The sequence below is a fragment of the Nesterenkonia massiliensis genome, from assembly GCF_000455245.1.
Classification (GTDB): Bacteria; Actinomycetota; Actinomycetes; order Actinomycetales; family Micrococcaceae; genus Nesterenkonia; species Nesterenkonia rhizosphaerae.
This window is the reverse complement of the sequence record NZ_HG005167.1, coordinates 1-48,468: the sequence shown is the minus strand read 5'-3', so window position 1 is coordinate 48,468 and position 48,468 is coordinate 1. Positions and strand designations below refer to the sequence as shown.

The following is a 48,468-nucleotide window of genomic DNA, read 5'->3' as shown; positions in this document are numbered from 1 at the left end:
CCCTGTTCATCTTTGACCTCCACATCAACGATGAAGCCACGACGGCGGAGCATCTCGCGTTTGTTGCAGGACACCACTTCGGCCATGAATGTGACCTGCTCGCCCTCGTTGAGATCCACGAACGCCGAGAGCTGACCATAGGCGACATAGCGGCGCGGAAAATGCCGCAGCAGTTCCTCGGCTGTGGTGAGGTTGAGCTCCTTGGCCAGAGTGGATGCCGTGCGGCCGCCGAGCAGTCGCTCGAGGGGCGTCTCCGGGCGCACTGAGTCTGGGGCGAGAGTGCTCATGAATTACCCACTGCGCTCATCTGCATCTGCAAGCGATCACGAACCCAGCGGGGTGACCGCGCTGCTCTCTACCGCTCCGGCGGCGCTGATGGCCTCAAGTACGGCTTGCTCGTCCTGGGCGTGGACGTGGATACGCCAGCGCAGGGAGCCATCGACTTCGGCCTCTGCACCGATGGGCGTAATGATCACAGCCTCACCCAGTTCGTCCAATCGGTGGCGAAGCGAGGCTGCGCCCAGTGGGTCCAGACGCACGGTGGACATGATCTCGACTCCGGAGAGGCTGGCCTCTGCGGTGGAGGACTCAATCGACGACGGCGCCCCGGAAGCCCCTGCACGTGACTCCTCCCCTGCAGCAGCCCATCCGGAAAGGCCGGTGAGCAGGTCGTCCTGGACATACTGCATGGGGCTCTCGCCACGAACCGTGGCAGCAAGTGCGGCCAGCACCAGCAGCAGGCCCAGCCCGCCAGAGTCCACCACCTGCGCCCGAGTGAGTACCGGCAATTGCTGCTCGGTACGAACGAGCGCCTCCCGCGCCGCGGCGACCAACCTCGGCATGGCGGCCTCCAGTGCCGCCCTTGAGTCAGGTTCCTGTGCAGCGGCGGTTTCGTTGTGGGCGGCATCGCGCACCGCATCAAGAACCGAGAGCATCGTGCCGTCCACCGGTGCAGACAACGCTGACCAGGCTCGCAGGCTTGCTCGGTCTAGGGCACGGCTGAGGCCTTCTACCGTCAACCGGGAGGAGCCATGCAGGGGTTCAGCGAAACCAGCGATCAGCACTGCCAGCAAGGTGCCGGAGTTTCCGCAGGCCTCCCCCATGGCCCGGCTTCCCGCCAGGCTGAGCAGCTGACCGAGGTCCTCCTCGGCATCGCTTTGACGGGCACCGGCGGCTTCTTCCACGGCTTCCCGGCAGGCCCGAATGGTGGCCAGCATATTCGAGCCGGTATCTGAATCCGGGACCGGGAATACGTTGAGCCTGTTGATCTGCGGGGCGTGGACTTCAAGCATCTGCTCGGCCTGGGCGAACCACTGCAGCGCAGCCGCTGCGCCCTTGACTTTGCCCTTCACGAAGAAGACTCCCTCACGCCGTCGTCGTATGTCCTGTCCCTATTCTCCCCTACCAGCGCCTGAAGTGCGCAGAGCCGCTATTGCGAGAGGTGGTCCGCCAGGGTCCCGTCTTTCATATGCTGGGACATCGCGGCGATGGCCTCGGTGTCCTGGTAGAAGATCCACTGCCCATCTGCGGAGTATCCGTTTCCGGCGGTGGGCAACGTGGTGAACTGCATATTGTTGACTGCCCCGCGTGCGCTCCACGCCAGGCTCGCGGCGGCACCTGCATCGAGCTCTTCGTCGGTGATCAGGTGCTGGGCGAAAGTACCGACCATTTCGTTGACCCGCACCGGATTAGACAGGGTCGAGGGTGTGGCGGCCTGGTCGATCACTGCCCGGATGAAGGTCTGCTGGTTCTGGATGCGCTGGAGATCTCCTGTAGGGAAGGCTTTCCGCTCGCGGACGAAGGCCAATGCCTGTTCCGAGGTCATATGCTGCGGACCTTCGGCGAAGCTCATGCCGTTCTGCGCGGTGAAGGCCATAGGCGAGTTCACTGTGACTCCCCCCATGGAGTCCACCAGTCCGGCGAAACCGAGCATATCGATGGCGGCCACGTGGTCTACTCGGACGTCGAAGAGCGACTCGATGGTGGCCACAGTGAGGCCAGGGCCCTGTCCCCCGCCAAGTGCCAGGCCTGCGTTGACCTTATGCCAGCCGTACCCGCCGGGAATCTCGACCCAGAGGTCGCGCGGAATGGAGATGACTGAGACGGCATCCCGGCTTTCCGGGATGTGAACCAGCATCATGGTGTCACTGCGCCCGCCGCCGGGGACCCGCGGCAGGTTCTCGTTATCACCGGATCCGCCGCCGGAGTCTGAGCCCAGCAGCAGGATGTTCAGGGCGTCGTCGTCGGCGGGACGTTCCTCTTCAGGCGGGAACACCGCGCTCTGTCCATCCTCAGCGGAGGGGAAGTGAGTGACGTTCTCGTTATATGAACGCTGAAGCACAAAGAGATACGTCAGTGATGCCAGCAGGCCAAGAACTACCAGCACGGCAAATCCACCGAGCACCCATCGTCCGGTCTTACGGCGCTTGGGCGGAGGTTCTTCGTCAAAAAAGACGGGGCCGTTGTACGGGGCGCCGTGCCGAGGCGGGGCAGCAGTCATCACATTCTCCTCAGGGTGCCTGCTCATCAAGTGTTGACCGCCAGCGTTTAGCGTGCGGCCTCAGATTCGATCAGAATAGGCCATATGTCTGATAATTCCGCGCAGCCCACGGTGTTGACGTCCTCCGCACCGCGCCCCCGACCCAGGATCGGCGCAGTCCTTACCGGGTCTGCCGCGTTGGCACGAGGGCGGCGAGCCATGCTGGCAGCCGGAATGCTGCTGCTGACTTCCTGCGCAGCCACAGCCACCGTGGAACCTGCTCCCAACGCTGAAGATCCTGACTGCGCGGAGGTCATGCTGCGGCTTCCTGAAGTCATCGGGGACCAGGAGCGCCGCCCCACCAGTTCGCAAGGCACTGCTGTCTGGGGCGAGCCATCGGAGATTGTGCTGCGCTGCGGCGTGGAGCCCATCGGTCCCACCACGGAACCCTGTGTGAGATACGGCGGTATCGACTGGGTCGCTATGGACCGCGAGGATCACTGGCAGCTCATCAGCTACGGGCGCGTTCCTACCGTGGAGGTCCTGCTGGCGATGGAGCAGATCTCGTCGGTCAATGCGATGCCGCCACTGACCGACGCAGTCAGCCGCATTGAGCAATCACGTGAATGCACCGCGTACGTGGAGAACTCCGAGGACCTCTGAACAGGGCTAACGCTGCACTGGGCTATCTCTGCACTGGACTTCTCCGGGCCGCGTTAGTGGGCTGCGTTAGTGGGCTGCGACTTCCTGGAAGAGCTCGGGAGCGGCGCGCTCGTAGACCCGTGCCCCCAGCACTATGCCAGCCACGACCAGTCCGACGCCCTTGAGCACTGTTGCTGCGACCAAGAGCCCTAACAGCCAGTCGGCACCATTGACGGCCCACAGAATGAGCAGGACGACATCGGGGATCATCACTGCGGCGGTGAGCAGCATGGTCGCCATCTGAATCGCCATCATTCGTCCGCCAGCACCTTCAGGCTGCTTGAAGGGTGAGTCCCCGGGTTTCGGCGTGGGATAGACGAGCCGAGCGGAGATCACCGAGGAGAGCCCGATGGTGCTCAGCAGCATGCCCAGACTCAAGGCGGTCACCACCAGCAGATGCTCCACGTTGCCTACTGCCAGCATCGGCAGCACGCTTACCGCCAAAGTCACCGGCAGGGAGAAGGTCAGCAGTGAGACGGCACGTCCGGTCCGATCCGCGACGCCGGTGACCCCGGTGGTGACGTGGAGGGCGAATGCGGTGTTGTCATAGGAAATATCGGCCGAGATGGCGTAGCCCAGCATCCATGCGATGAAGGGTCCCAGCGCATAGAGGGTCCAGGTCTCCCCTGACTGCCACCATAGGAAGAGGCCCAGCACGGCGAGACCGGGGACCACAATCAAGGACCCACCGTATCGGGGGTCTTTCAGCCAGTACGTGAGACTGCGCGCTGCGACTGCTCCCCACGGAGTAGCCGGGAAGAGCCCGAAAAGTCCGATGTTTCCGCGCTTTGCTGAACGACGCTGGCCGCCTTGGCCACGCGGCTTCTCGGTGATGGTGATCAGGGCGGCGCGGATCATCAGCAGTGCCGCACCTAGGGTGGCCAACTGGATCAGCAGCCGTAAGCCAAACGCTCCCCAGGCCCCGGTGGCGGCATCGTAGGGCAGTGCGGCTCCGGCGGCCAGCGGCGTCCAGGACAGCACTTCGGCGATGACCGGAAGAGCCTCCTGCACATTCTCAAAGACACTGACGGCGCTCGAGACGATCGGGAACGCCATCATGGCCAGACCGAGTCCCAAGATAGCCAGCAGATCGCGCCATTTGCGGGCTGAGAGCCACGCTGAAGCGGCCGTCGTGACCGCCTGTGACACAGCAGTAAAAGTCACCAGCAGAAGTGGGATGCTCAGTATGGCAATCACCGCGGCCAGGAGGTCAGAGCGCCACAGCAGGACCTGCCCCACCAGCCAGAGAACGGTCAGAATCGCACCCACAGAGATCATCCGGGCGGCACTGAGGCCAATGACGAGGCTGCGCCGAGGAATGCCGAAGGTGATCAGCTGCCGGGGATCCATCACGGAATCGCCTCCGGTCATCGCCAGCGGCACGATAATCCAGACCAGGGTGACACCCGTGGAGACCACCACACTGGGGATCAGCAGATCCATAGCGGATTCTGCGCGGGCTCCTTCGACGAATTGAGTCGTGACCACCAGCCCTACCAGGCCGAGGCCGTAGAGCCCGGCGATCACGGTCCCCGCCAGAGCCCATCCCGAGCGTTTGTACGTGTTCCCCAGCAGCCGCAGCTTGAGGCGGATCAGGCTTTCAACCACGAGAGCTCCTGATCTGTGCCTTCCAGCCCGACAAGTTCCACGAAGCGGGTTTCCAGATCTGAGTCACCGCGCACCTCATCCACTGTTCCGGATGCCAGCAGCTGACCGTGGGCGATGATGCCGACATGGGTGCACATGCGTTGAACGAGGTCCATCACATGGGAGGACAGGATGACGGCTCCGCCGCTGGCCACGTAGGCATCCAGTAGCCCGCGGATGGTCCGGGCGGAAACCGGATCGACTGCTTCGAAGGGCTCATCCAGGACAAGCAGCTCAGGGGCATGCACCATGGCAGAAGCAAGCGCGATCTTCTTGGTCATACCAGCTGAATAGTCCTGAACGAGCTTGCCAGCGGCCTCTTCCAGTCCCAGGACGCGCAGCAGGTCCTCGGTGCGGGTGGCGACAGTTTCGCGGTCCATTCCACGCAGCAGTCCCGCGTAGGTCACCAATTGCTCACCGGTGAGTTTGGAGAACAGCAACACCCCATCAGCAAGGACGCCCATACGCCGCTTGGCCTCGCTGGGGTGCTTCCAGACATCGACGCCGGCTATCTCGGCTGAGCCGGCGTCGGGGCGCAACAGACCGGTGGCCATCGACAGGGTGGTGGTCTTACCGGCACCGTTGGGGCCGACGAATCCGTAGAAGGATCCCTTGGGCACATTCAGCGATAAGTCCTGGACCGCGATCTTGTCCCCGTATCGCTTATGCAGCCCACGGATGCTCAGCGCATTAGTCTCCATAGGCTCCACCCTATCGATGCCGCAGTCGGGCAGCCGTCAGCCCTGCGGATGACTTCCGCCAGCGCGCCCGCAACACGGGCGTGCGGGCTACGTCATGGCCGTCGCGGGGTTTCCCCCGCCCGCGGAACCAACTTTAGGCGTGAAGGCCGCGGCCACTGCACGCGGCCGAGTGGAACCGTGACGTTAGGGACCCGTGCAGCCGCTCCGCGGGTGTGCGGGCTACGTCACGGCGCGTGCGCGACATGCGCGCGCCGCCGGAACCCTTCAGGCGTGATGGCGGGCGTGAGCCCGCCGAGAGCGTGGCGGGGTCTCCCCGCCCGCGGAACCAACTCAGAACAGGGCAGAGGCTAGGCGCTTGCGCGAGGCCGCCACTCGAGGATCGCTGTCTCCCACGATGCTGTAGAGCTCCACCAGGTGGCGCCGCGCAGTTTCGCGATCATCACCGGGATGGGTCTGGATAAACCGCACCAGCCGCGCGAGGGCGTCCTCGACGTGACCACCGAGGACGTCGATATCTGCCACCTGGGTCTGGGCTTGCACATCATCAGGATGCTCAGCGGCGCGCTGGCGCACTGCCGCCAGATCCACATCCTGGGTGCGCTTCATCAGCTTGACCTGGGCAATGCCCAGTTTGGCGTCCTCGTCGTCGGGCTTCTCCCGCACGGCCTGTTCGAAAGCAGCGATGGCGCTGTCGTAGTCTCCCTGCTCCAGCGCCTGGTGAGCTTTCTGGTGCAGCGGCGGCAGCTCTGGTTCGCTCGCGTCCTCGGCGGTCCCTGCCTTACGCCCCTGGGGCGGCACGGTTCCGGTAATGCCGTTCTGGGTGGCCAGCTGCATGATCTGGGTGACCAATTGCGGCAGCTGCTCCGCCGGTGCCGTTGCGTCGAATTCACCGATCGGTTGGCCGGCCAGGAACGCGGTCACCACCGGCAGCTGCCCCGCCTGCTGGGCTAGTTCTGGGGAAGCAGCTGCGTCAATCTGGGCAAGAACGAGTCGGCCGCCCTGGGCATCAACCGCGCTTTCCAGTGTCTCGCGGAACTGGGCTGATGTGTCATCTGCCCCATGGATCAGCACCAGAACAGGCACCTGAGCTGAAAGCTGGATCACCTGTTGCAGCTGCTGCGGCTGGATGCTCACGCTCCAGGTGTCAGCACCTGGCTGCTGCGCGGCAGCGCCCGAGGCACCCGCCGGAGCAGCCCCGGCTGGTCGGCTCTGTGGCTGCTGGGACTGGTCGGTCAGAGAGGAGAGGTCTACTGCCCCTCGCGCATTGATTGAAGGCTGTTCACTCATCAGTCGCTATCGTAGCCCTCAAACCACTCTGGGGTGTCGATGGAAGCATCAGAGATGATGTCGTGGATGCCCAGTAGGACAATCTCGCCGTCTTCATCGGCCGGAATCTGGAGCACGACCGACTCGGTGGTGCTGATCTCGGTCGGGAACGTGGTCCAGTCAGTGCCGGCCAGCTCCTCGACGAGGTCATGCTCCAGGAAGATCGTATCGCCGTCGTCTAGTGGGGCCATCTGCATCACCAGCTCGAAGGAGCCAGCCACCAGAGTCGAACCGTCAGGCAGCTCCAGAGCTGTGATCTGTTCACCCATCTCCGGGGTTGGGAAGCTCAGCTCGGTGTCTTCAGCTGCTTCGGCCAATTCCTCGTAGTAGCCGTGCAGGCTCTGCAGGTAGATGCTCTCAGCGACCTGCTCACCAAACTCGTCCTCGGAATCGGCGAAGAAGTCGGCGACGCCGCGAAGTGCCTGAGCTGGTGCTTCAGAGGCGGACTCGTCCTCCGGATCAACCGGAACCACACCGCCCTGCTCGGCGGAGAAGGACGGGAACTCGGTGCCCGGCGCCATCAGGGAGGCATGGATGAGCTTGTAGTTCTCCCGCGCGGAATTCTGTTCCAGAATCAGGATCTGTGGGACTTCACCGTCTGGGTGGTTAGTGATCACCACAGCCTGTCGCGGGAACTCTGTCTCGGAAGTCACTGCCGCAGAGAGCACCTCGGTGCCGATAGGCGCCGGCAGAGAACTCTCAGCGAGGTCATGATTGCGGTAGCTGAGCTCTCGCACTTCGAGTGCATGACCTGCAACCCGCTGCTGGAGGGCCTCAGCATCCTGCTCCTCATCGGCGCTGGCCACCACCTCGGAGATATCACCGAGAATCCGCTCCAACTGGGTTCCCAGCAGCACGGAGTAGCCCTCGGAGGGCACTTCCTCTGCTACGTCGATGTCAGTCTCGGTCTGCTCGGGCTCTTCCGTCGCAGCATATGCCTGCTCGGTGCCGCCCAGAGCTGAGGTCAGCGCAATTGCCACCGCAGGTACGACGGCGTAGGCAGTGCCACGACCGAATCGTCCGCGCAGGCCCTTGGGCTTCTGCGCCGGTGTCTGCGCGTCGTCTGACCGGGACTGCTCGGAGGCGGGTTCGTCGTCGTTGATGACGTGCTCCTGGTCTTCTTGTGGTGCATCTTCGGGGTCAGCTGCTTCATCCGCGGTCACACGGTTGGCCTCTTCTTCGGAGGCGGAAGCTTCACTAGCAGTTTCGCTGGCTTCCTGCTGCGACTCATTCTGCTCATCGTCGATGACTTCGGTCTCGGCCAAGGAATCGTCGGAGTCATCCTGGAAGTCGAAGCTCAGGGCCGTGGTTTCATCCTCGTCGGCTTCAGGGTGTTCTTCGGTGCTATCAGCGTGGTCTGCCGCCAAAGGCTCAGCTGAAGAAGATTCTTCGACGCTGGAGAGATCTGCTGCAGGGTCTGCGTCAGCAGCACCGGGCAGAGCGATCGAAGGGTGCTCGAGCGTCTGGTCATCGGAATCAACTGATGAGGACTCTGGCTCGGTGGCCAGACCAGCGGATGCTGCGGTGGCGCCGTCGGCGTTGTCAGCCGCAGCTTCACGGCGCGTTGCTCCCAGAGCTCGGTAGAACAGCGCCAAGGCAACCAGCACGGCCAGGGCTCCGAGGATCACCAGGGTGATACCCAGACCCTGCGAGCCCGGCGCCGGGCGCTCAGCGGAGATTGTCACGGGAGCAGCGGCTTCACCGTCGCGGAAGACCAGCAAGGACCATTCTTCGTCCGTGTCGGGGGTGCTCCAGCGGTAGAGGAGTTCGCCCTCAGTGGTCTCGGTCGCTACCCAGAGGTCTGAGTTCAGCGGATTCGGGGCCTGCTGCTCACCCTCAATGTGCTCCACCTCGATCTCAGCCTGATCGGCTGAGTCAGTGACTCCGGTGACGCGGTTGTAGGCGGCGTCGCCCAGCCACGCCTCGATGTCATGCGCCCGACCGATCGCCAGGCTGTATTCGCCGTCGCCTTCAATGGTGAACTCATCGTGACCTTCATCGGCGTCGATGAGGTCATCAGTGATGACGGTGAATGGTGCCGCCTCTGCCGGCTGGCTGCGGACGTCCTCGGGTTCGCCAGGGACGAGCTGGCCGATGCCGAAGCCGAGAAGGATCAGCCCAAGAAGAAAGGCAGAGACGGGATAGAGGAATCGCACGGTACGAAGTGTCCTTTGGTGGTGGATACGCGGTAGTTCAGCGGCCTACACTATCGAAGATAACGATAAGGTCACAATCTTGTGACTGCCTGGACGCTGGCCCTGCGTTGGTGGCCGGCATAGCACCTGGTCAGCGCGGGCCCTCCCGAGGAATGGACGGATTCAGGCCGCGATCCTCCAACAGTGGGAATGCCAGTGGCGCCGTTGTTCTGCTGCGTAGTCAACACCGAACAGTGAGCCAGTGGGCCAGGCGACGATATGCGCTGTCTGAGGTGGGATCCGACCGTGACAGCCCGGGCAGATGTAGTCCTTCTGCGCAGCTGCTGCCGAAATGAACCGCACGTGATATTCACCGTCGCGCTTGGTGGCGATACCGGTACTGATACCGCCAGGAGCGAGGAACTGAGTGCTCAACGGGCGCTGTTCCCGCTGCCACTTCGATGCTCTGCGCTTGGCCATAGGGCTATTCTCCCATCCGATGGTGCGCGACAGGCTGAAAATCGCGTCGAAAGCGCAACAAACGGTGGGAAGCCTTATGCCCCTGGCGCAACTGACTCAGAACAGCCGTGAGTCGGCGTCGTCGACGCCCTTCATCTCCTCGTAGTCGAGCACCACGCAGCGGATGCCTCGATCCTCAGCCAGAGTTCTGGCCTGGGGTTTGATCTGCTGGGCAGCGAAGACACCGCTGACGGGGGCGAGCAGTGGATCACGGTTGAGCAGCTCCAGATAGCGGCTCAGCTGCTCCACACCGTCGATATCGCCGCGACGTTTAAGTTCTACTGCCACAGTTCCCTGAGGACCCTTGGCCAGAATGTCTACCGGCCCGATGGGGGTCGGGTGTTCACGGCGGATCAGGGCGTGCCCATCCCCCAGCCGCTCGATCTGTTCCGACAGCAGTCGCTGCAGATCTGCCTCGACGCCGTCCTTGACGAGTCCGGGATCGGTGCCCAGCTCGTGCGATGAATCGTGGTGAATCTCTGAGATGAGGATCTTTAAGGTGTCATCTGATTTGGTAGCGGATACTGTCCACACCTCTTTGATGCCTGCTTCGGCTTGATGCTCATCCGGTGCGCTCACCCGCATCGTCGCTGGTGGCGACATCCAGTTCAGCGGTTTATAGGAGCCGCCGTCTGAGTGAATAAGCACCGCTCCGTCAGCTTTGACCATCAGCAGGCGCTTGGCCAGAGCCATATGGGCATTGAGCCGACCGGAATAGGTCACCGAACATGTTGCTATCACCAATCGCACGGTCATCGATCCTATCGTGTGGTCTCGGCCCGCGCGGAGTCGGGAAGATACACCGATGGCCCCCGGCGGAACCGGGGGCCATCACGTGAGTGTGAAGTGAGAGTCAGGCTGAGGGATCAGCCGTGGGAGAGCTCGGCGTCGTCGGCGACGATGGTGACCCGATCATGGTCGACGGAGAAGAAACCTCCGCTGACCTGGGCCTTCACAGCGGTGCCGCTGACCGGCTCCACCACCAGCTCGCCCTCGCCCAGCAGGGCGAGTACCGGGGTGTGACCGGGCAGGATGCCAATGTCGCCCTCCACGGTGCGCGCGCGCACCGACTTGGCCTGCCCCGACCACACAGCGTGGTCAGAGGCTACGACCTGAACGTCGAGCTGAGCCATGATCAGCCTTTCTTCTGGATCTCGGCGTACTTCTTCTCAACGTCGTCCAGGCCGCCGATGTTGTAGAACGCCTGCTCCGGGATGTGGTCAAGGTCGCCATTGGCGATGGCGTTGAAGCCCTCGATGGTGTCCTTGATCGGCACTGTGGAGCCTTCGACACCGGTGAACTGCTTAGCAGTGTAGGTGTTCTGGGACAGGAACTGCTCGATGCGACGAGCGCGCGAGACGATGATCTTGTCCTCTTCGGAGAGCTCGTCCACGCCGAGGATCGCGATGATGTCCTGCAGTTCCTTGTTCTTCTGCAGGATCTGCTTCACGCGGGTGGCGCAGTCGTAGTGCTCCTGGCCCACGTACTGCGGGTCCAGGATGCGCGAGGTGGAGGTCAGCGGATCCACCGCCGGGTACAGACCACGGGAAGCGATCGCACGGGAAAGCTCGGTGGTGGCGTCCAGGTGTGCGAACACGTTGGCCGGTGCCGGGTCGGTGTAGTCATCAGCAGGCACGTAGACGGCCTGCATGGAGGTGATCGAGTGACCGCGGGTGGAGGTGATGCGCTCCTGCAGAACACCCATCTCATCAGCCAGGTTCGGCTGGTAACCCACTGCCGAGGGCATACGACCCAGCAGGGTGGAGACCTCAGAGCCGGCCTGGGAGAAGCGGAAGATGTTGTCGATGAAGAGCAGCACGTCCTGGTTCTTCACATCACGGAAGTACTCCGCCATAGTCAGACCGGTCAAGGCTACGCGCAGACGCGTTCCCGGGGGCTCATCCATCTGGCCGAACACCAAGGCGGTGTCCTTCAGAACGCCTGCCTCTTCCATCTCGACCCAGAGGTCGTTGCCCTCACGAGTACGCTCGCCGACGCCGGCGAAAACCGAGGTACCGCCGAAGTTACGGGCCACACGGGTGATCATCTCCTGGATGAGGACCGTCTTGCCCACACCTGCGCCGCCGAAGAGGCCGATCTTGCCGCCCTGGATGTAGGGGGTCAGCAGGTCGATCACCTTGATGCCGGTCTCCAGCATCTCGGTGGAGCCCTCCAGGGCTGCGAAGTTCGGTGCCTGGCGGTGGATGGGCCAACGGTCCTCGATCTCGAGGTCCTCGATGGGCATGTCCAGGGTCTCGCCGAGAACGTTGAAGATATGGCCCTTGACAGTGTCTCCGACGGGAACGCTGATCGGAGCGCCGGTGTCGTGCACGGGCACACCGCGGACCAGGCCGTCAGTTGCCTGCAGGGAGATGGCACGCACGATGTTGTCGCCCAGGTGGGCTGCGGTCTCGAAGGTGATCTTGCGGGTCTGTCCGCCGATGGTCAGCTCGGAAGTCAGAGCGTTGTACATCTCTGGAATGGCATCAGCGGGGAACTCAATGTCCACAACCGGGCCGATCACGCGGGCGATCCGTCCGGTCGCTCCGGGCTGAACGGCCCCGGCGGGGCTCTGTTCTGCAGTAGTGGCAGTCATCTCTCTCACTTCACTTGATCTTTGATGATGTCAAAGGGCTTAGGACGAAGCCAGCGCGTCTGCACCGGCGATGAGCTCGGTGAGCTCCTGGGTGATTTCGGCCTGGCGAGCGTTGTTGCGCAGCAGCGTGTACTTGCGGATGAGTTCGTCTGCGTTATCTGCAGCCGACTTCATTGCGCGTTGACGTGCGGCCAGTTCGGAGGCGGAGGCTTCGAGCATTGCCGCGAAGATCTTGGACTCGATGTACTTCGGCAGCAGCTCGTCCAGCACCTCCTCGGGGGAAGGCTCAAAATCATACTGAGGCAGGAACTCCTCGGCAGACTCGGCTTCCTTCGCGACAACAGCCAGTGGTAACAGTCGCTGAACCACCGGCTCCTGGCTGACCATCGACTTGAACTGCGTGTAGACCAGGTAGAGCTCGTCCACGCCGCCCTCCTCAGTGGGCTGGGTGAAGCGCTCGACCAGTGTCTGACCGATCTCGCGGGCGCGCTCAACCGCAGGCGCATCCGTCTGACCGGTCCAGACCTTGTCGTACTCACGGTCGCGGAAGTCATAGAAGGCCTGAGCCTTGCGACCGTAGAGGTACGGACGCACCTCAATGCCGTCTTCCTTCAGCCGCGCAGTCAGCGATTCAGCGCGCTTGAGCACGTTGGTGGAATACGCTCCGGCCAGCCCGCGGTCGCTGGTCATGATCAGCACTGCCGCGCGCTTAGGCGCATCCGCCTTCTGCGTAAGCACATGCTCGATATCGTTCTGCGAGGCCACGGCCGAGACCGCACGGGTGATGGCCTCGGCATAGGGCGAGGCCGCCTGTGCGCGGCTGCGCGCCTTGCCGATGCGCGAGGTCGCGATCAGCTCCATCGCCTTGAAGATCTTCTTCATCGACGAAGTCGATGCGATCTTCTGGCGATAGACCCGGATCTGGGCTCCCATGCTTGTCCTTCCCTAAGTAGTCAGTCGAAGAGTTCGGTGCATCCGCTACTTCTGAGCGGCGATCTCTTCCTGTTCGATGTCCTCAGCCGAGAGTGCCTCAGTGGTCTCGTTGCCCAGGATGGACTGGGAGCCTTCCGACTGGAAAGCGTTCTTGAAGTCCACGATGGCTTCGTTCAGCGTGTTGAGGGTGTCATCCTCGAGCTTGCCGGTGGCAGCAATGTTGGTGAGCACGTCAGTCTTGCGCTTGAGGTGATCGATCCACTCGGCTTCGAAGCGCTTGATATCAGCCAGCTCCACGTCATCGAGGTGGCCCTGAGCGCCGGCCCAGATGGAGACGACCTGCTCTTCCACCGGGTACGGGGTGTACTGGGCCTGCTTGAGCAGCTCGGTCTGACGCTCGCCGCGCACCAGCTGCTGGCGGGTAGCGGGATCAAGGTCCGAGGCGAACATCGCAAAGGCCTGCATATCCCGGTACTGGGCAAGATCCAGCTTCAGTGTGCCGGAGACCTTCTTCATGGCCTTGACCTGAGCAGCACCACCCACGCGGGACACCGAGATGCCCACGTCCACAGCGGGACGCTGGTTAGCGTTGAAGAGGTCCGACTGCAGGAAGATCTGACCATCGGTGATGGAGATGACGTTGGTCGGGATGTAGGCGGAGACGTCATTGGCTTTTGTCTCGATCAGCGGCAGTCCGGTCATGGAGCCGGCGCCCATCTCATCGGAGAGCTTTGCGCAACGCTCCAGCAGGCGTGAGTGCAGGTAGAACACGTCACCCGGGTATGCTTCGCGTCCCGGCGGGCGGCGCAGCAGCAGGGACACAGCCCGGTAGGCCTCAGCCTGCTTGGAGAGATCATCAAAGATGATCAGCACGTGCTTGCCGCCGTACATCCAGTGCTGGCCGATAGCCGAGCCTGCAAAGGGTGCCAGGTACTTGAAGCCTGCCGGGTCGGATGCCGGGGAAGCCACGATAGTGGTGTATTCCAGGGCACCGCGATCGGCCAAGGTCTGGCGCACAGCAGCAATGGTGGATGCCTTCTGTCCCACAGCGACGTACACGCAGCGGACTTGCTTGTTGACGTCGCCGGATTCCCAGTTGGCCTTCTGGTTGAGGATCGCGTCGATGGCGATGGCGGTCTTACCGGTCTGACGGTCGCCAATGATGAGCTGACGCTGACCACGGCCGATCGGAATCATGGCGTCGATAGCCTTGATGCCGGTCTGCAGCGGCTCGTGGACGGACTTACGCTGCACCACCGAAGGTGCCTGCAGCTCCAGCGCCCGGCGGCTCTCGGCTTCGATCTCACCGAGGTCGTCGATCGGGTTGCCCAGCGGGTCCACCACGCGGCCCAGGAACTTATCACCCACCGGAACGGAGAGCACCTCGCCGGTGCGGGTCACTTCCTGGCCTTCTTCGATGCCGGAGAACTCGCCCAGGATCACCACGCCGATTTCGCGTGTGTCCAGGTTCTGGGCCAGTCCCAGGGTTCCGTCTTCGAAGCGAAGCAGCTCGTTCGCCATAGTGGAGGGAAGTCCCTCCACTCGTGCAATTCCGTCGGCTGCCGAGATCACACGTCCGACCTCGACTCGTTCTGCCGCGCCAGGCTCGTAAGACGCAGCGAACTCGGTCAAAGCATTGCGGACGTCGTCGGCGTTGATGGTCAAGTCGGCCATCTGCAGTCCCTGCTCTCCTCTATCAGTGGCCGCACCGTCGGCGGCCGTTCGGTTCAAAGATTCGTATTGTTGCCAGCGTGAGCTAGCGTGCCAGTGTCCGGCTCAGGTCATTGAGTCGGGCAGCGACGGTGCTGTCGACTACCTCATCCCCCACCTGTACCCGGATGCCGCCGACCACTGCGGGGTCGACGACGACGTCGAGCTTCAGCTCCCTGCCGAAGTAGTTGTCCAGGCTAGTAGACAGTTTCTGCAGGTAGGCGCTGTCCAGTGGCTTCGCCACGGTGACCTGCGCAATCCAGCGCTGCTGACGGGCGGCGATCGCCGAAGCGAACTTCTCCACCAGCGTGGTCGGGCGCACTCCGCGGGGCTGAGTCACAGCGCGATCAATGAGCAGGCGCGCCTCAGCGGAAACGTTGGGGGTCAGCCGGGCGGCAAGCCGCTGCTTAGCCTCCGGTGTTGCCTGTGCATCAGTGAAGGCGCGCTGCAGTTCATGGGACTCGGCAACCGTGTGACGGAATCCCAGCAGCGCACTTTCCAGGTCCTCAAGACCGCTGAGCCCGACGCGTTCCGCTTGAGCTGCGGTGACGCTGACGGCAAGGCTCTCCAGGGCGTCCCCAAGGTCACGTTCGGTGCTCCAGCGTCGAGAGACTGCTGCCTCCAGAATGCTGACAGTGGGCTCGGCGACCTTGTTGCCGAAGAGCGAGCGCACCAGGGCTGCCCGCTCTGCCGGCTGCCGTGCAGGATCTGTCAGTGACCGGCGCAGCGATGCCGAACCCTCGAGGACGTCCAGCGCAGCGAACAGCTCATCGGCCACCGAGAGATCGGCGGAGGAGATGGTTGCTGCAAGGTCGCTCTGCAGGCTTGCCAGGGATTCGCTGGTCACCGCTGCCATTACTGGGTCGCTCCTGCCCGGTTCTGCTCAGCATCAAGATCAGCAAGGAAACGGTCGACCACTCGCTGGGAGCGGGCGTCGTCTTCCAGGGCTTCACCGACGATGCGGCCTGCCAGCTGGGTGGCAAGGGTGCCGACGTCGGCCTTGAGCTGTGCAGCTGCGCTGGCGCGCTCTGCTTCAATCTGGGCCTGAGCCTGCTCACGGATCCGGGCGCTCTCAGCGGCGGCCTTCTCCTGAGCCTCAGCCACGATCTGGGCTGCCTCGGCACGAGCTTCCTCGCGGATGTGTGACGCTTCAGCGCGAGAATCTGCGAGGTTCTTCTCGTATTCAGCCTTCAGCGATTCTGCTTCCGCCTTGGCTTCCTCGGCCTCACTGATTCCGCCTTCAATCGCGGCAACCCGCTCCTGGTAGGTGGCTTCAAACTTCGGAGCAACAAACTTGACGACCACGAACAGCAGGACGAAGAAGCCGATGAAGGCAGCAGCCATCTCCCACGGGTGCGGGATCAGCGGGTTGGCGACATAGTCGCCCTCCGCCGCGCGGATCAGTGCAGTGCTGATCATGTATTCACCCATTCCTTTTCATGAGGCACCTGTGTATGCGGTGCCATCAGGTGCTGTGGTCTGACTTAGAGGAAGATCGCGAAGACGAGGCCGAGGATGGCCAGCGCCTCGATCACGGCGAAGCCCAGGATGGCGATGGGCTGCAGCACACGCTGTGCCTCGGGCTGACGTGCCACACCGTTGATGTAGGCCATGAACACCAGGCCCACGCCAAGTGCAGAGCCGATAGCAGCCAGGCCGTAGCCGATCATGTTCACGTTACCGATGATTTCCATGTGATCTCTTTCTTGTGAAGGTGCCGGGGTCCCGGCGCTTTCGGGCGGGTCTATTCAGTTAGAAGTCTGTGAAAACGCTGACTCAGTGCGAGTCGGCCTCGATAGCGCCCTGGAGGTAAATGGCAGTCAGCAGGGCGAACACGAATGCCTGCAGAACCATCAGCAGCAGCTCGAGGAAATACAGCGGAACGAAGCCGATGAGGACAATGATGCCGGTGGCGTTGAGGAAGATGTTGTCCTGTTGAGTCACCAGGAACTCGGAGCCGGCTGCGGCGATCATGACGATCATGTGTCCTGCCAGCATCACCGCCATCACACGCAGTGAGTGGGTCAGCGGGCGAACGATGAAGTTGGAGATGATCTCCAGCGGGATCATGACAGGCATGACGTACCACGGCACCCCAGAGGGGATCGTCACCAGCTTGAAATACCGCAGGCCGTGCTTCTGGATGCCGACGCCGATCCAGGTGCAGTAGACGATGGCCGCCATGACGTAGGCGGGGCCAGCGTGCGAGAAGCTCGGCATCTGGATGACCGGGATCGCGCCCATGAGGTTGTTCACCAGAATGAACGTGAAGACGGCGAACAGGAAGGGGATCCAGGGCTTGAAGTGCTTCTCGCCGAGAATGTCACGTCCCAGGGAGTTCCGCACGAATGCATAGATAGATTCGCCAATGAACTGGGTCCGGGTGGGAACCAGGGACTGCTTGCGAATGGCGAAAGAAAAGAATGCCCAGATAATGACTACCGAAACAAGAAGGACGAGTCCGTTCTTGCCGAGGAAGCCCTCTCCCCACTCGACGCCCCAAGGAAGAATCTCAGGAAGGTGGGTGTCATTGATGCTGGGGGGTTGAAACTCGCCTCCATCGGCGGCTCTCAGGGCAAGCGTAAGCAACGCTGGTCCTCTCATCGGTCGTCGACGAATCCTCAAAAACTAGAGGCTCGTTCTGTGCGAGAAGTTAGCAAGTCTGCGCAGGAATCCCACCGTGCGCGTGCCGATCACTTTATCAAATCGAAAGGTGAACTCGCGCACGCTGAGGCTGCGGACTCAACAGTACTACATTCTGTAGAAAAGCGGTTATTTCGGCCTTACTACGCAGTGGGGGGCGGTGGAGGGGCAGCGTTTTCCTGCGGCACGATGCTCATACGCATGCTGCTGAACACGTGGACGCACGCTGCCTGCCACACCACTACGGTAGTCACACCAGCTGCTCCGCCCCACGCCAAACTCAGCCACACCGGCAGCGGTATGGTGGCGATGGCTATTCCAACTCCGAGGAATTTCAGGACGAAGAGCAGCATATACAGCGGGATCGCCAGCTGCGGCACTCGTCGCTCGGCCTGATCCACCACCCAGATCGAGGGCGCATAGAGCACAATAACGAGCCCACCGCCGATGATGACCGATCGGGCCGCTTCCTGCCCTGCTGCCAGAAATGCGACCAGCGCGAAGGGGATCAGGACCAGGAGGCTGCATGCTACAGCTAGCCGCAGCATCCTCCCCCAAGCCCCTCTTTCGGGTGCCAGGCCTCGCTTCCTCATGTCTCAACGTCCCCTCTTCTGAAGCAGGGCCTGCTGTGCTGCAGCTCGTCGGGCCCGCCACACACGTCGGCGCAGCCAAGGACTCAGCGTCAGTATGACGGCAGCGGCGAGGGCCAGCAGCAACCCGATACTCACGAGCCACCATGGCAGGAAGTTGAAGGAGATGGATCCGAAGGCAAACAGGCCAGCCCAGAGATAGAGCAGCAGCACAGCTTGCGGATGGGTGTAGCCGGAATCGATGAGCTTATGGTGCAGATGACCACGGTCCGGACTGAATGGGGACGCTCCGCGGGCGGTGCGCCTGATCACCGCCAGTGCCAGATCCAGGACCGGCAGCAGCATCACCGCCAACGGCAGCAGTATTGGCATATACGCCGGAATATTCCTGAAGCGGAAGGTTTCCTGGGACAGTTCCAGAGATGCGGTCACGATCAAAGCCCCGGCTGCCATGATCAGTCCCAGCAGCATGGCACCGGTATCCCCCATAATCACCGTGGAGGGATGGAAATTATGTGGAAGGAAGCCCAGACAGGATCCCACCAATATCGCCATGAGCAGGGTCACCAGATTTGAGGCGTCAAACGAATTGATGGACAGCGTCAGCAGGTAGCTGTAGAGGAAGAAGGCCGAGCCGCCCAGGGCGGCCACTCCTGCGGCCAGCCCGTCCAGGCCGTCAATGAAGTTAAACGCATTGATTGTTGCCACTACCAGAAACACCGTCAGACATGCCTGCAGCAGCGGGCCGCCGACGCCGAGCCAGCCCACCGGCATGACCTCTAGCTGGATCCCATGCAGCACCAGGATGATGCCACAGCCCACCTGCGCGGCAAGTTTCAGCGCCCAGTGGATATCCCATGCATCATCGGCCATTCCCGTGATGACAATCAGCAGCGAGGCCAGCAGCAACCCGATGACCGGGGTGAGATCACTGAACAGCCCGCTGAGGTAGGGAATGAAGGCTGCAGCCCCCAACCCGGCGAGCATTCCTGCATAGATGGCCACACCGCCCCAGCGCGGTTTGACCACGGAGTGGATGTCACGCTCGCGGATAGGGGTGTAGATCCCCAACTGGTAGGAGATGCGCCGGACCGGCGGGGTGAGCACGTAGGTGGTCACCGCCGAGACGGTCAGCACAATGAGGAAATAGATCATTCGGTCTCTGCAGCCGTGACGTCCGGGACGATCGCCTGGAGCTCGTGCAGCGGAATTGCGCCCTGCCGAACCACGGTGGGCACCTCGCGGGTGCAGTCGACAATGGTTGAGGCTGCGCTGGTGCTGCGCTCCCCATCTTCCAAGTAGATCGAGACGGATTCGGCCAGCATCTCCTGAGCCTGTGCGGCAGTGGTTGCCGCTGCCATCCCGGTGCGATTGGCGCTGGAGACCGCCATCGGCCCCACGGCCGCTAGCAGTTCCAGGGCGACCTCGTCTGCGGGCATTCGCAGGGCAACTGTCCCACGGGTCTCCCCCAGGTCCCACGCTAACGACGGCTGCGAGCGCAGAATCAGAGTCAGCCCCCCGGGCCACAAGGTTTCCGCCAGGGCGCGTGCCGAATCAGGAATCTCGGTAGCCAGGGCATCCATAACCTCCTGGCGGGCGATCAGCACCGGTGGCGGCATATTGCGGCCGCGTCCTTTAGCGGCCAGCAGCACGGCGACGGCCTGTGGCGAGAACGCGTCGGCACCGATGCCGTAGACGGTATCAGTGGGGAGCACTACGCATTCTCCGCGGCGGACAGCATCCCGGGCGGCGTCGATCGCCGCAGTACGGGTCTGCGGACTGGTTACGTCGAAGGTCTCACTCACGCGGTGTATTCTTTCACGCTTATCCGTTGCGGCTTGCTGATTCGGGCTCCGATGACACTGCGAAGCGTGCAGATGTGGCACGGTCGCGTCCAGCGAGATCCTGGTGCGTGCTGACCTGGCTCAGCTGTGGCTGGGCGCGACAGATCTGCTGCAGTGCCGGGGCCTGTACCTCAGCGTGTTCCATGATGAACCAGCCACCGGGCACCAGCAGACGCTGGGCTGCGGTGATCACCGCCCGTGGCAACTCCAGGCCATCGGATCCACCGCCGTAAAGAGCAAGCTCCGGGTCATGGACCCGAACCTCCTCGTCCTGGGGGACCATATCTGCAGGTATATAGGGCGGATTGGAAACGACGACGTCGAACTCCGCCTCCCAGCCATCAGGAAAGTTGCGCAGGTCGTCGCGGTGGAGCGTGACTTCGGCTGAACCAGAGGGCAGGTGAGCAAAATTCAGCTCTGCCCAGGAGGCAGCCTCCGCGGAGAGTTCCACGGCATGGACCTCGGCTGATGGGTGTTCACTGGCTATGGCAGCGGCGATAGCGCCAGAACCAGTGCCCAGGTCCACAACACGCGGTCGTCTCACACCGGCCGACTCGAGCCGGATGAGTTCATCAAGGGCGGCCTGGACTACGGTTTCGGTCTCTGGTCGAGGAATGAACGCCCCCGGGCCGACTTTGAGCTCCAGGCGCCGGAAGGGCGCGGTCCCGGTGAGGTGCTGCAGCGGGATGCGGCGGGCACGCTCTGTCAGCAGGCCCGCAAGCCGCTCGGCGTCGTCGTCGCTGACCTCCATACCGGTCACCGCCTTCAGCTGCAGCTGGGAGCGAGTCAGACCCAGCACATGACCTGCCAGCAACTCGGCATCTGCACGTGGAGAGGGAACTGAAGCGTGCTGCAGCTGGGCAACGGCCTGCCGCAGCAGATTCTGCAGATCAGCCATCCGAATCGCCGAGCGCGGCGAGCCGCTCCTGCTCATCCAGTTGGATACAGGACTGCACTACTGGCTCCAGGTCACCGTTCATCACGGCATCAAGGTTGTACGCCTTATAGCCGGTGCGATGGTCAGCGATCCGGTTCTCCGGGAAGTTGTAGGTGCGGATGCGTTCCGAACGGTCCATGGTGCGCACCTGGGATTTCCGCACCGCAGCGCTCTCGGCGTCCAGCTGCTCCTGCTGGTGGGCCAGCAGCCGGGACCGGAGCACGCGCATAGCGGCTTCCTTATTCTGCAGCTGCGATTTCTCATTCTGCATGGCCACCACAATGCCGGTGGGCAGGTGGGTGATGCGCACAGCGGAGTCCGTGGTGTTCACCGACTGCCCGCCCGGCCCCGAGGAGCGGTATACGTCGATCTTGAGATCATTCTGATTGATCTCGATCTCCTCGGGCTCATCAACCTCGGGCAGCACCAGCACGCCCGCTGCTGAAGTGTGGATTCGCCCCTGGGATTCGGTCTCCGGCACACGCTGGACACGGTGCACACCACCTTCGAACTTCAGGTGGGCGTAGACCCCTTCAGCCGGATCATTGGTATTGGCCTTAATGGCCACCTGTACATCTTTATATCCACCCAGGTCAGAAGCGGTGGAGGAGATAATCTCAGTCTTCCAGCCCTTGGCTTCGGCGTAGCGGGTGTACATACGCAGCAGGTCGCCGGCAAAAAGCGCCGCCTCGTCACCGCCGGCACCGCCCTTGATCTCCAGAATTGCGTTGCGAGCATCATTCTCATCACGTGGGATGAGCATTCGCAGCAGCTTCTCCGCTGCAACATCCAGTGCAGCACGTAGGCGTGGCACTTCGGCGGCGAATTCGGCGTCGTCGGCGGCGAACTCCTGGGCGGTCTCCAGATCATCCTGCAGCTGTGTCCAGCGCTTATGTGCCTCGACCACGCCGTTGAGCTGCGCATAGCGGCGTCCCAGCTTCCGGGCCAGCGCCTGGTCTGCGTGGGTCTCCGGCTCAGCGAGCTTGGACTGCAGCTCCTTATGCTCTTCGAGCAGTGTGCCGACGGAGTCGAACATGCGGGGGTTGATCTGGGTGCTCATGCAGATACGTCCTTAATCAGTGTGGTGGTCTTCGCTGATACGGCAGAAGCCCGGGCCATGAGCAGTATGCTCGGCCCGGGCTTCTGATGCGTAGCTACTTGCCGTTCTCGCCGAGGGTGGTCTTGGAGATCAGCATCAGGAACTCAGCATTGGACTGAGTTTCCTTGAGCTTGTTCATGAGCAGTTCCAGTCCCTGCTGCTGGTCCAGGCCTGAGAGCACCCGGCGCAGCTTCCACATGATCTTGACTTCCTCCGGGGAGAGCAGAGCCTCTTCGCGGCGGGTGGAGGACGCGGTGACATCCACTGCCGGGAAGATCCGCTTATCTGCCAGCTGACGGGACAGCCGCAGCTCCATATTGCCGGTTCCCTTGAACTCCTCGAAAATCACCTCGTCCATCTTGGAGCCGGTCTCTACCAGAGCGGTGGCCAAAATGGTCAGTGAGCCGCCGTTTTCGATATTGCGGGCAGCACCGAAGAAGCGCTTCGGCGGGTAGAGCGCAGAGGCGTCAACACCGCCGGAGAGGATACGGCCCGAAGCCGGAGCGGCCTGGTTGTAGGCGCGGCCCAGGCGGGTCATGGAGTCCAACAGCACGACGACGTCCTTGCCCAGCTCCACCAGGCGCTTGGCACGCTCAATGGCCAGTTCGGCCACAGTGGTGTGGTCATCGGCGGGACGGTCGAAGGTGGAGGCGATGACCTCACCATCAACGGTGCGCTGCATGTCGGTGACCTCTTCGGGGCGCTCGTCAACGAGCACCATCATCAGGTGCACCTCTGGGTTATTGGTCTTGATCGCGTTGGCCACGGCCTGCAAGATCATGGTCTTACCGGCCTTCGGCGGGGAGACGATCAGGCCACGCTGACCCTTGCCGATGGGGGCGATCAGGTCGATGACGCGCGGGCCGACGGCCTTGGGATCGCCGCCTTCCAGACGCAGACGCTCCTGCGGGTAGAGCGGGACCAGTTTGCCGAACTCCACGCGATCGGTGTTGGACTCAGCGGGACGGCCATTGACCTTGTCCACCTTGACCAGAGCGTTGAACTTCTGCCGCTTATTCGGCTTGTCATCCTCACGCGGGGCCTTGATGGAGCCAGTGACCACATCACCCTTGCGAAGGTTGTACTTCTTCACCTGGGCCAGCGCCACATAGACGTCATTCTGACCGGGCAGGTAGCCGGAGGTGCGCACAAAAGCGTAGTTGTCGAGTACGTCCAGGATGCCGGCGATCGGGATCAGCTGATCGTCCTCGGTGACCTCGGTGTCATCGTGCTCCGGGCCGCGAGTGCGACCGCGACGGTTGCGCTCATTGCGGTTACGACGACGGTTGCGGCGGTCATCGCGATCACCCCGATCGCCGCGGTCGTTGCGGTCATTGCGCTGACGTGCGCGGCCCTCGTCCTCGCCGTCGCCGTCATTGTCCTGAGACGCCCGGTCATTATTGTTCTGCCGGTCGTTATGGCGCTCGTTGTTCTGGCGCTCACCCTGCTGGGAGTCGTCATTGCGGCGGTCACGGTTGCGCCGGTTGCGGCCGTTATTGCGCGACTGACCCCCCTCGGAATCGTCTTCGGAGCCCTTCTGCCCGGACTTCTCGTCCTGACCGCGCTCCTGCTCGCCCTCAGCGTTATTGCTGCGGCTGTTGCGTCCGCCGCGACGCGGCGACTGGTCCTGAGAAGCTTGCTCAGCGGATCCGTTGGACTCGGAGGTCTTTTCGGCGTTGTTCTTCTCACCGGCGCTCGTCCCAGTACTGTTCGTCTCGGTGACGGCCTTATCAGCACGGTCCTGCTGAGCGTCGGCCCTCGGAGCGGTGTTCTTCTCGGCCTCCGTCTTCTCAGCGGGTGCCGTCTTCTTGCGGTCGGCTACAGCGCCACCGCGCTGGTGGGCAGAGATCGCCTCAACCAGGTCAGATTTACGCATCCGGGATGAGCCAGCAATGCCGAGCTGGGATGCCAGGGCCTTCAGCTGTGCCAGCTTAAGACCCGCGAGTCCTCCACTGGGGGCTTCAGAGTTCCTGGGGGCCTTGTCGGCGTCCTGAGGCTGTGCCTCAGTGATGGTGTCTGTCACGAAGGTTTCCTTCTCCCTCGTCGGGCAGGCGCGCTGAACATGTGCATGATCTCGGCCTGCGGTCTCTTCAACGGCTTCTCAGATGTGACCGTCGGGATTGCATGACCAGTTCTCCATAAGAAGTGATGCGCTCTGCATGGGAGAACTGCAATGATCCCCTCGCAGATCTGCGTCTGCGCTAACTAGGGGCTTGACTCCACTGTAGCACCTGAACGGGCCAGAAGCAGATTGACCGGTCGGAAAGTATCTGCGGTGTCTCTCTGCCGTCCCCAGGCTTCAATATGCTGGCTCACCGCCGCGGCTCGCTCTGTGGTGACCAGGGTCAGCACAGTGGGGCCGGCACCGGAGATCATAGCGGGGAATCCCGCAGCCCGCAGCGAGTCCACCAGCGCCATCGCAGCGGGGAAAGCCGGCCGTCGGTACTCCTGGTGCAGCGAATCCTCGGTGGCCTCCAGCAGCAGGTCGGGGTCCTGCGTCAAGGCGTGTACCAGAAGGGCGGCACGGGCGCTGTTGCGGGCGGCCGCGGTATGAGAGACCGTTGGCGGGAGCAACCCGCGGGCGGCTTCGGTGGACTGCACAAAACCAGGGATGGCAACTATCGCCGTCAGCTCCGGGTGCGGTTCAAGCGCAGCGGTGCGGAAACGGCGGGCGCCGTCGCCCTCAGGTGTGCTCTCCCAGGAGATACCGACTCCCCCGCGCAAGGCGGGCACATAATTATCAGGGTGTCCTTCAATCCGTGAACCGATCTGCAGCTTCTCATCATCGCTGAGACCTATGCCTTCTGCAGAGGCACGCAGCAGCTGGTCTGCGGTGAGCACGGCCGTCACGATGGCCGCAGCCGATGAACCCAGTCCCCGCGAGTGCGGAATGACGTTGGTGGCCCGGACGCTCAGATCAGGAAGGGAGTAGCCCTTGGCGGCGAGGATCTTCTCCACGACGGCGACCACCAGATGCGAAGCATCGGTAGGCAGATCAGCGGCACCTTCACCAACGACGACGACGTCCACCGCCGGCTGCGCCGGGTTCTTCCGCGGACGTGCCTCTACTTCGATCTCATCACGTAGTTCAAGAGCCAAGCCCATGGAGTCATATCCGGGTCCAAGGTTGGCGCTGGTGGCCGGGACCCGCAGCGTGAAGGCCAGCGGCTGCTCCAGCGGTGTCCGCAACGGCTCGGCTGCTGAGCCGGCTGCGGCTTCTGGCGGCTGCCCCTGGCCCAGCTGGCCCAGATGGTTCACTTCGGCTGCTGACATGCTCCGTCGTCCCCGATCCAGCCTCAGAGGCCCAGTGCTCGCGCCACGGTCTCCACATCCTGCGGGACCTGAGTAGGCTGGGCGCCCTCGCCGTTTTCATTCTGCAGCGCCGGGTTGTTGATGGCCCAGTCGGGGTCCTTGAGGCCGTGGCCGGTGACGGTGATCACCCAGGTTTTCCCGGCCGGTGCAGCACCGGCGGAGTGCTTCTTGATCAGACCAGCCACTCCGGAGGCGGAGGCGGGCTCCACAAAAACGCCCTCTTTCGAGGACAGCCAGCGATGAGCTGCGAGGATCTCCTCATCGGTCACGGCCTCGATCACGCCGCCGGATTCATCACGTGCAGCTTCGGCTTTCTCCCAGGAGGCGGGATTGCCGATCCGGATCGCGGTAGCCACGGTCTCGGGTTCGGTGATGGGGTGGCCAGCCACGATAGGTGCCGCGCCAGCGGCCTGGAAACCCCACATAATGGGCGTCTTGGTGGCCACGGCAGGCAGCTCGACGGCGTCGTCGTGGGCCGGGTTACCGGGGTGAGCGGGTTTCTTCCAGGGCTGCGCGTACTCCTGGTAGCCCTTCCAGTATGCGGTGATGTTCCCGGCGTTGCCCACCGGCAGCAGGTGGTAGTCCGGGGCATCCCCCAGGGCGTCGACCACTTCGAAGGCGGCGGTCTTCTGCCCCTCGATGCGGGAGGGATTCACCGAGTTCACCAGGAAGACCGGATAGTTCTCCGCGAGTTTGCGCGCGATGTCAAGACAGCCGTCAAAGTTGCCGTCGATCTGGATCAGTTCGGCACCGTGGGCCACTGCCTGAGAGAGCTTGCCCATGGAGATCTTGCCTGCCGGCACCAGCACCGCACAGGTGAGGCCGGCCTGGGTGGCGTAGGCCGCTGCTGAGGCAGAGGTGTTTCCGGTAGAGGCACAGACCACGGCCTTGGCCCCTTCGGCCACCGCGGAGGTGATAGCCATAGTCATGCCGCGGTCCTTGAAGGATCCGGTGGGGTTCATCCCCTCCACCTTCAGATAGACCGTGCCATCCACCAGTGCCGATAGCGCCGGGGCATGTACCAGTGGGGTACCGCCCTCCCCCAGCGTGATCACTTCGGTGGATTCTGTCACCGGAAGACGTTCGGCGTATTCGCGGATCACTCCTCGCCACTGATGGGCCACGTGCTGCTCCGTTCTCTGAACTGACTATAAAGGTCTCGTGACGCGTGCGCGCCGGGGTGCGGGAGGGGTTATTTCCCCACTTCGACGCGCAGCACGGAGGTCACTGATTTGACCACATCCAGGCTCTTCAGCTGTTTGACCGTGGCGTCGAGATCTTTCTCCAGGGCCAGATGGGTGACAATCTGCACCTGGGCACCCAGGCTCTCCCCGGATTCCACCTCACCCTCTACGCTCACGCTGCCGGGCTGGCGCATCGATTCGATGGAGACGTGGTGATCTGCCAACACCTGAGCGATTTCAGCGATGACGCCTTCCCTGTCGGCAACCTGCATATCGATGTAGTACTGGGTGGTGGCCCGTTCGATGGGCAGGGCAGGCAGGTGGGCACCGGCCGGCACTGTGGGGGTCTCAGCCACGCAGGCGCGCAGCCGGCGGGCGGTAGCCACGACGTCGCCCATAATGGCTGAGGAGGTGGGCTTGCCGCCGGCACCCTGACCGTAGAACATCAGCTCACCGGCGTTCTCCGCCACCACGAATACCGCATTGAAAGCTCCGCGGACGCTGGCCAGCGGGTGCGTGCGCGGCAGCAGAGTGGGGTGTACTCGCAGCACTGCGCCGTCATCGTGCTTCTCCGCGATGGCCAGCAGCTTAATGACATAACCGGAGGCGGCTGCAGCTTCAATATCATCGGCAGTGACCTGGGAGATTCCCTCGCAGTAGACCTCATCCAGGGTGAAGGGCGCGTGGAAGGCCAGGGTGCCTAGGATGGCAGCCTTTGCTGCCGCGTCATGCCCCTCCACATCAGCAGTCGGATCCGCTTCGGCATAGCCGAGCTTCTGGGCCTCGGCCAGGGCATCGGCGAAGGCGGCGCCGGTGGTGTCCATCTGGTCCAGGATGTAGTTGGTGGTGCCGTTGACGATCCCCATGACTTTGGTGATGCGGTCACCGGAGAGGGACTCTTCGATGGGTCGCAGGATCGGGATCGCGCCGCCTACCGAGGCCTCGTAGCGCAGCACGGCGCCGGTCTCTGCAGCGATAGCATCGAGTTCGGCTCCGCGGGTGGCCAGCAGGGCCTTGTTCCCGGTGACCACAGCAGCCCCGCGGCGCAGGGCGCGTTCGATGAGCGCACCTGCCGGCTCATAGCCGCCGATGAGTTCCACGATCAGATCAGCTTCATCCACCAGCGCCTCAGCGTCGGTAGTGAGCAGTTCGCCCGGGATCTTCCAGTCGCGCGGAGCCTCGGGGTCGCGCACTGCTACGCCGATGAGTTTGACCGGTGTGCCCACTCGCGCTGAGATCAGCTCGCGTTCCTCCACGAGCGTGCGGGCCACCTGGGCGCCCACATTTCCTGCACCGAGCAGTCCGATCCTGACGATGTCCTCGGCCTGAGCCATTCCCACCTCTTCGCCTGGTAACTATGTGTGACTATTGGCAGTCAGCAGCCGGTCAGGGCGCGTAGCCGGTATCGCGGCTGAGCATCTGTTCCTCTGTCTCCCGGCGGATGAGCACACGGGATTCCCCCTGAGCTACGGCGACGACGGCCGGGCGGGTCAGATAGTTGTAGTTGCTCGACAGCGAGTGGCAGTAGGCGCCGGTGGCTGGAACCGCGAGCAGATCTCCCCGGCGCACAGCCGCTGGCAAGTATACGTTTCGCACTACGATGTCACCGGATTCGCAGTGTTTGCCCACGATGCGAGACAGCACGTGTTCACCGGTGATCTGCCGACTGGCCACTACTGCTGAGTAGTCAGCGTCGTACAGCACCGTGCGGGCGTTATCGCTCATGCCGCCGTCCACAGCGATATACCGGCGGGTCACGCCGTCTTCGACGACGACGTCCTTCTGCACGCCGACGCTGTAGAGGGTCACACCTGCAGGTCCCACAATGGCGCGGCCGGGCTCGATACTCAGGCGCGGAATGCCGATGCCGTGTTCGGCGCAGGCAGTGCGCACTGCGGCAGCTAGGGCTTCGGCGATCTGGCGCGGGGCGCGTGGGGTATCAGCTTCGGTGTAGGCGATTCCGTGACCGCCGCCGAGGTCTAGTTCCGGCAGGACGACTTGGTGGGCCTGCTGCAGCTGGCCCAAGAAGCTGATGAGCTTTCCGGCGGCAACCTCAAAGCCTGCAGCTTCGAAGATCTGCGATCCGATGTGGCAGTGCAGGCCGAGGAGGTTGATCCCTGGGGCATCCAGCGCGCGCTCTACTGCCGTCCAGGCCGGTGATCCCAGGTATGGGTTCGCGGCGTCGTCGTGATCTGAACGCTGGTAGTCAACGGCCGGTGTCAGCGAGAGCCCGAACTTCTGGTCCTCATGGGCGGTGGCGATGTACTCGTGGGTGGAGGCGTGCACGCCCGGGGTCAGCCGCAGCATCACGGGCGCTTCGACGCCTAGCCCCTGAGCGATCTGGGAGATCCGATCGATCTCGTCCAGGGAATCAGCGATGATCCGGCCCACTCCGGCTTCCAGGGCGCGCCGGATTTCTGCCTCGGACTTATTGTTACCATGCAGCCCGATGCGGGAAGGCGCAACCCCTGCGGCAAGGGCGATGGCCAGCTCTCCTCCACTGGCGGTGTCTACGCAGAGACCTTCTTCTGCTGCCCAGCGGGCCGCATGGGTGGAGAGGAAGGCTTTTCCGGCATAGTAGACGTCCACCTCTGCTCCAACACCGCTGTCATCGGCGGCGAAGGCCGCGGTGAAGGCTTCGCGAAACTCGCGGGCCCGGGTACGAAACTCGGTTTCGGAGATCACATACAGCGGTGTTCCGTGCTCTGCTGCCAGGGCACTGACACTGACCCCGCCGAGAGTCAGTTCGCCCTCGTCATTGCGCACTGCGTCGCGAGGAAGTAGTGCGGCTTCGAGATCTGCGGTATCGGTCCGGGGGCTGAGCCATTCCGGTGCCAGGGGGTGTGCGAGGTTCATGCGGGGTTCCCTTACATCTTTTCCGGCGCAGAGACGCCCAGCAGGCTCAGTCCGTTGCGCAGCACTTGGGCGGTGGCGTCATTGAGCCACAGCCGAGTCCGGTGGAGGTCGGTGACCTCATCAACGGTGCCGTCCTGATGGGTGCTCGGGGACATCCGGCATTTGGCGTACCACGCATGGTAGGCACTGGCCAGTGCCTCCAGATAGCGCGCCACCCGGTGGGGTTCGCGGAGTTCCGCGGCGGAGGCCACCGTGGAGGGGAAGCGTCCCAGGTGCGCCAGCAGCTCCTCTTCCGTGGGGTGGGTCAGCAGGCTGGCGTCAAAAGCGGGCTGACCGTCCTCGCGAGTGCGGGCGACGTCGAAGGCGGCCGCATTGCGGGCGGCATTGCAAGCCCGGGCGTGGGCGTACTGGACGTAGAAGACCGGGTTGTCGTTGGTCTTGGACTGCAGCAGTTCGGGGTCCACATCGATGGGCGAGTCAGCGGGGAACCGGGCCAGGGTGTAGCGCAGCGCGTCTGTGCCCAGCCAGTTGATGAGGTCCGCCAGTTCGATGATGTTACCGGCGCGCTTGGAGAGCTTGGCTCCGCGCACGCTCATCAGCTGTCCGATGAGGATCTCGATGTTCTTCTGCGGGTCATCTCCTGCGCAGGCTGCAATGGCCTTCAGCCGCGCGACGTACCCATGGTGATCGGCCCCCAGCAGGTAGATCTTCTCTTCAAAGCCGCGCTCGCGCTTGGTGAGGTAGTAGGCGGCGTCGGCGGCGAAATATGTAGGCTCCCCGTCGGCCTTGATAAGCACGCGGTCCTTATCGTCCCCGAAGTCGGTGGTGCGCAGCCAGATGGCGCCGTCGCGGTCTTCGATGTGTCCCTGTTCGCGCAGGGTGTCGATCGCGGATTCGATCTTGCCCTCGTTGTGCAGGGTGGTTTCGGAGAAGTAGACGTCGAAGTGCACGCCGAAATCAGCCAGAGTCTGCTTGATCTGCGCCAGCTGGGACTGATAGGCCAGCTCGCGCACGATCGGCAGGGCCTCCTCTCGCGGCATGTCCTTGACCTCTGGGCGGGCGGCGAGGACTTCTGCAGCTAGATCCTTGGTGTATTCACCGGGGTAGCCACCCTCGGGGACGTCTTCACCGTGGATGCGGGCCATCACACTATTGGCGAAGACGTTCATCTGGTTGCCGGCGTCATTGATGTAGTACTCGCTGGTAACGTCGGCCCCGGAGGCGCGAAGCAGCCGAGCAACGGCGTCGCCCAGTGCCGCCCAGCGGGTGTGGCCGATGTGCAGCGGACCGGTGGGGTTGGCAGAGACGAACTCCAAGTTCACCGTGCGCCCGGCAAGAGCCTGAGTGTGACCGAAGGTCTCGCCCGCGTCGACGATGTTCTTGGCCAGCTGTCCTGCAGCGGCGGCATCGAGGGTGATGTTGATGAATCCGGGACCGGCTATGTCCACTGCGGAGACGCCGTCGATGTTCTCGATACGTGCGGCCAGTACTTGAGCCAGCTGGCGGGGGTTGGCGCCTGCGGGCTTGGCCAGCTGCAGGGCGATGGTAGTGGCCCAGTCGCCGTGGTCGCGGTTCTTGGGTCGCTCCACGCGGACTTCCTGCGGCACCGAACCTTCGGGGAGGTTCAGCTCACCGGCTTCGACGGCGTCGGTGAGAACGGACTGTACGGCTGCGGAAAGTTCTTCGGGAGTCACCCGACTATCCTAAAGCCTCACGGCAGCACTCCCACCGCACCGGATCGGCGACCTAGGCAGTCAGCAGTTGGGTAAGTCCCCAACCTCCGGTGGTGAGCATGTAGAGGCCCAGTACCATCAAGGTTGCGCCGCTGACCAGTTCGATCCAGCCGGTGATCCGCGGATTCGACAGCCAGCGGTTTGCCCCATCTACTAAGAGCACGACGCCGATCAGGTACAGATACATGGTCAGCGCAACAGTTCCTCCGAGAACTCCCACCGTGAAGACAAGTGACGCCTCCTGCGGAGTGAACTGCGGGAACAGGGCGAGAAAGAACAGCCCCACTTTGGGGTTGGTCATGCACGTGGCCATCCCGGCCAGCAGCCCGGTACGGGCGCGCAAAATTTTCACAGGGGCAGCAGCGGTGACGTCAACGACATCTCCGGCCGTCAGTGAAGCAGGTGACGCCTGAGATTCCCCTGCACCTACAAGTATCTTCTCCTGGGTTCGCGCCAGGGAGACTGCGCGCATGCGCAGCCGCGCAGCGGAGACGGCACGGAGACCCAGGAGAATCAGATAAGCACCGCCTACCAGGCTGAGGATCTCGTAGGCCAGGGGTGAAGTCTCAAAAAGAGCCGCCAGCCCGGTAGCCGCTAACGCCGCCCAGGCGAAGGCCGCCAGGGATGAGCCGGTGGCGGCACCCAACCCGGCACGGCGGGAGGACAGCGCATAGCGCAGTGAAAGCATCGTGTCCGGTCCGGGGATCACGGCCAAGATGACCGCGACGCCGACCAGTGCGAAGTAGGTGCTGAGACTCACTGTTCCATGCTGGCCCGCACTCTACGTGGGCACAAGCAATGAAATATGGCGAATCATTCGCCAGTAACGAATAATGAAGGATGTGCTGAATCCCCAACGCCTCCGCGTTCTGCAGGCGGTAGTAGCGGCTGGTTCCATCCAGGCTGCGGCTCGGAACCTGCACTACTCCCCTGCCACAATTAGCCAGCATCTCTCTGCCCTCGCGCGGGAAACCGATCTTGTGCTCTTTGAGCGTGACGGTCGTGGCATACGTCCGACGTCGGCTGCTCAACACCTTGCAGAACATGCCGCCGAGGCCCTAGCGGGGCTGGACCGGCTAGCACGGTTAGCCGAGGACCTGCGGCACGGGCGCAGCACGCATCTCTCCATCGCCTGCTTCTCCTCGGCATCCCAGCAATGGCTGCCGGATGCCATCACCGCGGCTCGGCGGGTTGAAGGTGAACTGACCGTGGAGGTCAGTCTCAACGAACCGCATGCAGCACCGGGACCGCGGCCAGCTGATATCGATATCCGAAACGAAGTTCCAGAAGAGGTAGAGACTCACCTGGAGGGTTACACCCGTGAAGTCCTGATGCTGGAGCAGCTGCATGCCGTCCTCCCTGCAGACCATGACCTTGCCGGTCAAAGCAGCGTGAGCATGAGCCAGTTGAGCCAGGAGATGTGGGTGGACCATGACATCCACGACAGCCCAACGGGTCGAATCATCCGCAGCGCCTGCCAGGCGGCCGGATACTCCCCTGTCTTCTCAGCACGATTAGATGACCACCACGCGGCACTGAGTCTGATTCGCGCCGGCCTGGGGATCACTGTGCTGCCTCCGCTGGCACTGCTTGATATGCCAGAGGGCCTAGTGGTGCGGCAGCTGAGCGATCCGACACCGGTGCGGAGAATTGTGGCTCATGTGCGGACCTCGCAAGCCAGCAGCCCGGTAGTCGTCGCCGCCCTCAGCTCACTCCAGCATCAGGCGACGACGACGCCGCCGTCGTCGTAATTACTGCACCGGCGCGAGGGCCTCAGCAGCCAGCTTCTTAGTGCTCGGCTTGATACAGCTGCGGTTCGGGCAGGCCGTGCTCTGCACGGATGCGGCGGGAGAGGGTCTCAGCCACGGTCATAGCCTCGGCAACCAGTTCCGGGGTCACCGTGAAGGGCATATTGTGGATGGTCTCGCCTTCGACCGTGGCAGCTTTGGCGATAGCGCGAATCTCCTTCTGATCCTCAGGAGTCAGGCCAATTTCGGCGAGGCTGTTCGGGAGTCCAACCTTGGTGCTGAAGACTATGAAGTCTTCGATCTCCGCCGATGGCGCACCCTCCATGATCAGCTGGGTCAGTGTGCCGATATTGACCTTTTCACCGTGGGTCAGGCCATGGGTCTGTGGGGCAGCTGTCATGCCGTTATGAATGGCGTGGGCCGCAGCCAGTCCCCCGGATTCGAAGCCGAGACCGGAGAGCAGCGTGTTTGCCTCCACCACGGCTTCTAAGGCGGGAGTGACCGTTCTGGAGCGCACAGCATCCAGGGCGTCCAGGGCGTTCTCCCACAGAATCTTCCACGACAGTTCCGCAAGAGCGGTGCTGGTATAGGTTGGGGCATCGCCCACCATGGTTTTGGCCCGGGTCTTAGCAACGGCGCGTGCTTCCACCCAGGTGGCCAGCGCATCTCCAATGCCCCCGACCAGGAACCGCTCCGGGGCATTGGCCACCAGGACAGTATCAATGAGCACCAGGTCCGGATTCTTGGGAAAGAACCGGTATTCCACGAACTCACCTTCATCTGTGTAGATCACCGCGAGCGCTGAGGTGGGCGCGTCCGAGGATGCCGCCGTGGGGACACTGGCCCAGCTGATGCCGGCGAGGTGGCCTGCGGCTTTGACCGCATCGATGGCGGAACCGCCGCCGATGCCGACGATGACATCGTGATCCCCGTTACGAAGAGTCTCTACGAGGGAGTCCACGGCCTCGGCCGTAGCGAATTTGCCGAAGCCGACACGGGTCACAGGAAGGTCAGCTTCTTCAAAGCCCTTAGTCAAGGAGTCCTCCACGATCTCCCAGACCACATCGTCGGCTACCAACAAAGGTGTGGACCCCAAGGACTTCAGATGGCTTCCCAGCTTCTGAATGACGTTCCGGCCTTGGACGTACCGGGATGGGGCTGCCAGGACATGTTCGACGACGGTGCTCATAGTCACTCCACTCTGATTGCATTCTCTTGACTGGGCCTCATCAAGGGCTGGCGCCGTCAGTCTATGAACGCCTACTGGGTACGTCTACCCTTGCAGGCGAATCGCGGCGAGTCCGCCGGGCCCCCAACTGGCGCAAGCGATCGGGCCAGGGGCAGCAGCACCGCGCGCGAAGTTGATCTTCAAACCAGCACCCCGGAGGTCGCAGTGAGTACTACATGACTGGTCCCGACGGCGACCGCTCAGCTGGCTACTGGGAGTTCCTCACCGCGGAGGAAGGGTACAGCTTTGAAGTCCGTGGCGGATCTGCGCAGCTTCGCCGCCGGTCACGGTATGGACACTCAGCTACTCGGCCAGACGCAGGCACGATTCATCCGCGTCATTCGCGGCAGCGTAGAGCAGGTCTGGCAGGCTCACCATGATCCAGAACTGCTGAAGCGTTGGCTGCTGGGACCCGACGGCTGGATGATGAGCGAAGTGACGGTGGCCCACGCCGTCGGTGATACCTACCGCTATGCGTGGACTCCCGAGCCCGGCGTCGAGGGCGAGCCCTTCGCCCTGACCGGGGAGCTGAAAGAGTCCGCCCCTCCGCACCGGGAGGTGACCACCGAATCCATGGAAGGTTTCCCTGGCCCTGCCACCCTGAATGAGCAGACCCTGACACCATTGGAAGATGGAACTCTGCTGACGCTGGTGATCACCTACGCCGATGCCGAGATGCGCGATTCCATTCTTGCCACAGGCATGACAGAGGGCATGGAAACCAGCTACGCCCGCCTGGAGGCCGAGGTGCTGCGAACCTGACCAGGGGTCCGTGATAATGGACCACCCCAATACGAAAGAGATCAGTCATGGCTGACACCCCAGATGTTCGTCCCGTGGGAGACCTACCCAACGAGATGGGCAAAACTGCAGTACGCGAGCTGCACCATGCGGGAATCAGCAGCCTCGCCGAGGCAGCAAAGCACACCCGCAAGGAGCTCCTGGCCATTCACGGGGTCGGGCCCAAGGCCATCCGCGTTCTGGAACCTGCGCTAGCGGCGGCAGGCCTAGATTTTAAGGAAGACTGAACAGGCCGCTACTCAACCGGATTTTGGCGCGACCAGACACCTGTCCCATCTGATCAGGACGGTCTGCGCATTCCTCCGCCACACTGGATCCGACCTGCCCCAAAAGAAAGCGAAGACCATGAGCAGCACCATTCAGATCACATTTGATGCCAAGGACCCCGCAGCGCTCTCCTCATTCTGGGCAGAGGTTCTCGGCTACGTACACCCGGCACCGCCTGGGGTAGAACTGGCACCGGGCGAGGACGGTCAAGCAGCTTGGGACACCTTCCTGGACCAAGCCGGGGTGCCAGAGGAGCAGCGCAACAGTGCCTCAGCTCTCGAGGATCCCGACGGCGTTGGCCCACGGATTTTCTTTCAGCAGGTCCCGGAGGCTAAGAGCGCCAAGAACCGCGTACACCTGGATGTGCGGGCCGCGCCAGGTCTTGAGGGTGAAGAGCGGATGGCAGTCCTTGAGCGAGAATGTGCTCGGCTAGTAGCTCTGGGCGCTCAGCGTGGGGAACGCCATGAGCCCGCCCCGCCGATGAGCAACGGTTTCATTGTGATGACAGATCCCGAGGGCAACGAGTTCTGCCTGGACTGATCTGCCGGGCAGCTCGGTTCGCGGCTGACTATTTCAGCAGTCTGTCTATGCCGCGGTCTGAGAGCTTCTTGCCCCCTGTCTGGCAGGTCGGGCAGTACTGGAAGCTGGAATCTGCATAGACGACTTGCTGAACACTGTCAGCGCAAACCGGACAGGATTCACCGAATCGGCCGTGAACTGACAAAGCTGATTTCTTCTCCTTCTTCAGCTCACTGGCCGGGTGCCCTTCGGTGCGGTCTATAGCCTGAAGAAGCACCTGACGCATCGCAGCATAGAGCCGGGCGGCGTCGTCGTCGTTCATGTCCGCGGGGTGAAACGGCGACATCCGCGCAGCATGGAGGATTTCATCTGAGTAGGCATTGCCAATCCCGGCGAGTACCGACTGCTTGCGCAGTACTGTTTTGATCCGCGCCTTGCCCTGGCCAGCGAGCAGTTGCGCGAATTCCTCCTGATTCACTGCGAGGGCATCCGGACCCAGCTGTGCTATGCCGGGAACTTCTGCTGGGTCCTTGACCAGATACAGGGCTAAGGATTTATTGGTTCCGGCCTCCGTGAAATCCACACCCGAACCATCCTCCAGCACCAGGCGCGCAGCGATCGCGCTCTTTCGTGGACGCACCGACAGCGGAGCATCTTTACGCCATCTGATCCACCCGGCCAAGGCCAAATGAACCACCAGATGCAACTCGCCGATCACACAATCTAGGAACTTACCATGCCTGGTCACTGCCTGCACCTGAAGTCCATTCAGTGCCGAAGCAGGCGGATCGAAGGTCTTTAACGCGGTGAAAGACAGCAGGTCCAGGCGCTCAACGTGGCGGCCTCCCAGTCGGGAGCTCAGGTCAGCAGCTAGGGCGTGCACCTCAGGAAGCTCGGGCATAACCCATCCTAAGCACGTCAGCCTCCAGTCAGGGGCGCACCTGTGGGAAGTGTGGGGGCGCCGTCGTTGTTCTTGCGCTGACCCCATTTGCGGACAACAACGGCAAGGAGCGCTTCAATGACACGAATCACAGTTCTCGGTGGCACCGGCTACGCTGGCGCAGCCATTGCGCAGGAGGCTGCAGCACGCGGACATGAGGTCACCGCTGTGGCACGGCGAGCTACCGAGCAGCAGGCTGACGGGCCGCGCTATGTCAGTGGCGATGCTACCGACGGAACCTTCCTTAAAGAGCTTGCGCAGCAGACCGACGTGCTGATCCTTGCTCTGGCTCCGCGGGGTGACATGGAGGGCAAAGTGCTTGAGGTCGCACAGACCCTCATTCCTATCGCCTTGGAGACCGGCATCCGCATCGGTGTGATTGGCGGCGCCGGCTCCCTGAAAGTCGCCGAAGATGGTCCACGTCTGATCGATACTGACCGCTTCCCCGAAGAGTTCAAGCCCGAGGCCTTCGAGCTGATCAGCGTATGGGAGAAGCTGCAGGGCAGTGATGACTCCCTGGACTGGTTCTACGTCAGCCCTGCCGCTGGTTTTGGGGCCTATAACCCCGGTGAGCGCAAGGGCACTTACCGGCTGGGCGGCGATGTTCTGCTCAGTGACGAGGCCGGCAACTCGGATCTCTCGGCCGAGGACCTTGCTATTGCGGTGGTAGATGGGATCGAGAAGCCCCAGCACCGGCGGACACGCTTCGCTGTAGCGTACTGAACTCCAGCATAATGAAGGCCCGGAGACTGCGGATGTCTCCGGGCCTTCATTAATACGCTATTCCTTGGCAGTGCTGTCGCGGTCGTTCTGGTCCCGCGGCTCGCGCACTAGGAGGTACATGGCGCCCATGAGACCAGAAAGAGCACCACGGTCTCTGCCACGAGCACGACTGTGGCGAGCCACAGTCCTATATGGCCGATCATCTCGAAGGGCTCATCCAGCAGGGTCAGGAACACCGCTGGCACCGAGACGATCGCGGCGATCAGCACCGGCCAGGCCAGCCGGTTCTCCCAACGCTCCTCAATCTCGGTGGCCCGATCCCCGGAGGCTCTTCCGGTCGCGGTCTCCCCGAGCTCTTTCACTGCCTGGGAAGCACTAGCTGCTCTCTGGGAGTTGCGGCTTCCCGGTGCGGCATCGTCGGATTCATCTCCTTGGGCTGAGTTCATCACCTCAGGCTAGAGGTCAAAACTCACAGTTGCTGACGAAACCCTAGGAAATCAACCGCTGGGTCAGCCGCGGAGGATGGCATTGACCCGGTGCCAGCCCTCGTTCATGCCGTGCAGACGCACACCGCCGGATGGCGTTGCGGAGATGACCTGGCCGTTGCCGACGTAGATTCCCCCGTGGGAGGAACCGTTGGCCAGCACAATGTCACCGGGCTGCGGGCTGGAGACATGCTGCAGCGAAGCTTCCATTGCATAGGTGGTCCGGGGAAGTCCACCGCGGCCAGCCTGGTTGTAGACCCAATTGATGAAGCCGGAGCAGTCGAAACCAGCAGTGGAGGTGCCACCCCAGAGGTAGGGTGAACCGATACCTGCATAGGCAGCCTGGACCAGACCGTTGCCGTTGGTGGCTGGAGCTGGGGCAGCGCTGGAGGAGGCCACGGTTGTTCCGCTGCTGGTGTCAGCGGAGGCTGACTGCTGCGGGGCGGACTCAGCGGGCGCCTGCTGAGTCACGGATTCGGCAGGCGCGGTGGCCTGTGCAGGCTGAGACTGCGGAGTGGCCTGGGGCTCCTGGGCAGGCTGGACAGTGCCCTGGGGCTCCTGGGCAGGCTGGACAGTGCCCTGGGGCTCAGCTGGTGCCTCAGCGGCTACGGTCTCTTCGACCGGTTCGGGCTGCGGTGCTGGTTCCGGAGCCGGTGTGCTCTTGACCATGGGGCGGTCAAAGCTCAGGGGGATGTCAGCGCCCGCGGCGACGGTCACTGCAGAGTTCGCAGATGCGGGCTCGGCCTGCAACGCAGCACCGAGGTCCATGGTGGTGGCCGCACGTCCTGCATCTGCAGGAGTCTCGGCGTTGGCGGCGACTCCGCCACTGGCTACAAGACCTGTTGCCGCCAGTGCGACTACAGTGGCCCGGCCGGTGAGAGTCGCGCTGCTCAGACGTGCAGTGCGACGCTGCTGTCGGCGGGAGCGGCTGGTGGTGTTGCTGGTCATTTCAAAGTCCTCTGTCTATTTGCGGTAGTTAGATGCTTCGCCTCACCGGTGGGGCGAGACCAAGCAGCGGATCGACACGAGGGCCATCCGAAGACACAGAGCACTATATAACAACTCCATAACGTATGTAACATCCGGATAACGAGAGGGGCCGCCGAGAAGGTGGCAGCTGCGCCCGCCATCCTCTTCGATCCTTGAATTTTCGGGGATTTATGCCGCTTGTCGAGAGATCAGTCACTCTGGCACTTCGCAGAGATAATCACGATCGCATAACGAGCCGTTGCTAGGGTCCGGCCGTTGCCGCGACTTTTGGGGCCCAGCGAACTAAAGACCCGGCATTGAACCCGTGTGAGGCGAGTCGAAGCAATGAAAAAGCCCCACCTCTCCAAACAACGAGATGTAGGGCTTTTTCGCAGAGTGCTCCTTAATGGACTTAAACCGAACTTACAGCATCGGTTCGAGCACCTAGAAGTGGTGTGGGATCAGGCACGGCGGGGTGTCTACGATGGCGAAGCCACGCGGAAGCAGAGCGACTTCGATGTCGTGACAGAGCCGAGCAGACCGCCTAGAACGCCTCCCACGCCAGAAGAAGTAGACGCTATTAGAACGGCGAGGACCAGCGGTGAGAGCGTCCGCTCTATCGCTGCGCGCTTCAACAAGCACCGCAGCACGATCTGGCGGTACACGAAAGACATCTGAGACGGGTCGCGGCCCCGCAACGGCGAGGTGAAACCACGTCTCACAAGCCGCGTGATTGGTCGTGTTGTGGGGTGCGTCACCGTTGGCCAGAGTTCTTCCTTGGGGTGCTGAGGCGCGCTGGCGACTTCGGCCTGAGCGAACCGATACTCGGCTGTTTGGTCTGCGGTCGTGACGGCCTTGGCATCCCCGAGCGGTGCTGTGCCCGTGACTTCGTGGCGGTAGCGGTACAGCGCGACGATGGTCGCGTGCGCCTTCCACCGTTCTCGGGCCTCGGATCGTGAACCCGGCTGACCGAGCTTCGTCACCCATGCGGCTCCTGCGTCTTGGGCGTCGTGCAGCAGCTCGCGTGCCCCGGCCTCGATGAGTGCCTGCCGCTCGGTGAGCGCGGTCTGGATATCGTCGGCGAGCGACTCGGCAGGCGTTGGGATGAGTCCAGCGACTCGCGCCCAGGTTCGCTTACCGGGCCGCAGCTTCTGAGAGGCTTGGTCGAGCATGTCGGCCAGCTGCGCGGCGGGGTCGGCCTTGTCGTCGCCCGGCCTGAGCCTCGGTGCGAGCTCGGTGAGCGCGACCGCGGCGAGATAGCCGACCGCCTCGTGACGCGCAGGTGCGCTCTTCAAGTTCTCGTAGTAGGGGCTGGTGAACACGCCGTCGGCCACGTTCTCGGGGAAAGGTGCGACGTCGAGCAGCGTGGCCCAACGGTCGATCTGCGCTTCGCGGGCGAACACGTCGTACTCGGCCAGCAGCGTGGACAGCGAGGCGTGACGGTCTACCTCGAGCGCGAGAGTTTCGAGGGCGGACAGGTCGGCGTCGCTGCACGCGAGCACCTTGGTGAGTCGGTCTGTCAGGGTCAGCGGCTCGGGCTGGTCGAGATGCTGTCGACCTCGTGCGGGTCGGGCACGATCACGTAGGCGTGGTTGCGGGGCTTGCCCCGGGTCATCGCGACGTAGAACAACTCCCGCGACAGCCTTGCCCGCGGCGGCCGTGTTGATCGTGGTCTCCACGCTCTCGCCAGTGTTCGCACGGCGCTTCCTGCCCGGCAGCGTCGGGATCGCCGCCTACCGCAGTCGAATCGGCGGGCTCCTGCCCGACGGCCTGTCACCGGATGCGACGGCGGACGCCTCCGACAGCGTCAACGGCGCGATGGCTACCGCCACGGAGCTTCCCGGCACACACGGCGAACAGCTCGTCTCGGCAGTACAGAAAGCCTTCACCGGCGGGATGAACACCGCCGCGATCGTCTCCGCCGTCGTCGCAGGCCTGGTGGCGATCATCGCCGCCACCCGCTGCGCCACGTCCGCCCGACCGGGCAGGCGCAGGAAGAGGTCGAAGCAACCGCCAGTTGAACCATACCCCCCCTGGGTATAGTCTGGAATAAATCAGACACGAGTGAGGGAGTTATAGATATGGCAACGACAACCGAGTACCAGGTGACCGGCATGAGCTGCGGGCACTGCGAGATCGCGATCCGCAGCGAGGTCTCCGAGATCAGCGGCGTGACTGGTATCGAGGTGAGCGCACAGACCGGGCGTCTCGCGGTCACCGCCGAGCAGCCCGTCGATGACGCCGCGGTGATCGCTGCTGTCGACGAGGCCGGCTACACCGCCGTCAGGAGCTGAGATGAAAGCCGCTGCACGGCTTGGCCTGTACGGGCTTGCCCTCGTGGCCGTGTTCGGCGTGAGCGCATTCACGGCGAACGCGATCATTCCAGAGGATACCGTGCAGTCCTGGGCAGAAGACACCGCAGACAACACCCACCACAGAGAAGAAGAGATGAACAGCGGCGGGCATGAGGGCCACGAGGCCGGCACGGCCTCACTGGGCCTCGGCCTGGCCCAGGACGGCTACCAGCTCACCAGTGTGAGCGCACCGACCCGACCTAGCGACGAGGGCGAACTGACGTTCGCGATCACAGGGCCCGACGGGAACCCGGTGACCGACTTTGAACTCGACCATGAGGAAGAAATGCACCTGGTTGCCGTCCGCGCCGACGGGCAGCACTTCGCCCACGTCCACCCCGAACGGGATGAGACCGGCATCTGGTCGATCCCCTGGCAGTGGGAGTCGGCTGGCACCTACCGAATCTTCGCGGACTTCGTCCCGGCGGAGACCGGTGAGGGGCTGACCTTGTCCACGATGGTGCAGGTCGCGGGTTCTTACGAGCCGGTTCCGGTGCAGCCCACCCTGGCGACCACGGTCGAGGGATTCGATGTGGCCGTGTCCGGTGACCTCGTCGCCGGTTCGGCATCCGAGCTGACCATGACCGTCACCCGTGACGGTGAATCGGTCACGACGCTCGAACCCTATCTGGGCGCGTTCGGCCACTTGGTCGCCCTGCGCGACGGAGACCTGGCCTACCTGCACGTCCACCCCCACGCTGACGCACCTGCCGCCGGTGAAACGTCCGGCCCGGAGATCGTCTTCGAGGCCACAGCGCCCACGCCGGGCCGATACCTGCTCTACCTGGACTTCCAGGTCGATGGGCAGGTGCATACCGCGCCACTGGTGATCGATACCACCGGTAGCAGTGAGAGCCAGCCAAGCCCCGGAGACGGAACCGGCGAGCACGAGGAAGGAGAGGGCCATGACCACTGAGGACACCAGTACCCAGACGACCGGCTCCGGGGTGAATCTTGCCGGGATCGAGTTGCAGATCAGTGGCATGACCTGCGCCTCCTGCGCGAACCGAATCGAGAAGAAGCTCAACAAGCTCGACGGCATCACCGCCTCTGTGAACTACGCGACCGAGAAGGCCAGCGTCACCGCCCCGGCGGGCTATGACCCGCAGCTGCTGATCGCGGAGGTGGAGAAGACGGGCTACACCGCCGAGCTCCCCGCCGTCACGGGCGCACCCGCGCCGGGCAATGATGATGACGGCACCTCACGTGAGGATGCTGAGCTGCGGGTGCTGCGCCAGCGGCTCATCGGGTCGGCGATTCTGACGGTGCCTGTCATCGCGATGGCGATGATCCCGGCCTTGCAGTTCGACTACTGGGGCTTCGCCTCCCTCACCTTGGCCGCTCCCGTGGTCGTCTGGGCGGGGTGGCCGTTCCACAAGGCTGCCTGGATGAACCTCAAGCACGGCGCGGCGACGATGGACACGCTCATCTCCGTCGGCACGACCGCCGCCATGATCTGGTCAGTCATCGCCCTGTTCTTCGGCACCGCGGGAGATCGTGGCGTCGTCCACCCCTTCGAGTTCACCATCTCCCGCTCCGACGGCCTCGGGCACATCTACCTAGAGGTCGCCGCCGGGGTGATCACCTTCATCCTGCTCGGCCGGTACTTCGAGAAGCGCTCCAAACGCCGCGCTGGAGCCGCCCTCCGCGCCCTGCTCGAACTCGGCGCGAAAGAGGTCTCGGTCCTGCGGAGCGGCAGAGAAGAGCGGATCTCGATCGAGGAGTTGAGCGTCGGTGACGAGTTCGTCGTCCGGCCCGGCGAGAAGATCGCCACCGACGGGATCATCACCTCCGGTAGCTCTGCGATCGATGCGTCCATGCTGACCGGCGAGTCCATCCCCGTCGAGGTCGGCGAGGGCGACAACGTCACCGGCGCCACAGTGAACGCCGGAGGACGCCTCGTGGTTAAGGCCACCCGGGTCGGCGCCGATACCCAGCTGGCCCAGATGGCCAAGCTCGTCGAGGATGCCCAATCGGGCAAGGCCGAGATCCAGCGTCTGGCAGATCGCGTCTCCGGGGTGTTCGTGCCGATCGCGATCGCTGTCGCGGTGGCCGCACTCGGCGCGTGGATCGGGGCCGGATTCCCGCTCTCGGCTGGGTTCACCGCCGCCGTCGCCGTACTGATCATCGCCTGCCCCTGCGCGCTGGGCCTCGCGACGCCCACGGCGCTGCTGGTCGGCACCGGGCGGGGCGCGCAAATGGGCGTGCTCATCAAAGGACCGGAGGTACTGGAATCCACGAAGCGCGTGGACACGATCGTGTTGGACAAGACCGGCACCGTCACCACCGGAAAGATGACGCTCACCGACGTCTTCACCGCCGACGGCACCACCCGCGAGGAGCTGCTGCGGATCGCGGGCGGCCTGGAGGACTACTCCGAGCACCCGATCGCTCAAGCCATCGCCGCAGGTGCCACCTCCGAGGTGGGTGAGCTGCCGACGCCGGAGTCTTTCGAGAACATCGAGGGCAAAGGCGTGCAGGGCATCGTCGACGGCCACGCCGTGCTCGCCGGACGCGAGTCGCTGCTCGCCGACTGGTCGATCCATCTCGACGATGAGCTCCTTGCTGCGAAGCGGGAGGCCGAGTCGCAGGGCAAGACCGCGATCGCTGTCGGCTGGGACGGCCAGGCGCGCGGTGTGCTCGTGGTCTCCGACCAGATCAAGCCCACCAGCGCTGAAGCGATCCGCCAGTTCAAGGAACTCGGCCTGACTCCGGTGCTGCTCACCGGCGACAATCAGTCGGTCGCCGAGCAGGTCGCCGCCGAGGTCGGCATCGAACGGGTCTATGCGGAGGTGCTGCCGAAGGACAAGGTCGCCGTCGTCACCCGCCTGCAAGGTGAGGGCAAGACCGTGGCGATGGTCGGCGACGGCGTCAACGACGCTCCCGCACTCGCCCAAGCCGACCTGGGCCTGGCAATGGGCACCGGCACCGATGTCGCGATAGAGGCCGCCGACATCACCCTGGTGCGCGGCGACTTGCGCGCTGCCGCCGACGCGATCCGCCTGTCACGGAAGACGCTGGGCACGATCAAGACGAATCTGTTCTGGGCCTTCGCCTATAACACCGCCGCAATCCCGCTGGCTGCCTTCGGGCTACTCAACCCCATGCTCGCCGGAGCCGCGATGGCGCTCTCGTCCGTGTTCGTCGTGAGTAACAGTCTGCGGCTGCGCACATTCAAGGCCAAGGCCGACGACGACCAGGCCGCCCCCGCGGGGAACGCCCCTGCACGCCAGCCGGCACAGGGCTAAGACAACTGAACCGTCATCACATCAGAAAGGACACCATCCACGATGTCTGCACACGATCACCACAACCACGGCCACAGTGCTGCCTCCGGCGGCTGCAGCGGCCATACCCCGAAGGCCGACGATCTCGCGACGGCGAACAGTGACGATGTCACCGAATGCCTCGTGATGGCCGGTACGCCGGTCATCAAGTCGCAGGCCGAGGCCGCTGGCCTCTACCGCGACTACGAGGGTGAGCGGTACTGGTTCTGCTGCGCTGCCTGCGGACCCCTGTTCGACGCCAACCCCCAGCAGTACGTCAACGTCGTCTGACAGCAAGTGAATCGGAGGCCGCGTCCGCCCACTCCCCTGCACGGTGGGCGCAGTATCCGCCGCAGCGGAGCTAGCACGAGACCCGGCTCCGACGGGAAACGAGGAAAGGATTGACACACATGAACAAGCATCTACGACTTAGCATCGCCGTCGCTGCACTCGGCGGCATCCTGGCACTGGCTGGGTGTGCGAACGACCAAGAGACGCCCGAGGCGTCACCCTCTGCCGAGCACGGCGGTCACGGTGGCGACCACGACGGTATGGATCACCCGGCAGATGGCGGCCCGGTGCCTGACGGCATGGTCGACGCCACCGACCCGACCTATCCGGTGGGCAGCGAGGTGACACTCACCGCGAATCACATGCCCGGCATGGACGGCGCGACAGCGACGATCGTTGGCGCCTACGACACCTACACCTACTCCGTTGACTACACCCCGGAAGAAGGTTCCCCGGTTCTGGATCACAAGTGGGTCGTGCAGGAAGAGATCGAGGACGCCGGTGACCAGCGCCTTGCCGATGGAACCGAGGTGGTATTGCTCGCCGATCATATGGAAGGCATGAGCGGTGTCACCGCGACGATCGCGTCTTCCACCGACGAGACCGTCTACGTCGTCGACTACGAAGCCGACGGCATGACCATGACCAACCACAAGTGGGTCGTCGAAAGCGAAATCGAACCCACCAGCTAACCCGCCACAGGACGGACGCGGACCAGGAGCAGTGAGACCGGTATGAACGACAAGCACAGCGAACATCATCACGATCATGGTGGCGGCAACGCGACCCGAGAGCACGACTCCGCGCCCGAGCATGGTCGCGCGCATCACGACCACCAGCACGAGGACCACTCTGCTCACAGCCACGATGCTGGGCACGACGGTCACGCCGATCATCAGGATCACAGTGGACACAACGTGCACGCGGGTGATTCCGCTCACGAAGGGCACGGGGGTCATGGCGGGCACGGGGGTCATGGCGGGCATGGCGATCATGTCGGGCAGTTCCGCAGGCTGTTCTGGATCATGCTCGTCCTCGCCGTCCCGGTGGTCGGCTTCAACGAGATGTTCGCCCACCTGATCGGCTACCACCTGCCCGACGCCGAGTGGGTGCGGTGGGTCTCCCCGATCCTCGGCACGGTCATCTACTTCTGGGGCGGATGGCCGTTCCTGACCGGCGCGATCAGCGAGGTCCGCTCCCGTAAACCCGGCATGATGCTGCTGATCGGGCTGGCGATCACCGTGGCGTTCATCGCGTCCTGGGGTGCGACCCTGCACCTGCTCGATCACGAGCTGAACTTCTGGTGGGAGCTCGCCCTACTGGTGGTGATCATGCTCCTCGGGCACTGGATCGAGATGCGGTCGCTGGCCCAGACCACCTCCGCGCTCGACTCGCTGGCAGCTCTGCTGCCGGACGAGGCGGAGAAGGTAGACGGCGACGACATCATCAAGGTCGCTCCGGCAGACCTTCGGGTCGGCGATGTCGTGATCGTCCGGCCAGGCTCGTCGGTACCCGCCGACGGTCGGATCGTCGACGGCTCGGCCTCGATGGATGAGTCGATGGTCACCGGCGAGTCCAAGACCGTGCGCCGCGAGAGCGGCGACCACATCGTCGCAGGAACCGTCGCCACCGACTCCGGGCTGCGCGTGGAGGTCACCGCCACCGGCGACGACACCGCCCTGGCCGGGATTCAGAAGCTCGTTGCCGATGCTCAGGCGTCGTCGTCTCGCGCGCAGCGGATCGCCGACACAGCTGCGGCCTGGTTGTTCTGGTTCGCCCTCGGGGCCGCAGTGATCACCGCGATCGTATGGACACTCGTCGGGATGCCCGATGCCGCGGTCGTGCGCACCATCACGGTGCTGGTGATCGCCTGCCCGCACGCCCTGGGCCTGGCGATCCCGTTGGTCGTCTCCATCGCGACCGAGCGGGCGGCCCATGGCGGGGTGCTCGTCAAGGATCGCCTCGCGCTGGAGTCGATGCGCACGGTGGATGCGGTGCTCTTCGACAAGACCGGCACGCTGACCAAGGGTGAGCCCACCGTTACCGGTATTGACCCAGTCGCCGACCGGAGCGAGGACGAAGTTCTCGCCCTGGCCGCAGCCGCCGAATCCGACAGTGAACACCCGCTCGCCCACGCGATCACTGGAGCCGCGCGGGCGCGCGATCTGGACGTGCCGAGGGCCAGTGAGTTCTCATCCTCGCCCGCGGTCGGGGTCAAGGCGACCGTCGACGGCACCGTGATCGAGGTCGGCGGCCCCTACCTGCTCGAACAGCATTCCGCCCGAGAGCTGCCGGTGGCGAACCACTGACGGGAGGAGGGCGCGATCATCCTCCATGTGCTCGCCGACGGCGAGGTCATCGGGGCACTGCGGCTGGCCGATGAGATCCGGCCCGAGTCCCGCGACGCCGTCGACGCCCTCCACGCACAGGGCGCGCAGGTGGTGATGATCACCGGCGACGCCCAAGCCGTCGCAGACACAGTCGCCAAGGACTTGGGCATCGACCGGGTCTTCGCCGGCGTGCGCCCCGAGGACAAGGCCGCCAAGGTCGCAGAACTCCAAGACGAGGGCCGCAAGGTCGCGATGGTCGGCGACGGCGTGAATGACGCCCCCGCCCTCGCCCAGGCCGACGTCGGCATCGCCATCGGAGCAGGCACCGACGTCGCCATCGGTTCCGCCGGCGTCATCCTCGCCTCCTCCGACCCGCGCTCGGTACTCTCGATCTACGAGCTGTCACGCGCCTCGTACCGCAAGATGAAGCAGAACCTGTGGTGGGCCGGCGGTTACAACCTCGTGTCCGTGCCCCTCGCAGCGGGTGTGCTCGCGCCCATCGGGTTCGTGCTTCCCATGAGCATCGGCGCAATCCTCATGTCCGCCTCCACCGTCGTCGTCGCCCTCAACGCCCAGCTGCTGCGTCGCCTCGACCTCACGCCCGAAGCGAGCACCAACCGCATCCTCGACCGCTCCTGACCCAAAAGGAAGAACTATGACGAATACGGCACCCGTGGCAACGACCGGCCACGGCTACATCAGCGACAAGAACCAGTACCTCGCCCGGATGAAACGCATCGAAGGCCAGGCCCGTGGCATCCACCGCATGATCGACGAGGACAAGTACTGCATCGACATCCTCACCCAGATCAGCGCCATTACCTCCGCGTTAAATACGGTCGCTCTGGGTCTGCTCGATGACCACCTCAAACACTGCGTCACCGACGCCATCCAAGCTCAGGCAGACGACGCGGAGCAGAAGCTCCGCGAAGCCTCAGCCGCCATCGCCCGCCTCGTGAAGTCCTAACCACAGGGACCGCCGTCAATGAGCATCGCCGCCCGCGTCCTCCCCACGTTGACCGATCGCTGGCACCTCGGACTTCCTGCGCGGGTAACACGCTGGTCGACTCCCTTGACCGCCATGTACTGGCATAGCTTGCCGTGACCGTGCCTTTGACGGGCGTATCCGATGCGAAGCTTCGAGCCGCTCACAGCTCGGACTCGCACGGTGAAGCGCCCTGGGTCTGGCGGGACGTCACCGAGGTAGCCCTGGAGGCGCTGTCCCGAGCAGTTAGGGAAAATGCTTACGGCATGCTACGACTCCGCTTGGTGAGAGAATCCCACGTCGCCCGTCTAGCGGTAATCCACCAAGTTCACAGAGTCGGTAGGCTTTTCGGGCCCATCGAGGATAACCAAACTCTCGGGCAGGTGTAAGACGTCACCTATTAGAGGCGTTCTGGGCGAGCCGAGTAGGACTTCATATGCTGCAGCGGCAGTTCCTCTATGTGTGATGTTCGCGGTCGGAGACGGCGGAATTGGCGCGGCAATGCTGTCGTGCATCGTGTGGCGTGGCTGTGATCTCAGTATGCTTGAGCCATGTCGAATCATCCGAAGAATCCGGTCTTGTTCCCGTACGCGCGCGATCAAGGTCACTTGGAAAT

General features: G+C 63.4%; 47 protein-coding genes and 2 pseudogenes. 16 read left to right on the top strand and 33 right to left on the bottom strand.

What is annotated here, in order from left to right:
• The 3 genes and pseudogenes from TX78_RS05780 to TX78_RS05770 form a co-directional block, all read right to left on the bottom strand.
• Nucleotides 1-287 (bottom strand): annotated as a pseudogene (locus tag TX78_RS05780) (ATP-dependent DNA helicase RecG); the annotation flags it as partial.
• A 36-nt stretch (nucleotides 288-323) separates the two neighbouring features.
• The gene (locus tag TX78_RS05775; protein ID WP_081652604.1) at nucleotides 324-1,352 is read right to left on the bottom strand and encodes a DAK2 domain-containing protein; all 1,029 of its coding nucleotides are present in this window, start codon (nucleotides 1,350-1,352) and stop codon (nucleotides 324-326) included.
• Between the two features lie 77 nt (nucleotides 1,353-1,429).
• Nucleotides 1,430-2,500 (bottom strand): LCP family protein, encoded by a 1,071-nt coding sequence (locus tag TX78_RS05770; RefSeq protein ID WP_044494585.1) that lies wholly within the window; start codon nucleotides 2,498-2,500, stop codon nucleotides 1,430-1,432.
• Between the two features lie 84 nt (nucleotides 2,501-2,584).
• On the opposite strand from TX78_RS05770, the gene TX78_RS05765 reads away from it, so the two are divergent.
• Nucleotides 2,585-3,142, top strand: coding sequence for a DUF3515 family protein (locus tag TX78_RS05765; protein ID WP_081652602.1), 558 nt, complete (start codon nucleotides 2,585-2,587; stop codon nucleotides 3,140-3,142).
• A gap of 66 nt (nucleotides 3,143-3,208) precedes the next feature.
• On the opposite strand, the gene TX78_RS05760 is transcribed toward TX78_RS05765, so the two are convergent.
• From TX78_RS05760 to TX78_RS05635, 26 genes are all read right to left on the bottom strand, one after another.
• Complete coding sequence (locus TX78_RS05760; protein ID WP_044494582.1) at nucleotides 3,209-4,789, bottom strand: hypothetical protein; 1,581 nt, start codon at nucleotides 4,787-4,789, stop codon at nucleotides 3,209-3,211.
• Complete coding sequence (locus tag TX78_RS05755) at nucleotides 4,774-5,529, bottom strand: ABC transporter ATP-binding protein (RefSeq protein WP_044494930.1); 756 nt, start codon at nucleotides 5,527-5,529, stop codon at nucleotides 4,774-4,776. Before TX78_RS05755 ends, TX78_RS05760 begins: the two co-directional genes overlap by 16 nt.
• A gap of 330 nt (nucleotides 5,530-5,859) precedes the next feature.
• Nucleotides 5,860-6,816, bottom strand: a complete 957-nt coding sequence (locus TX78_RS05750) for a tetratricopeptide repeat protein (protein ID WP_044494580.1) — start codon at nucleotides 6,814-6,816, stop codon at nucleotides 5,860-5,862.
• Nucleotides 6,816-9,011: a hypothetical protein gene (locus tag TX78_RS12605; protein WP_049897542.1), complete on the bottom strand. Its 2,196-nt coding sequence runs from the start codon at nucleotides 9,009-9,011 to the stop codon at nucleotides 6,816-6,818. The genes TX78_RS05750 and TX78_RS12605 overlap by 1 nt, the downstream gene beginning before the upstream one ends.
• A gap of 162 nt (nucleotides 9,012-9,173) precedes the next feature.
• Nucleotides 9,174-9,470 carry a hypothetical protein gene (locus TX78_RS05740; RefSeq protein ID WP_044494579.1) on the bottom strand — a complete coding sequence of 99 codons (297 nt, stop codon included), beginning with the start codon at nucleotides 9,468-9,470 and terminating at the stop codon, nucleotides 9,174-9,176.
• A 96-nt stretch (nucleotides 9,471-9,566) separates the two neighbouring features.
• The gene (gene nucS / locus TX78_RS05735) at nucleotides 9,567-10,259 is read right to left on the bottom strand and encodes an endonuclease NucS (RefSeq protein WP_044494928.1); all 693 of its coding nucleotides are present in this window, start codon (nucleotides 10,257-10,259) and stop codon (nucleotides 9,567-9,569) included.
• A 116-nt stretch (nucleotides 10,260-10,375) separates the two neighbouring features.
• On the bottom strand, nucleotides 10,376-10,642 hold the full coding sequence (locus TX78_RS05730) for a F0F1 ATP synthase subunit epsilon (RefSeq protein WP_044494577.1): 267 nt from the start codon (nucleotides 10,640-10,642) through the stop codon (nucleotides 10,376-10,378).
• 2 nt (nucleotides 10,643-10,644) lie between these two features.
• Entirely contained in the window at nucleotides 10,645-12,105 is a 1,461-nt protein-coding gene (gene atpD, locus TX78_RS05725; protein ID WP_044494576.1) for a F0F1 ATP synthase subunit beta, read from the bottom strand.
• Nucleotides 12,106-12,144: 39 nt separating this feature from the next.
• Nucleotides 12,145-13,038, bottom strand: coding sequence for a F0F1 ATP synthase subunit gamma (locus tag TX78_RS05720; RefSeq protein WP_044494575.1), 894 nt, complete (start codon nucleotides 13,036-13,038; stop codon nucleotides 12,145-12,147).
• A 45-nt stretch (nucleotides 13,039-13,083) separates the two neighbouring features.
• Nucleotides 13,084-14,712 (bottom strand): F0F1 ATP synthase subunit alpha, encoded by a 1,629-nt coding sequence (gene atpA, locus TX78_RS05715; RefSeq protein ID WP_044494574.1) that lies wholly within the window; start codon nucleotides 14,710-14,712, stop codon nucleotides 13,084-13,086.
• Nucleotides 14,713-14,794: 82 nt separating this feature from the next.
• A complete protein-coding gene (locus tag TX78_RS05710; protein WP_044494573.1) occupies nucleotides 14,795-15,604 on the bottom strand; it encodes a F0F1 ATP synthase subunit delta in 810 nt (269 codons plus the stop codon).
• Nucleotides 15,604-16,167, bottom strand: a complete 564-nt coding sequence (locus tag TX78_RS05705; RefSeq protein ID WP_044494927.1) for a F0F1 ATP synthase subunit B — start codon at nucleotides 16,165-16,167, stop codon at nucleotides 15,604-15,606. The genes TX78_RS05710 and TX78_RS05705 overlap by 1 nt, the downstream gene beginning before the upstream one ends.
• Nucleotides 16,168-16,232: 65 nt before the next feature.
• On the bottom strand, nucleotides 16,233-16,442 hold the full coding sequence (locus TX78_RS05700; protein ID WP_022872799.1) for an ATP synthase F0 subunit C: 210 nt from the start codon (nucleotides 16,440-16,442) through the stop codon (nucleotides 16,233-16,235).
• 82 nt (nucleotides 16,443-16,524) lie between these two features.
• Nucleotides 16,525-17,337 (bottom strand): F0F1 ATP synthase subunit A, encoded by an 813-nt coding sequence (gene atpB, locus TX78_RS05695; protein WP_044494569.1) that lies wholly within the window; start codon nucleotides 17,335-17,337, stop codon nucleotides 16,525-16,527.
• 197 nt (nucleotides 17,338-17,534) lie between these two features.
• The gene (locus TX78_RS05690; protein WP_044494568.1) at nucleotides 17,535-17,939 is read right to left on the bottom strand and encodes a hypothetical protein; all 405 of its coding nucleotides are present in this window, start codon (nucleotides 17,937-17,939) and stop codon (nucleotides 17,535-17,537) included.
• Nucleotides 17,940-17,987: 48 nt separating this feature from the next.
• The gene (locus tag TX78_RS05685; RefSeq protein WP_044494566.1) at nucleotides 17,988-19,136 is read right to left on the bottom strand and encodes an MraY family glycosyltransferase; all 1,149 of its coding nucleotides are present in this window, start codon (nucleotides 19,134-19,136) and stop codon (nucleotides 17,988-17,990) included.
• Nucleotides 19,133-19,795 carry an L-threonylcarbamoyladenylate synthase gene (locus TX78_RS05680; protein WP_049897595.1) on the bottom strand — a complete coding sequence of 221 codons (663 nt, stop codon included), beginning with the start codon at nucleotides 19,793-19,795 and terminating at the stop codon, nucleotides 19,133-19,135. The genes TX78_RS05685 and TX78_RS05680 overlap by 4 nt, the downstream gene beginning before the upstream one ends.
• A 10-nt stretch (nucleotides 19,796-19,805) precedes the next feature.
• A complete protein-coding gene (gene prmC, locus TX78_RS05675; RefSeq protein ID WP_044494562.1) occupies nucleotides 19,806-20,723 on the bottom strand; it encodes a peptide chain release factor N(5)-glutamine methyltransferase in 918 nt (305 codons plus the stop codon).
• Nucleotides 20,716-21,798 (bottom strand): peptide chain release factor 1, encoded by a 1,083-nt coding sequence (gene prfA / locus TX78_RS05670; RefSeq protein WP_044494926.1) that lies wholly within the window; start codon nucleotides 21,796-21,798, stop codon nucleotides 20,716-20,718. Before prfA ends, prmC begins: the two co-directional genes overlap by 8 nt.
• A gap of 118 nt (nucleotides 21,799-21,916) precedes the next feature.
• On the bottom strand, nucleotides 21,917-23,872 hold the full coding sequence (rho, locus tag TX78_RS05665; RefSeq protein ID WP_044494925.1) for a transcription termination factor Rho: 1,956 nt from the start codon (nucleotides 23,870-23,872) through the stop codon (nucleotides 21,917-21,919).
• A gap of 194 nt (nucleotides 23,873-24,066) precedes the next feature.
• Nucleotides 24,067-25,134, bottom strand: a complete 1,068-nt coding sequence (gene thrB / locus TX78_RS05660) for a homoserine kinase (RefSeq protein WP_049897539.1) — start codon at nucleotides 25,132-25,134, stop codon at nucleotides 24,067-24,069.
• Between the two features lie 23 nt (nucleotides 25,135-25,157).
• Nucleotides 25,158-26,297, bottom strand: a complete 1,140-nt coding sequence (gene thrC, locus TX78_RS05655; protein ID WP_044494561.1) for a threonine synthase — start codon at nucleotides 26,295-26,297, stop codon at nucleotides 25,158-25,160.
• A gap of 68 nt (nucleotides 26,298-26,365) precedes the next feature.
• A complete protein-coding gene (locus TX78_RS05650; RefSeq protein ID WP_044494559.1) occupies nucleotides 26,366-27,691 on the bottom strand; it encodes a homoserine dehydrogenase in 1,326 nt (441 codons plus the stop codon).
• Nucleotides 27,692-27,743: 52 nt separating this feature from the next.
• The gene (gene lysA / locus TX78_RS05645) at nucleotides 27,744-29,213 is read right to left on the bottom strand and encodes a diaminopimelate decarboxylase (RefSeq protein WP_044494557.1); all 1,470 of its coding nucleotides are present in this window, start codon (nucleotides 29,211-29,213) and stop codon (nucleotides 27,744-27,746) included.
• A gap of 11 nt (nucleotides 29,214-29,224) precedes the next feature.
• On the bottom strand, nucleotides 29,225-30,907 hold the full coding sequence (gene argS, locus TX78_RS05640) for an arginine--tRNA ligase (RefSeq protein WP_044494554.1): 1,683 nt from the start codon (nucleotides 30,905-30,907) through the stop codon (nucleotides 29,225-29,227).
• Between the two features lie 52 nt (nucleotides 30,908-30,959).
• On the bottom strand, nucleotides 30,960-31,706 hold the full coding sequence (locus TX78_RS05635) for a LysE family translocator (protein WP_044494553.1): 747 nt from the start codon (nucleotides 31,704-31,706) through the stop codon (nucleotides 30,960-30,962).
• A gap of 82 nt (nucleotides 31,707-31,788) precedes the next feature.
• Here TX78_RS05635 and TX78_RS05630 point away from each other — a divergent pair, with 82 nt between their 5' ends.
• The gene (locus TX78_RS05630; RefSeq protein ID WP_044494923.1) at nucleotides 31,789-32,697 is read left to right on the top strand and encodes a LysR family transcriptional regulator; all 909 of its coding nucleotides are present in this window, start codon (nucleotides 31,789-31,791) and stop codon (nucleotides 32,695-32,697) included.
• A gap of 37 nt (nucleotides 32,698-32,734) precedes the next feature.
• Here TX78_RS05630 and TX78_RS05625 read toward each other — a convergent pair whose 3' ends face one another.
• Complete coding sequence (locus TX78_RS05625) at nucleotides 32,735-33,883, bottom strand: glycerol dehydrogenase (protein WP_044494551.1); 1,149 nt, start codon at nucleotides 33,881-33,883, stop codon at nucleotides 32,735-32,737.
• 294 nt (nucleotides 33,884-34,177) lie between these two features.
• Here TX78_RS05625 and TX78_RS05620 point away from each other — a divergent pair, with 294 nt between their 5' ends.
• The 3 genes from TX78_RS05620 (at nucleotide 34,178) to TX78_RS05610 (ending at nucleotide 35,530) form a co-directional block, all read left to right on the top strand.
• Nucleotides 34,178-34,684: an SRPBCC domain-containing protein gene (locus TX78_RS05620; RefSeq protein ID WP_049897536.1), complete on the top strand. Its 507-nt coding sequence runs from the start codon at nucleotides 34,178-34,180 to the stop codon at nucleotides 34,682-34,684.
• A gap of 47 nt (nucleotides 34,685-34,731) precedes the next feature.
• Nucleotides 34,732-34,950 carry a helix-hairpin-helix domain-containing protein gene (locus TX78_RS05615; RefSeq protein ID WP_044494549.1) on the top strand — a complete coding sequence of 73 codons (219 nt, stop codon included), beginning with the start codon at nucleotides 34,732-34,734 and terminating at the stop codon, nucleotides 34,948-34,950.
• Between the two features lie 118 nt (nucleotides 34,951-35,068).
• On the top strand, nucleotides 35,069-35,530 hold the full coding sequence (locus TX78_RS05610; RefSeq protein WP_044494547.1) for a VOC family protein: 462 nt from the start codon (nucleotides 35,069-35,071) through the stop codon (nucleotides 35,528-35,530).
• 28 nt (nucleotides 35,531-35,558) lie between these two features.
• Here TX78_RS05610 and TX78_RS05605 read toward each other — a convergent pair whose 3' ends face one another.
• On the bottom strand, nucleotides 35,559-36,410 hold the full coding sequence (locus tag TX78_RS05605) for a DNA-formamidopyrimidine glycosylase family protein (protein WP_044494545.1): 852 nt from the start codon (nucleotides 36,408-36,410) through the stop codon (nucleotides 35,559-35,561).
• A gap of 117 nt (nucleotides 36,411-36,527) precedes the next feature.
• Between TX78_RS05605 and TX78_RS05600 the strand changes: the two genes are divergently transcribed.
• Entirely contained in the window at nucleotides 36,528-37,172 is a 645-nt protein-coding gene (locus TX78_RS05600; protein ID WP_044494543.1) for an NAD(P)-dependent oxidoreductase, read from the top strand.
• 107 nt (nucleotides 37,173-37,279) lie between these two features.
• Here the strand turns inward: TX78_RS05600 and TX78_RS05595 are convergent, their stop codons facing one another.
• Together TX78_RS05595 and TX78_RS12960 are read right to left on the bottom strand one after the other, a co-directional pair.
• A complete protein-coding gene (locus TX78_RS05595; protein ID WP_044494541.1) occupies nucleotides 37,280-37,618 on the bottom strand; it encodes a hypothetical protein in 339 nt (112 codons plus the stop codon).
• Between the two features lie 63 nt (nucleotides 37,619-37,681).
• Nucleotides 37,682-38,605 carry a C40 family peptidase gene (locus TX78_RS12960; RefSeq protein WP_049897534.1) on the bottom strand — a complete coding sequence of 308 codons (924 nt, stop codon included), beginning with the start codon at nucleotides 38,603-38,605 and terminating at the stop codon, nucleotides 37,682-37,684.
• 366 nt (nucleotides 38,606-38,971) lie between these two features.
• Here TX78_RS12960 and TX78_RS14605 point away from each other — a divergent pair, with 366 nt between their 5' ends.
• From TX78_RS14605 to TX78_RS05545, 10 genes and pseudogenes are all read left to right on the top strand, one after another.
• Nucleotides 38,972-39,304: a helix-turn-helix domain-containing protein gene (locus TX78_RS14605; RefSeq protein ID WP_147640433.1), complete on the top strand. Its 333-nt coding sequence runs from the start codon at nucleotides 38,972-38,974 to the stop codon at nucleotides 39,302-39,304.
• A 323-nt stretch (nucleotides 39,305-39,627) separates the two neighbouring features.
• Nucleotides 39,628-40,212, top strand: coding sequence for a hypothetical protein (locus TX78_RS14600; protein ID WP_222704261.1), 585 nt, complete (start codon nucleotides 39,628-39,630; stop codon nucleotides 40,210-40,212).
• Nucleotides 40,213-40,285: 73 nt separating this feature from the next.
• A complete protein-coding gene (locus tag TX78_RS05580) occupies nucleotides 40,286-40,669 on the top strand; it encodes a hypothetical protein (RefSeq protein ID WP_044494538.1) in 384 nt (127 codons plus the stop codon).
• A 38-nt stretch (nucleotides 40,670-40,707) separates the two neighbouring features.
• Nucleotides 40,708-40,920 carry a heavy-metal-associated domain-containing protein gene (locus TX78_RS05575; RefSeq protein ID WP_044494536.1) on the top strand — a complete coding sequence of 71 codons (213 nt, stop codon included), beginning with the start codon at nucleotides 40,708-40,710 and terminating at the stop codon, nucleotides 40,918-40,920.
• A gap of 1 nt (nucleotide 40,921) precedes the next feature.
• Nucleotides 40,922-41,896 (top strand): hypothetical protein, encoded by a 975-nt coding sequence (locus tag TX78_RS05570; RefSeq protein ID WP_044494535.1) that lies wholly within the window; start codon nucleotides 40,922-40,924, stop codon nucleotides 41,894-41,896.
• Nucleotides 41,886-44,228 carry a heavy metal translocating P-type ATPase gene (locus tag TX78_RS05565; protein ID WP_044494533.1) on the top strand — a complete coding sequence of 781 codons (2,343 nt, stop codon included), beginning with the start codon at nucleotides 41,886-41,888 and terminating at the stop codon, nucleotides 44,226-44,228. The genes TX78_RS05570 and TX78_RS05565 overlap by 11 nt, the downstream gene beginning before the upstream one ends.
• A gap of 42 nt (nucleotides 44,229-44,270) precedes the next feature.
• The gene (locus TX78_RS05560) at nucleotides 44,271-44,537 is read left to right on the top strand and encodes a YHS domain-containing protein (protein WP_044494531.1); all 267 of its coding nucleotides are present in this window, start codon (nucleotides 44,271-44,273) and stop codon (nucleotides 44,535-44,537) included.
• Between the two features lie 119 nt (nucleotides 44,538-44,656).
• The gene (locus TX78_RS05555) at nucleotides 44,657-45,229 is read left to right on the top strand and encodes a YdhK family protein (protein WP_044494529.1); all 573 of its coding nucleotides are present in this window, start codon (nucleotides 44,657-44,659) and stop codon (nucleotides 45,227-45,229) included.
• 333 nt (nucleotides 45,230-45,562) lie between these two features.
• Nucleotides 45,563-47,506 (top strand): annotated as a pseudogene (locus TX78_RS05550) (heavy metal translocating P-type ATPase).
• A gap of 16 nt (nucleotides 47,507-47,522) precedes the next feature.
• Nucleotides 47,523-47,834, top strand: coding sequence for a metal-sensitive transcriptional regulator (locus TX78_RS05545; protein ID WP_044494528.1), 312 nt, complete (start codon nucleotides 47,523-47,525; stop codon nucleotides 47,832-47,834).
• Nucleotides 47,835-48,468 lie beyond the last annotated feature (634 nt).

Coding starts and splice junctions, on each gene's coding strand:
- TX78_RS05770 (WP_044494585.1), bottom strand. CDS start 2,500: ATGACTGCTGCCCCGCCTCGGCACGGCGCCCCGTACAACGGCCCCGTC.
- TX78_RS05765 (WP_081652602.1), top strand. CDS start 2,585: ATGTCTGATAATTCCGCGCAGCCCACGGTGTTGACGTCCTCCGCACCG.
- TX78_RS05755 (WP_044494930.1), bottom strand. CDS start 5,529: ATGGAGACTAATGCGCTGAGCATCCGTGGGCTGCATAAGCGATACGGG.
- TX78_RS05750 (WP_044494580.1), bottom strand. CDS start 6,816: ATGAGTGAACAGCCTTCAATCAATGCGCGAGGGGCAGTAGACCTCTCC.
- TX78_RS05740 (WP_044494579.1), bottom strand. CDS start 9,470: ATGGCCAAGCGCAGAGCATCGAAGTGGCAGCGGGAACAGCGCCCGTTG.
- TX78_RS05730 (WP_044494577.1), bottom strand. CDS start 10,642: ATGGCTCAGCTCGACGTTCAGGTCGTAGCCTCTGACCACGCTGTGTGG.
- atpD (WP_044494576.1), bottom strand. CDS start 12,105: ATGACTGCCACTACTGCAGAACAGAGCCCCGCCGGGGCCGTTCAGCCC.
- TX78_RS05720 (WP_044494575.1), bottom strand. CDS start 13,038: ATGGGAGCCCAGATCCGGGTCTATCGCCAGAAGATCGCATCGACTTCG.
- atpA (WP_044494574.1), bottom strand. CDS start 14,712: ATGGCCGACTTGACCATCAACGCCGACGACGTCCGCAATGCTTTGACC.
- TX78_RS05710 (WP_044494573.1), bottom strand. CDS start 15,604: ATGGCAGCGGTGACCAGCGAATCCCTGGCAAGCCTGCAGAGCGACCTT.
- TX78_RS05705 (WP_044494927.1), bottom strand. CDS start 16,167: ATGATCAGCACTGCACTGATCCGCGCGGCGGAGGGCGACTATGTCGCC.
- TX78_RS05700 (WP_022872799.1), bottom strand. CDS start 16,442: ATGGAAATCATCGGTAACGTGAACATGATCGGCTACGGCCTGGCTGCT.
- TX78_RS05690 (WP_044494568.1), bottom strand. CDS start 17,939: ATGCTGCGGCTAGCTGTAGCATGCAGCCTCCTGGTCCTGATCCCCTTC.
- TX78_RS05685 (WP_044494566.1), bottom strand. CDS start 19,136: ATGATCTATTTCCTCATTGTGCTGACCGTCTCGGCGGTGACCACCTAC.
- prmC (WP_044494562.1), bottom strand. CDS start 20,723: ATGGCTGATCTGCAGAATCTGCTGCGGCAGGCCGTTGCCCAGCTGCAG.
- prfA (WP_044494926.1), bottom strand. CDS start 21,798: ATGTTCGACTCCGTCGGCACACTGCTCGAAGAGCATAAGGAGCTGCAG.
- thrB (WP_049897539.1), bottom strand. CDS start 25,134: ATGTCAGCAGCCGAAGTGAACCATCTGGGCCAGCTGGGCCAGGGGCAG.
- TX78_RS05650 (WP_044494559.1), bottom strand. CDS start 27,691: ATGGCTCAGGCCGAGGACATCGTCAGGATCGGACTGCTCGGTGCAGGA.
- lysA (WP_044494557.1), bottom strand. CDS start 29,213: ATGAACCTCGCACACCCCCTGGCACCGGAATGGCTCAGCCCCCGGACC.
- TX78_RS05625 (WP_044494551.1), bottom strand. CDS start 33,883: ATGAGCACCGTCGTCGAACATGTCCTGGCAGCCCCATCCCGGTACGTC.
- TX78_RS05615 (WP_044494549.1), top strand. CDS start 34,732: ATGGCTGACACCCCAGATGTTCGTCCCGTGGGAGACCTACCCAACGAG.
- TX78_RS05610 (WP_044494547.1), top strand. CDS start 35,069: ATGAGCAGCACCATTCAGATCACATTTGATGCCAAGGACCCCGCAGCG.
- TX78_RS05605 (WP_044494545.1), bottom strand. CDS start 36,410: ATGCCCGAGCTTCCTGAGGTGCACGCCCTAGCTGCTGACCTGAGCTCC.
- TX78_RS05600 (WP_044494543.1), top strand. CDS start 36,528: ATGACACGAATCACAGTTCTCGGTGGCACCGGCTACGCTGGCGCAGCC.
- TX78_RS05595 (WP_044494541.1), bottom strand. CDS start 37,618: ATGAACTCAGCCCAAGGAGATGAATCCGACGATGCCGCACCGGGAAGC.
- TX78_RS12960 (WP_049897534.1), bottom strand. CDS start 38,605: ATGACCAGCAACACCACCAGCCGCTCCCGCCGACAGCAGCGTCGCACT.
- TX78_RS14605 (WP_147640433.1), top strand. CDS start 38,972: ATGAAAAAGCCCCACCTCTCCAAACAACGAGATGTAGGGCTTTTTCGC.
- TX78_RS05575 (WP_044494536.1), top strand. CDS start 40,708: ATGGCAACGACAACCGAGTACCAGGTGACCGGCATGAGCTGCGGGCAC.
- TX78_RS05570 (WP_044494535.1), top strand. CDS start 40,922: ATGAAAGCCGCTGCACGGCTTGGCCTGTACGGGCTTGCCCTCGTGGCC.
- TX78_RS05565 (WP_044494533.1), top strand. CDS start 41,886: ATGACCACTGAGGACACCAGTACCCAGACGACCGGCTCCGGGGTGAAT.
- TX78_RS05560 (WP_044494531.1), top strand. CDS start 44,271: ATGTCTGCACACGATCACCACAACCACGGCCACAGTGCTGCCTCCGGC.
- TX78_RS05555 (WP_044494529.1), top strand. CDS start 44,657: ATGAACAAGCATCTACGACTTAGCATCGCCGTCGCTGCACTCGGCGGC.
- TX78_RS05545 (WP_044494528.1), top strand. CDS start 47,523: ATGACGAATACGGCACCCGTGGCAACGACCGGCCACGGCTACATCAGC.